The organism is Reyranella humidisoli (genome assembly GCF_019039055.1).
GTDB classification, from domain to species: domain Bacteria; phylum Pseudomonadota; class Alphaproteobacteria; order Reyranellales; family Reyranellaceae; genus Reyranella; species Reyranella humidisoli.
The window spans coordinates 109948-165380 of record NZ_JAHOPB010000001.1; the positions used below are offsets into that span (position 1 = coordinate 109948).

Here is a 55433-nt window from a genome sequence, read left to right on the forward strand (position 1 = left end):
CGCCTCAACGCCGAGATCGGCCGCATCGCGCAGATGCCGCAGGTGAAGGAGAAGCTCCTCGTCCAGGGCTTCGAGGTGCTGCCGCCGGACACGCCGGCCGCCGCCCGCAAGCTGATCGCCGACGATCAGGCGCTGTGGCTTCCCATCATCAAAGCGTCTGGCGCGACGGCGGAGTAGAAATAGTCCCACACCCCGTCATCTCGACCGGAGCGCCCCTCGAGTTCCTCGGGGTAAACTCCACGCGGAGTGGAGAGATCTTCTCTCCACCATTTTTCGGCTTTTCGTCGAGCTAAGGTCTCTCCACTCCGCACCTTTGGTGCTCCGGTCGAGATGACGGATTCTTCTTAATTCCCTCAGCCGGATCGGCCTCAATCTCCAGCCGCGAGCTGGGGGCCCGGCAAACCGGCGATCTCCTGGATCAGCTTCTTGGTCATGGCCCGGCCGAAGGCGCCGTGGTTTTCGGCGACGATGGTGAAGGCGCCCTGGCCGCCGATGACGTTTTCCTGAAAGTATTTCTCGAGGCCGCCGGGCGGATTGGTGTGCTCGGGGCGGAACGACTCCTCGAGCGGGGTCAGGATCACCAGCGCGTTGATCGTGATGTTGCGCGCGACGGCATCGTCGCGGGCGTCGGTGATCAGGCGCCCACCGATGTTGTTGCCATCGCCGGACACGTCGATGACCTTGCGGTCCGCCGCGAACGGCGCGCGCTCGAACAGGCCCACGGCGAAGTCGATCGCGGCGCTGATCGAGGTACTGCCGGCAAACGAGCGGGGCGTCTCGATCAGCTTGTCGCCGAAGAGGCGCGCCGACGCGCCGTCGCCGATCACCACCCAGTCGACGACGACGTTCTGCATGTTGGCCGACGCCCATTCGACGAAGCAGATCGCGATGCGGCGATGCGGGCCCGAGGTGATGGCCCGCACCACGTCAGGATGGGTGATAGCGGCCGCTGCGCCTTCGCGCTGGAGCTTGAACTTCGATTGGGTGACGCTGCGCGAGACGTCGGCCGCCATCACCAGCAGCATGTCGACGGGCTCGGCGGCGCGCGCCGACGGCGAGACGGACATCAGAATCAGGCCGAGCAGCGCTACCATCATCTTCATCGCACGGGCCCCCGGTCTCTGTTGGTCGAAAGCGGCGTTGGGCGCTTCCCACTATAGGCCGCCGGACTGCGTCGGCGATCGTCTTGCAGGAGCCGGACCACAAACTGCCGGTTCATTCTCCTGCTGCAGCAAATACTGCTGCCGAGAGGGGGCAATACGCGACAATCTTGTTATTGCGAATTAGTTGCATATGTGGTTCTCATGCTGCACTGCACTATATCCACTCGTCCCGGCGTCGGGCCGGCCGTTGCGTAGGAGTATCCGCGTGAGCGCGTTGAGGAACGAGACCGTCCTGTCGGTGCACCACTGGACCGACGAGCTGTTCAGCTTCCGGACGACCCGCGACAAGGGTTTCCGCTTCGCCAGCGGCCAGTTCACCATGATCGGCCTCAAGGTCGAGGGAAAGCCGCTGCTGCGCGCCTACTCCATCGCCAGCGCCCATTACGTCGACGAGCTGGAGTTCTTCTCCATCAAGGTGCCCGACGGCAAACTCACCTCGCGCCTCAAGGATCTGGCGCCGGGCGATCCGGTGCTGGTCGGCGGCAAGGCCACCGGCACGCTGCTGCTCGACAGCCTCACCCCCGGCCGCAACCTCTACCTGCTCGGCACCGGCACCGGCCTCGCCCCGTTCCTGTCGATCGTGCGCGATCCGGAAGTCTACGAACGCTACGAGAAGGTGATCCTGGTCCATGGCTGCCGCCATGTCCGCGACCTCGCCTACCGCTCGGCGCTGGCCGACGAACTGCCGGCCGACGAGATCCTGGGTGATCTGGTGCGCGACAGGCTCGTCTACTACCCGACCGTGACCCGCGAGCCGTTCAAGTATCGCGGCCGCATCTCGCACTTGATCGAGAACGGCACCCTCGCGAACGACGTCGGCCTGCCGCCGATGGCGCGCGAGGCCGATCGGTTCATGCTCTGCGGCTCGGTCCAGATGCTGGCCGACACGCGCGCCCTGCTCGAAGGTATGGGTCTCACCGAGGGCAGCACCACGACACCGGGCGAGTTCGTCGTCGAAAAGGCCTTCGTCGAGTAAGCGGTTCCGCTTCGCGAGCCATCTGCAAGTAGCGTGTGACGGTCGCCGGCAGCTAGGATGCCGGCGATCGGAAACGCACGCCGCCAGGCTCGGGAAGAGGACGTAAAGTGACACTACCGCTCGAAGGAGTTCGCGTCATCGAAGTGGGCCAGGCGCTGGCCGGTCCGCTGGCCGGCGTGCTGCTGGCCGACATGGGCGCCGACGTCATCAAGATCGAGAAGCCCGACGGCGGCGACGATGCGCGCATCTGGGGCCCTCCGTTCGGTCCCGACGGCAAGACCTCGCTCTACTTCTACTCGCAGAACCGCAACAAGCGCTCGGTCGTGCTCGACCTGAAACTCGCGGAAGACATCGACAAGCTCCACAGGCTTTGCGAGACCGCCGACATCCTGATCCAGAACCTGCGGCCGGGCGTAGTCGACGAGGTCGGCATCGGTCCCGAGACGATGCTCGCGCGCCATCCGCGCCTCATCTACTGCTCGATCTGGGCCTTCGGTTACCAGGGGCCGCTGCGCATGAAGCCCGCCTTCGATCCGCTGCTGCAGGCCTATGGCGGCATGATGAGCGTGACCGGCCGGCCGGAGGATCCGCCGACCTTCTGCGGTGCTTCGATCAACGACAAGGCCACCGGCATGTTCTGCACCATCGGCGCCCTGGCGGCGCTGCGGCTGCGAGACAAGACAGGCAAGGGCTGTCTGGTCGACACGTCGCTGTTCGACTCGGCCGTCCACTGGGTCGAGGGCCAGGTGAATGGCTACCTCGCCAACGGCACGGTCTCCCAGCGCCACGGCACCGGCAGCCCGGTGATCGTGCCCTATCAGACCTTCGACACGGCCGACCATCCGATCTGCCTTGCGCCCGGCAACGACCGGCTGTGGGCGCGCTGCGCCAAGGTGCTGGGCCGCGAGGAATGGGCCACCGATCCGGAATTCGCCAAGAGCGCCCAGCGCGTGGCCAACAAGGCCGAGCTGCTGCCGATGATCGCCGAGGCTCTAAAGGCCAGGCCGCGCGCCGAATGGCTGGAAGCGATGGAGAAAGCCGGCGTGCCCTGCGCTGCGGTGAACGACATCGGCGAACTGGCGCGCACCGAGCAGATGGAGGCCTCGCAGCTCATCCAGCAGCTGCCGGGAGGACCGAAAGTCGTCGGCCTGCCGATCGCGTTCGACCATGTGCGGCCGCATTCGCCGCGCTCCGCGCCAACCCTGGGCGAGCATACGGACGAAGTGCTGGGAAGCTTGCCGAAGTGACGGCCCCCACTCCCGCCCTCGTCGCCCCCTGGCGCATCGGCGTCGATGTGGGCGGCACCTTCACCGACATGGTGCTGCGCGACGCCGCCGGCGCCGTGCGCATCTTCAAGTCTCCGTCGGTTCCGGCCGATCCCAGCGAAGGCGTGCTGGGCGTTTTACGGCTGGCGGCGCAGCAGCTCGACATCACGCTGACGGCGCTGCTGCGTGACTGCGCGCTGTTCGTGCATGGCTCGACCGTAGCGACCAACACGATCCTCGAGAAGAAGGGCGCCAGGGTCGGGATGCTGACGACCGAGGGCTTCCGGGATTCGCTCGAGATCCGCCGCGGCATTCGCGAGAACCAGTGGGACCATCGCTCGCCGTTCCCGCAGGTCCTGGTGCCACGCTACCTGCGCCTGCCGGTGCGCGGCCGCATCGCCGCCGACGGCACTGAGCTTGCGCCGCTGAAGCCTGAGGACGTCGACGCCGCTGCGAAGGTCTTCGCCGAGGAAGGCGTCGAATCGGTCGCGGTCTGCCTGTTCAATTCGTTCCTCGACGGCGCGCACGAACGCGCGGTGGGCGGCCAACTCGCCAAGAGCTGGAACGGCAAATGGGTCTCGCTGTCGAGCGAGGTCATGCCGACCATGGGCGAATACGAGCGTGGCTCGACCGCCGTCGTGAACGCCTATGTCGCGCCCAAGGTGACGAGCTACCTGCGCGCGCTCGACGAGCAGCTTCGCCAGTTCGGCCTGCCGCGCTCGCTGCTGCTGCTGCAGAGCAATGGCGGCGCGGTATCGGTCGATCAGGTGGCGGCGCGACCGGTGATGCTGGTCCTGTCGGGTCCGGCGGCCGGCGTCGGCGCACTCAAGGGCTGCGCCGCGCCGGGAGAGAAGGCCAACCTGATCTCGATGGAGATCGGCGGCACGAGCTGCGACGTGATGGTGATGGCGCGGGGCGATGTGCCGGTCACCGACGAACTCACGATCGACGGCTATCACCTCACGACGCCGTCGGTGGAGATCCATACCGTCGGCGCGGGCGGCGGCACGATCGCCTGGGTCGACGATGCAGGGCTCCTCCATGCCGGCCCGCAGGGCGCCGGCGCTCGCCCAGGTCCCGCAGCCTATGGATTGGGCGGCGAGAATCCGACCGTCACCGACGCGCAACTCGTGCTGGGACGCCTGCGTCCCGGCCCGCTGGCCGGCGGTGCCGTCACGCTCGACGCGGACCTGGCGCGCAAGGCCATCGAGACCAAGCTCGCCAAACCGCTCGGCCTCTCGGTCGAGGAAGCCGCAGCCGGCGTCATCCGCCTGCTGGAGCAGAACCTTCTGCATGCCGTCGAGCGGCTGAGCATCGAGCGCGGCCACAATCCCGCGACCTTCACTCTCGTCGCCGCAGGTGGCGCCGGACCGATGCACGGCGCCGCGGTCGCGCGCGCGCTGGGCAGCCGCCGCGCCCTGTTGCCGCGCGCCGCCGGTGCCTTCTGCGCCATGGGCATGCTGCAGTCCGATGTTCGGCAGGACTACCTGCAGGTCTTCCTGGCCGACCTCGACAAGGTCGAGACTGCGACGCTCGAAACAGGCTTCGCCCAGCTCGAAGCCCGCGCCCGCGAGGCGCTGGCCCGCGACGGGTTCGACGCCGACGAGGTCGCAATCGAGCGCCAGCTCGACCTGCGCTACGACGGCCAGCAATGGCCGGTGCGAGCGCCGCTTTCCGCATCGGGCTTCGATGCCGCCGCGGCGCGCAAGGCTTTCGAGGTCGAGCATCAGCGCCTGTTCGGCCATATCCAGCCGGGCGGCCGCATCGACATCACCGCGCTGCGCGTCGTGGGCCGTGGCCGGCTCGACTGGACGCCGCCGGCGGCTCGCACGCCACAGACCGACACGCCCAAACCTCGCGAGACGCGAAAGGTCTGGATCGACCCGGCGACCGGCTGGCTCGACGTGCCGATCTACGAAGGCGCCGACCTGCGCCCCGGCTGCCGCCTCAACGGTCCGCTGCTGGTCGAGGAGCGCACGACGACCGCGTTCGTCGGCCCCAACGACCGGCTCGAAGTCGACGAGCGTGACGATTTCCTCGTGCATGTTGGCGCCAATGCCGCGTAGCTCTCACCCACACCACCTCATCCTGAGGAGCGCGCCGCAGACGCGCGTCTCGAAGGATGGGCAACAGGCAACGTGCTCGTGCCGACCCTTCGAGACGGCCGCTGCGCGGCCTCCTCAGGGTCAGGCGAATTGGAGGATCAGCCGATGAACCTCGATCCCGTCACGCTTGCCCTGGTGCAGAACCGGCTCGACCACATCTCGCACCAGATGGGCTGGGTGATGACGCGCACTGCGCGGTCGCCGATCTTCAGCCAGAGCCACGACTTCTCCTGCTTCATCGCCGACGCGCGCGGCACGCTGATCAGCCAGGCCGACGGCATCCCGATCCACACCGGCGGCGGCGGCTTCGCGGTGCGCGCCATCCTGCGCGACTTCAAGGGCGACATCGCGCCCGAGGACGTGTTCCTGCTGAACGATCCCTACACGGCGGGCGGCAACCACCTGCCCGATTGGGTGATCACGCGGCCGGTGTTCGTGGGCGGCAAGCTCGTGGCCTTCGCCTGCAACCGCGCCCACCAGGCCGACATCGGCGGCGGCGCGGCCGGCACCTATAATTCGGCAGCGACCGAGATCTTCCACGAAGGCATCCGCCTGCCGGTGCTGAAGCTGATCGAAGGCGGGCCCAAGGGCGGAAAGGTCCGCGAAGACCTGTGGCGCCTGCTGATGCTCAACACCCGCCTGCCGGAGGCGCTCGACGGCGACCTGCGCGCCATGATCGGCTCGACCCGCATCGGCGCCGAGCGGCTGGCGTTGCTGGTCGAGGAGCTGGGCGTCGATCGCGCCGACGAGTTCTTCGAGGGCGTGCTCGACCACGCAGACCGCCGCTTCCAGACCTGCATCGACCGCCTCGCGCAGGGCGTCTGGAAGGGCGAGGAGCCGGTCGACAACGACTGCTTCGAGCCGATCGATGCAAGGATCGCCGTCACCATCACGGTGAAGGGCCGCAAGCTGGTCGTCGATTTCGCCGGCACCTCGCCGCAGGTGCGCGGCTTCAAGAACAGCTCGATCGCCAACTCGACCTCGGCGGTGTTCATGTCGCTGGCCTCGTTCTTCGAGCCCGACCTGCCGAAGAACGAAGGCGCCTTCCGCAGCGTCGAGATCCGCCTGCCCGAGGGCACGCTGGTGAATGCGCGCATGCCCGCGCCGATGACCATGAACACGGTGTTCGTGGCACATGAGATCATCCACGCGATGTGGAAGGCGCTGGCACAGGCCCTTCCCGACCGTGCCTCGGCCGGCTGGTCGAAGGCGGTGCATGCCGTCACCGCCGGGCTGCGCGAAGACGGCGGGCGCTACGTCATGTACCAGTGGGCCGGTGCTCCAGCCGGCGGCGGAGTCGAGGGCCGCGACGGCTTCCACCTGATCGGCCACCTCATCACCCTGGGCGGCCTCACACTCCCCAATCTCGAGACCTACGAGCAGCTCTACCCGGCCCGCTTCCGCCGCCAGGAACTGCGCCGCGACACGGCCGGCGCGGGCCGATTCCGCGGCGGCGCCGGATGCGACTACGAGGTCGAGATGTTCACCCCCGCCGACTATGCCTTCCGGGGCGAGGGCGCCGGTGCCCCGTCGAGCTTCGGTGTCGCAGGCGGTCGGGCCGGCGCCGGTGGCGAGGTGATCCTGACCCTTGCCGACGGCACGCGCATCCAGGCGCCGAAGTACGGCGTGGAGCGTCATGGCGTCGGCACGTACCGCGCGCTGTCGCCCGGCGGCGGCGGCTACGGCGACCCGAAAACGCGCGACCCGGAGCGGGTGCTGCGCGATGTCCGTGACGGCATCGTGAGCGCGGAGAGCGCCGAAAACGACTATGCCGTCGCGATTGCAGCGGATGGACGCAGCATCGACCGCGCACGCACGGATAGATTGCGCAAAGCCCTGCCTTGAAACCGCCATCTGCCGTTCGGCTGGCGGTGTGACAGCCTCTCCGCGCCTTGCCGGGGCGCGAGGCGCCGCCTTAGTTTCCGGGCGACAACGAATGAATTTTGGGAAGGACTTCACATGATCCAGCGTCGCACTTTCGTCGCGGGCACCGCGGCCGCGCTCACGCTGCCCTCGATCGCCTTCGGCCAGGGCGGGCAGATCCGCCTCGTCGTGCCCTACGGCCCCGGCGGCTCGACCGACACGGCCGGCCGCGTGCTGGCGGAACGCATGGCGGCCGACACCGGCAAGAACATCGTGGTCGAGAACCGTCCGGGCGGCGGCACGATGGTCGGCATGGTGAACGTGGCCAAGAGCAAGCCTGACGGCACCAGCCTGATGGTGCTGACGACCACGGCGGCCCTGCAGCCGGCGTTCGACATCCCGATGCCGATCGATCCGCAGAAGGACCTCGCGCCGATCTCGCAGCTCGCCGACATTCCCTGCGTGCTCGCGGTCAATGCCAACAATCCGGCCAAGACCTTCGCGGAATTCATCGAGTGGGTGAAGGCGCAGCCCGGCCCCGTGCACTACTCGACCTCCAGCTCGGGCGGCTTGCCGCATCTGTGGGGCGAGGTGATCGCCACGCGCACCAACGGGAAGCTGCAGCACATCCCCTACAAGGCCGCCGCCGAGGCGCTGCGGGATGCGGTTGCCGGGCACGTGCCGGCCTTCGTCGACGTGACCACGCCTGTCGACGCGCAGATTCGCGCCGGCACGATGCGCGGCCTGATCTGCGGCGCCAAGAGCCGCGTCGCCAACATCCCGACCGTGCCGGTGGCCAGCGAACTCGGCGCGCCGGAACTCGAGGCCGCGGTCTATTTCGGCGTCGCGACGACGGCGGGCACGCCGCGCGAGACGATCCAGGAACTCAACGCCGCGGTGAATGCCGCGCTGAAGGCCGAGGCGGTGCGCGAGAGGCTGATGTCGCTCGGCTTCATCCCGACCGGCGGCACGCCGGAAGCCTACGCCAAGCGCCTCGCCGACGAGACCGTGCGCTGGCGCAAGGTGATCAAGGACGCGAAGATTCCCGCTCCGACCTGATTCTTCTCCCCACTCAGATGGGGAGGTGTCGCGTTTTGCGCGACGGAGGGGTCATGACCCCATCGCCCTCGTAAGACGAGGGCACTTCCCCTTTGGGGAACCCGCAAGGGGGAAGAAAGAATTCTAGAACGAGCCGGTGAACTCGAACTCGATCGAGTTCCTGACGTTGTCGATCTTCCAGGAGCTGAGGCGGCGCAGGAAGCTCTGCCCCAGCAGGGCCCGGCTGCGTGCCGGGCTGACGGACGCCATGACGTTCTCCATCGTGCGCTCGCCGATCCTGATCGAGCGCAGTCGCACGATGCGCTGCTGAAGGCCGCTGCCGTCGGCCAGGGTGAAGCGTCTCTGGCCGAGCGAATCGGCTTCCGTGAGCGTGCCGTTGCGCTTCATCTCCTCGGCAAGCTCTTCCGGGATCTGGACGTTCGATGCCCCCGAATCGACGATGAAATAGGCGGTCGACGTTCCGTTGATCGTGGCCGGCAGCACGAAGACGCCGCCCATCCTCTGAAACCGTTCTGTCGCGCGTGCCAGCGCCGCGTCCTCGAGCGCCTTGGCGCTGGGCTTGCCCATCGCCGGATCGCCGCCGCACGGGGTCCATCCGGCCGGCGCGCCGTCGATCGGCCCGTAGCAGTAGTGCGAGGCCGACAGCAGCTTCGAATAGGTATCGCGCTGCTCACAGGAAGCGATCGCTTCGAGCGCCGGCGTCGCGGCGTTTCGGCACAACGCATTGCTCGTCTTCCATTGAGCGATGAACTGTCCCGCCTCGCCTCCCGGCTGCGCCTGCAGCGGCGTCGCACCGAGGAGCAGCACCGCGGCCAGTATTGCCGGGAAGAGTGCCTGCTTCATCGCATTCATATCGATCACTCCAGCGCCCGGTTGGACACTCGCACGCGCAACCTGTACGAAGTCAACACCATCGCCCACCAAACGGTTGGCCTGCGATGGCTGAGAGATGTGTGTGCTCCCGCCCGCGTACCGAGGCGACCGCATCTGGACCGGCCGAGTTGCCGGTCTCGTTCACGAGCTTCCTCGTTCTGTCGATCGCCGGCTGCGCAATCCTGCGCGCGCCGAGCTGACGGGGGCCGCACGGCCCCGGAAGGACAACCCATGACAATGCCAAAGAACATCAGCACCCTGATCTGGAGCGCCGTCGGCGGCGCCGTCCTCTGCATGGTCATCGGTTTCACCTGGGGTGGCTGGGTCACCGGGGGAACGGCGCGGAAGGACTCGGCGTCCGCAGTCCGAGACGCCGTGGTCGTTGCCTTGGCGCCGATCTGTGTCGACCGCTTCAGCCGCCAGGACGACGCCGCGGGCAAGATCGCCGAACTCACCAAGGCCAGCACCTGGGACCGCGGCAACGTGGTCGCGAAGAGCGGCTTCGCCACGATGCCCGGCGCCAAGGATGCCGATTCCGACGTAGCCCGCGCCTGCGCCGAAATGCTGGCAAGCCCGCCGACACCCAAGACCTGACCGGCGTTTCCGGGCCGGCGGATTGACCCCGCCCCCGGACCGGCAGGGCGGGACACGGGACGGAAATCGTCCGTCCTGTGTGACCGCCTATCGATCCTTGGCCATCTCGGCCTTCTCGAGCGCGGCGGCTGGGTCCTGGGTCAGGTCGGCATGCAGGAATTCGCGCGTCTCGGGTATCGCCAGATGTAGATCGTCGAGGTCCTGCACCTGGACGTCGAGCGAGGTCGCCTTGCAGCCCAGCACATGCCCGCCCGCCTTGCGATCCTCTGTCAGGAAATGCAGGTGCCAGCCCGCCACGGCAATGGTGCGCGAATAGGCCGGCGACCAGAAGCCGACCATCGTTCCCTTGACGTTGCTCTGCCGAAATTCGGCCTGGGCATCGGTCGCCTTGTCGAGATGAACGCCCGCCTCGACCTTGCAGGCGACCCGCCAATAGACCTCGTCGAACCGGCCGTCGACGCGCACCGCGAAGAAGAGATTGTTCGACCGGCGCAGTCTGTCGAGTTCGCCGGTGAGCGACGACATGGACGTGACGTTCTCGATCGTGCCGCGATGCTGGGGCTGGAAGTTGGTCAGGGTCGCGAAGGGCACCGGCGCCGCGTCTGCGGGCGCAGTGATGCTGCCGTCGGCATGGGCCTGGTAGAACTTGCCATCGAGTACGACCATCTCGCCGTCGAGCCCCTCGAACGTGCCGAGCCCGAAGTCGCCGTGCGTCCTGAGGCCTCCCACCGTGACCGCCTCGTTGTAGACGCCCTGCACCAGCGCGCCCGTGGTCGAGACCTGGAAGAGCGTCGAGTGGTCCAGGCCCAGCGCGTCGGATAGCGCCCTCGACACGAAATGGCGCAGTGGCTCGCCGGTCTTCTCGCAATGCGCCACCAGCGCGTCCATGAGCGATTGATACACTTCGACCGTGAGCCTCGGCATCGGGACATCCTTCCGTCGCGGGCGACAAGAGATGCCCGGACGGGCATGATCGCCCGGACACGGCCCGGAATCGAGAGCGGAGCGACACGATGAGCAGCGACCCGAAGAACGGCGCGCACCTGCTGGTGCGCAACCTCGAAGCCCAGGGCGTCGAGCACATATTCGGCATTCCCGGCGCCAAGATCGATCCCGTCTTCGACGCGCTGGCCGATTCCAAGATCAAGCTGGTCGTCTGCCGCCATGAGCAGAACGCGACCTTCATCGCGGGCGGCCTCGGCCGCCTGACCGGCAAGGCCGGAGTCGTGCTCGTGACCTCCGGCCCCGGCGTCTCCAATCTCGCCACCGGCCTCGCGACCGCCAACACCGAGGGCGATCCCGTGGTGGCGCTGGGCGGCGCCGTGCCGATCGCGGACCGTCTGAAACAGGCGCACCAGAGCATGGACACGGTCGCGCTGCTGCGACCCATCACCAAGTACGCCGCCGAGATCGATTCGCCCTCGGCCATTTCCGAGGCGACCGCCGCGGCTTTCCGCGCCGCCGAATCGGGCCGGCCGGGTGCCGCCTTTCTCGGCCTGCCCAAGGACGTCATGAAGGCGCCCGCGCCCGGCCCGGTGCTGGCGCCGGCGAGAGTCCCGCGACTGGGGGCGGCCGACACCGAAGCGATCGCCGAAGCCGCGCGCCTGATCGACGCGGCAGAGCGTCCGGTCGTCCTGCTGGGCATGCTCGCCAGTCAGGGAGCGGTCGCCGAGGCCGTGCGGTTCCTGCTCGCCCGGACCCGACTGGCCGTCGCGGGCACCTATCAGGCGGCGGGCGTGGTCCCGCGCGACCGGCTGGACTGTTTCGGCGGCCGGGTCGGGCTGTTCCACAATCAGCCGGCCGACCGGCTGCTCGACGAAGCCGACCTCGTGATCACGATCGGCTTCGATCCGGTGGAATACGACCCCGCGCTCTGGAATGCGGGACGCACGCGCAAGCTCGTCCATATCGATTGCATCCCGGCCGACTACGACCAGTGCTACCGGCCCGACATTGAGCTGATGGGCGACAGCGCCGCGACCTTGCGTGCCCTGTCGGCGCTGCTGAAGCCCAGGGAACGACCCACGCAGTCGGCGCTGCTGGCCGAGATCCATCGCGAACGCACGACGGTCGCGGCCGAAGCGGCCAAGCGCAACGGCACGCCGGTTCATCCGCTGCGCCTCGTCCACGAGCTGCAGAAGCTGATCGACGAAGATGTGACGCTCTGCTCCGACATGGGCTCGTTCCACATCTGGATGGCCCGGCATCTCATCAGCCACCGGCCTCGGCAGATCCTGATCAGCAACGGCCAGCAGACTCTGGGCGTCGCCCTGCCGTGGGGCATCGCGGCCTGCTTGGCCGAGCCCGGCCGCAAGGTGATCTCCATCTCCGGCGACGGCGGTTTCCTGTTCTCCGCCGTCGAGCTCGAGACGGCGGTCCGCCTCAAGTGCAACTTCGTGCACGTCGTCTGGATCGACGGCAGCTACAACATGGTCGGCATCCAGCAGGTCGCCGCCTACGGTCGCGATTCAGGCGTGCATTTCGGTCCCGTGGACCTGGTGAAATTCGCCGAGTCGATGGGCGCCCAGGGCCTGATGATCAAGGACGCCGACGCGATCGAGCCGACGCTGCGCAAGGCCATGGCGATGGACGGTCCCGTACTGGTCGGCGTGCATGTCGACTATCGCGACAACCCCGCCCTGATGGCCGCGATGCACGAGGACGTCATCATCTGACGCTCCGCACGGGTTGCGGTCAGCGCAGCCCGTAGGAGCGGCGGTTGACCGAAGTGAGATCGACCGCCCAGGCGGCGAGCAGGCAGAGCAGCGCCAGGATCGCTCCCAGGGTGCGGACGTGGTTCCACAGCGCCCACGGTCCCGCGAACTCCTTCCAGTTCGCGGCATTGGCGTCGGTGCCGGCCACGGTGAAGGAGGCGAGCGTCTCGTTCAGGGGCACGTTGACCTGCAGGGTGACCCCGATGACGGCGGCGGCATAGATCAGCGCCGCCAGGCCCGCGAGCCGGGCCGCGCTGCGATGACCGGCCGATCGGGAACCGAGTGCCGCCAGCAGCGGGAGCACCAGGGCACCGAAGAAGACGATGGCGAAGAGTGGGCTGCGCACGACGGTGTTGATGCCGTGCATGGCATTCACGGCCGAGGCCGCGCCACCCTGATCGAGGCCGGGCATGACGATGGTCGAGAAGGAATAGAAGATGCCCGCGCTCAGCGCCGTGCACAGCAAGGCGAGGACGAAGAAGACGTGGCGCATTTTCCGGAGCTCCGCTGACCACCTTACCGCAGCAGAAGCCCTAGCCGAGCCCGTTGCCGCCGTAAAGCCACTGCAGTGTATCGAGCCACTGGTCCTGGGTCCGGGCGCCCATGATGCTGTTGCGCAGCGCCGCGTGCGGGCCGGCCGGATGATAGACGTGATCGCCCATGGCGCGGGACATCAGCTGCGTGCGCGCCGTGCGCAGCACCCGCCGGTCGCGATAGTTCACCAGCCCCGCCTCGACGGAATCGCTGCGGGACAGCGAATCGGCCAGGCAAACCGCATCTTCCATCGCCATGCATCCGCCCTGTGACATGTACTGCAGCATGGGGTGTGCAGCATCGCCCAGCAGCGCCACCCTTCCGTCGACCCACCGGTCGACCGGATCGCGGTCACAGAGAACCCACATGTGCCAGTTCTGGCCATGGCGGATGATGTTCTGCGCCCGTTCGCAGACATGGGTGAAGCCCTTCCGGACCTCCTCCGTGTCGACCGGCTTGCCGGCCACCGGCTCTGGCGCGTGGTTGTGGTAGGTCACGACGAGGTTGAACACCTTCCAGCCCGACAAAGGGTAGTGGACGATGTGGCACTTCGGCCCGGCCCAGAGTGTCGCCGCGTTCCAGCGAAGCTCTTCCGGCATCTGTTCGGTCGGGATGACCGACCGGTAGGTCGTGTGGCCCGACACGCGCGGCGGACCGTCGGCTGTCACCTGAGCGCGCACGTTCGACCACAGGCCGTCGGCGCCGATCAGCGCGCTTCCCGTCACGGTCTCGCCGTTCCGCAGCCGGGCCGAGACCGACGCGCCGTCCTGGTCGTAGCCCGTGACCTCGGCGCTGGTGCGCAGCTCGATCAACGGATGATCCTGGCAGCCCTTCAGCAGAACGCCATGCAGGTCGCCGCGATGGACGACGGCATAGGGATTGCCGAAGCGGGCGCGGAATTTCTCGCCGAGGTCGATGTGACAGATCTCGCCGTCAGCCAGCGCGTCCATGAGCCGGAGCTGGTCGATATAGACGGCCATGCCACGCGCGGCCTCTCCCACGCCGAGATGATCGAAGCAGTGGAAGGCGTTGGGCCCGAGCTGGATACCGGCGCCGATCTCGCCGAGGCGGCTGGCTTTCTCGAGGACCTGCGAGGCAATGCCCTTCTGGGCAAGCGCCAGCGCCGCCGCCAGTCCGCCGATGCCGCCACCGGCTATGAGAATCCTATCTGGGTCCACCGATGACCTTGTCGTCGTGCAGCCGGGCGATCTCGTGCCCGGGCAGGCCGAGAATACCCGAAAGGATCTCGTCCGTATGCTGGCCGAGGAGCGGCGCCGGCTGCGGCGGCTGGCGCGGAACCGCGCCGAACTGCATCGGCGAGGCGGCCACCGGATAGCGGCCGATGCCCGGCTGATCGAGCAGCGTGAACATCGGATTCTCGGCCACGTTGGTCTTGTCCGCCGCCAGTTCGCGAAAGGTCTGGTACGGCGCCCAGAGGGCACCGGCCTTCTTGAGCGCGGCCGCGACCTCGGCGGCATCGTGCGCGGCGACCCACGGCTCGATCACGGCGATGAGTTGGCGGCGCGCATTCCAGCGCCCGGCATCGCTCTTCAGGTCGACGCCCGTCTCGACTTCGATCTTCCGGAACGCCTCGCTGAAACCGCCGGCCGCCGCCAAGGCATCGACATGGCGGTCCGAGAAGATGCAGATCATCACGAAGCGGCCGTCCTTCGTGCGGAAGTCGCGTCCGAAGGTGCCGAAGATCTCGTTGCCGTAGCGCGGACGGTCGACATCGTTCACGACCGCTTCGCCGATGTAGCCCAGCGCCGACGTCGTCGCGAGCGCCACGTCCTGCAGCGGCAGCACGATCTTCTGGCCTCGGCCCGTCATGCGGCGATGACGCTCGGCCGCCAGGATCGACAGGGCGCCCGCATAGGCGGCCGCGAGATCCCAGGGCGGGCACACCGCGTTCACCGGTCCTTCATGATCGACCGGGCCGGTCACCATCGGGAAGCCGGTGATCGCGTTCACCGTGTAGTCGACGTGCGCCGAGCCGTCGCGCGCCCCGATGATGTTGAGCGCGATCAGATCGGCGCGCTTCTTCGCCAGCTCCTCGTAGGCGAGCCAGCCGCGCGCCGGCATGTTGGTCGTGAAGATGCCCGCGCCCTCGCCCGGCGCGGTGATCAGTGCCGTCAGCAATTCGCGGCCGCGGGGATTGCGCAGGTCGACCGCGATCGATCGTTTGCCCTTGTTGAGACCCGCCCAATAGATGGAGCGCCCGTCGTCGGTGATCGGCCAACGATCGTTGTCGAGACCGCCTTTGACGTCGTCGAAGCGGATCACGTCGGCGCCCATCTGAGCGAGAGTCATGCCGCCCAGGGGCGCGGCAATGAAAGCCGAGCCCTCGACGATGCGGAGGCCCGCAAGAATACCCGTCATGTACGTTTCCCGTGTCTTGTTGCTTGTTCGCTACTTGCGGCCGAGCGTGTGCTCGCGCTTCTCCAGCCACCAGCCATATTCCGGCGTCCACAACTCGAAGTCAGGATCACAGCCCAGCGCCTGTGCGGCGTGCAGAGCCCAGAACGGTTCGTAGAGCGCCTGCCGGCCGATCGCGATCAGGTCGGCATCGCCTTCCTGCAGGATCGCTTCGGCCTGCGGCCCGTCGAGGATCAGGCCGACCGCCATGGTCGGGATGCCGGCCCCCTTCTTCACTGCCGAAGCGAACGGCACCTGGAAGCCGAGACCGCGCTTCACGCCCGCCGCCGTCGCCGCACCGGCGATACCACCGGAGGAACAGTCGATCACGTCGACGCCGATCGCCTTCAGCTCCTGGGCGAAGGCCACCGTGTCGTCGACGTCCCAGCCGCCGCCACCATCGACCGCCGAGACGCGGACGAACAGCGGCTTGTTCTCGGGCCACGCCTGGCGCACGGCGCGCGCCACGTCGAGCGGGAAGCGCATGCGGCCGGCGCGATCGCCGCCATACTGGTCGTTGCGCGTGTTGCTGATCGGCGAAAGGAATTGCGCCAGCAGGTAGCCGTGCGCGCCATGCACCTCGAGCACGTCGTAGCCCGCCGCATCGGCACGCTTGGCGGCGGCGGCGAACTTCCGCACCAGCTCCTCGATCTCGTCGACCGACAGAGCGCGCGGCTTCAGCCAGCCTTCGGCGGCGGCGAGCTCAGTCGGCCCGACCACTTCCCATTTCTGCCAGCCCGCGCCTTCCGGTCCGAACTGCCCGCGCTTGTCGAACGTGCGCGGCGTCGAGCCCTTGCGGCCCGAATGGGTGATCTGGGTCGCCGACAGCACGCCCTCGCCCCGGATGAAGTCGGTCAATCGCTTGTGGCTGGCGATCTGGCCGTCGTCCCACAGGCCGAGATCGCCCTGCGTGACGCGGCCGCGCGGCTCCACCGCACAATTCTCGGTGAACACCACGCCGAACTTGCCCAGCGCGAACTTGCCAAGATGGACAAGGTGGAAGTCGTTCACCAGCCCGTCCGTCGCGCGGAACTGGACCATGGGCGAAACGACACAACGGTTGGGCGCGGTGACGCCGCGCATCTGGAGCGGCGTGAAGAGAAGCGGTTTCTGCAAAGGACGGTCCCCCGGACGGGATGGCTTTTCGAGATCACGAACATAGACCGGGGCCACGGCCCGGGCCTATCCTCCCGACCATGTTTGACCTCGTCATCCGAAACGGAACCGTGATCGACGGCTCGGGCGCCTCGCGCCGCGTCGCCGATGTTGCAGTGCAAGGTAACCGCATCGCGGCCGTGGAGCCCAAATTGGGTGCCGGCAAGCGCGAGATCGATGCCGAGGGGCTGATCGTCGCCCCGGGCTTCGTCGACATCCACACGCATTACGACGGCCAGGCGACGTGGGATCCGTTCGTCACCCCCTCCTCGTGGCACGGCGTCACGACGACGGTGTTCGGGAATTGCGGCGTCGGCTTCGCGCCGGTGCGGCCGGGCGCTTCGGGCTACCTCATCAACCTGATGGAAGGGGTCGAGGACATTCCCGGCACCGTCCTCAGCGAAGGCGTGAAGTTCAACTGGGAATCCTTCCCCGACTATCTCGATGCGCTGGCCTCGATGGACCGCGCGGTCGACGTGGCCGCCCAGCTGCCGCACGGCGCGCTGCGCTTCTACGTGATGGGCGATCGCGGCGCCGACCATGCCGAGGTGCCGACCGAACGCGAGATCGAGGAGATGGCCCGCCTCACCGAGGAAGCGCTGCATGCCGGCGCGATGGGCTTCACGACCTCGCGTACCACCAAGCACAAGGCGCGCGACGGTCGCTTCACGCCCTCGCTCAGCGCCCGCGAGGCTGAACTGCTGGGCATCGCCCAGGGCATGAAGCGGGCCGGCCGTGGCGTGCTGCAGGTCAATTCGGATTTCGGCCCGGGCGAGTTCGAGGCGCTCGACGCGGCGGCCAGGCTCGCGGGCCGTCCCCTCTCCTGCCTGCTGGTCCAGGTCGACGCCCAGCCCAGGTTGTGGCGCGAGACACTCGATCAGATCAACGCTGTGCGCCGAACGGGCCGCAAGGCCAACGCGCAGGTCGGCTCGCGCCCCATCGGCGTCATCATGGGACTCGAAACGACGGCCCATCCCTTCGCCGGCCATCGCGCCTGGCTCGACATGCGCAAGCTCTCGCCGGAGGAGCGCTACCAGCGCCTCGTCTCCGACTCCGAGCTGCGCAAGGTGCTGACCGAAGGCAAGCAGGAACCCAACCCGCGCGCCTTCATGGCCGAGGCCTTCGACCGGATGTTCCCGATCGCCGACCGGCCGGACTACGAGCCCGACAGCAAGGACTCGATCGCGTCCATCGCGCAGCGCACGGGACGTACGCCGCACGCCGTGGCACTCGAAGAGATGATGTCGCGCGACGGCAAGGGCCTGCTCATGCTGCCCTTCGAGAACTACGCCTATGGCAATCTCGATGTCGTGCACGAGATGATCACCGATCCTGCGTCGGTGCTCGGCATTGCCGACGGCGGCGCCCATGTCGGCGTGATCTGCGACGCTTCCTCGCCGACCTCGCTGCTCACTTTGTGGGGACGCGACCGCACGCGCGGACCGAAGCTCGACCTCGAATTCCTGATCGCCAAGCAGACGCGCGGCACGGCCGAGGCCTACGGGCTGATGGACCGCGGCCTGCTGGCGCCGGGCCATAAGGCCGACATCAACATCATCGACTTCGACAACCTCAGCCTGAAGCGCCCCGAGGTGGCCTACGACCTGCCGACCGGCGGCCGCCGCCTGATCCAGCGCGCCTCGGGCTACCGGCACACGTTCAATGCCGGCGTCGAGACGATGCAGAACGACGAGCTGACCGGCGAACGTCCCGGCCGATTGGTGCGCGGCGCGCAAACGGCGGGCTAAGGAACGGTCCTCCCCATTCAGATGGGGAGGTGTCGGCGTAATCGCCGACGGAGGGGTCATGACCCCATCGCCCTCGCAAGACGAGGGCACTCCCCCTTTGCGGAGCCCGCAAAGGGGAAGAGGCTGATTACACCGTCATGTGCTTTCGCACAGCCTCGACGTCGAAGGTTTCGCGCGTGCCCGAGAGGACGACCTCGCCGCGGTCCATGACCGCGAAGTCGTCGGCCAGTTCGTGCGCGAAGTCGAGATACTGCTCGACCAGCACGATCGCCATGTCGCCGCGCTGGCGCAGGAAGGTGATGGCACGGCCGATGTCCTTGATGACCGACGGCTGGATGCCTTCCGTCGGCTCGTCGAGGAGCAGCAGCTTGGGGCGCATGGTGAGCGCGCGGCCGATCGCGAGCTGCTGCTGCTGGCCGCCCGACAGGTCGCCACCGCGACGCTTCAGCATCGACTGCAGCACGGGAAACAACTCGAACACCTCGTCCGGGATCTTCTTGTGCTCGCGGCGCACCGGCGCGAAGCCGGTCTCGAGATTCTCCTTCACCGTCAGCAACGGGAAGATCTCGCGGCCCTGCGGCACCAGCGCGACGCCGCGGCGCGCGCGCTCGTAGGGCGGCAGCTTCGAGACTTCCTGGCCGTCGACCTGGATGGTACCCGAACCGATGGACTGCATGCCGGAGATGGCGCGCAGCAGGCTGGTCTTGCCGACCCCGTTGCGGCCGAGCAGGCAGGTCACGCGGCCGATCGTGGCCGACAGCGACACGCCACGCAGCGCCTGGGCCGCGCCGTAGTAGAGATTGACGTTCTGGACAGTCAGCACGATCAGCGCCCCAGATAGACTTCGACGACGCGCGGATCGGCGCTGACCTGGTCGAGCGAGCCCTCGGCCAGAGTGGAGCCCTCGTGCAGCACCGTCACCTTGACGCCGAGCGCGCGCACGAAGCTCATGTCGTGCTCGACCACGACGACCGAATGCGACTTGTTGACCTCGCGCAGCACCTGCGCGGTGGTCTCGGTCTCGACGTCGGTCATGCCCGCGACCGGCTCGTCGACCAGCATGAGCTTGGGATTCTGCGCCAGCAGCATGCCGATCTCCAGCCACTGCTTCTGCCCATGGCTCAATCGGGCGCCCAGCATGTGCTGCTGCGGGCCCATGCGGATGATCGAGAGAATCTCCTCCAGCCGGTCGTTCTCGGCCTTGCTCGGCGCGGCCATCAACAGCCGGTACCAGCTCCGCATGCCGGCCAGCGCCAGCAGGAGATTGTCGCGCACCGTATGGTTCTCGAACACGGTGGGCTTCTGGAACTTGCGACCGATGCCCAGCGTGGCGATGTTGGCCTCGTCGAGCTTGGTGAGGTCGGCCCGGCCGTCGAACACCACCTCGCCCGAATCGGGCCGGGTCTTGCCGGTGATCACGTCCATCATCGTGGTCTTGCCGGCGCCGTTTGGCCCGATGATCGCCCGCATCTCGCCCGGCTCGATCAGCAGGGAGAGGTTGTTCAGCGCCCTGAAGCCGTCGAACGAGACGCTGACGCCGCTGAGATAGAGCAGCGCCGACGTACTGCGTGCATGGGTGATGCCGGGGGCGTTCATGCCGCGGCCCTCGCCCGGCGCTCGCGCGACCGGCTCATGAGCTGGTTCCACAGGCCGACGACGCCCTTGGGCAGCAACAGCGTCACGACGATGAACAGGGCACCGAGCGCAAACAGCCAGACCTCCGGCAGCGCGCCGGTAAGCCAGGTCTTGCCGAAGTTCACGATGAAGGCGCCGATCACCGGACCGATCAGCGTGCCGCGCCCGCCGACCGCGACCCACAGCACGGCCTCGATCGAATTGCCGGGCGAGAACTCGCCGGGATTGATGATGCCGACCTGCGGCACGTAGAGCGCGCCGGCCACGCCGGCCATCGCCGCAGACAGCACGAAGACGAACAGCTTGTAGCGCTCGACCCGGTACCCCAGGAACCGCATGCGGCTCTCGGCGTCGCGCACGGCGGTCAGCGCCTTGCCGAAGCGCGAGCCGACGATGGCGGCGGAGATGACCAGGAAGATCGCCAGCACCAGTGCGGAGACAAAGCACAGCACGGCGCGCGTCGTGTCGGACTGGACGGAGTAGCCGAGGATATCCTTGAAATCGGTCATGCCGTTGTTGCCGCCCAGACCCATGTCGTTGCGGAAGAAGGCCAGCATGAGGGCGAAGGTCATCGCCTGGGTGATGATCGAGAGATAGACGCCGGTGACGCGGCTGCGGAAGGCAAACCAGCCGAGCGCCAGCGCCAGCACGCTCGGCACCAGCACGATCATCGGCGCGGCGAACCAGAAGCTGTCGAAGCCGTGCCAGAACCAGGGCAGCTCCTTGTAGTTCAGGAACACCATGAAATCGGGCAACAGGGGATTGCCGTACACCCCGCGCGTGCCGATCTGGCGCATCAGGTACATGCCCATGCAGTAGCCGCCGAGCGCGAAGAAGGCCGCATGGCCGAGCGTGAGGATGCCGCAGAAGCCCCAGACGAGATCGACGGCGAGCGCCAGCGAGGCGTAGCAGAGATACTTGCCGACGAGCTGGACCGCCCAGGATGGCGCGCGAAAGGCGCTGCCCGGCGGCAGGAGCAGGTTCGACAGCGGCACGAGGATGCCGACCGCCAGAACCAGCAGGACGAAGAGGCGCAGGTTGCGGGTCATGCCCTGCCAGAGAAAACGCGTGATCATTCGACTGACCGGCCCTTCAGCGCGAACAGCCCTCGCGGCCGGCGCTGGATGAACATGATGATGAACACCAGCACCAGGATCTTGCCCAGCACCGCGCCGGCATAGGGTTCGAGGAACTTGTTCACGACGCCCAGCGTCAACGCGCCGATCAGCGTGCCGAACAGGTTTCCGACGCCGCCGAATACCACGACCATGAAGGAGTCGATGATGTAGCCCTGGCCCAGGTTGGGACTGACATTGTCGATCTGGCTCAGCGCCACGCCGGCGAGGCCGGCGATGCCCGAGCCGAGACCGAAGGTCAGCGCATCGACCCGCGGCGTGCGAATGCCGACCGCCGCCGCCATCGGGCGGTTCTGCGTCACGGCGCGCATGTAGAGGCCGAGCGGCGTCTTGCGCAGCAGCAGGATCAGCGAGGCGAAGACGATCAGCGCGAACACCACGATCCACAGCCGACCGTAGGTGATGTTGAGTTGGCCCAGCTGGAAAGCGCCCGACATCCACGACGGCGCCCCGACCTCGCGGTTGGACGAACCGAAGATCGAGCGAATGGCCTGTTGCAGGACCAGCGACAGTCCCCAGGTCGCGAGCAGCGTGTCGAGCGGACGGCCGTAGAGGAAGCGAATGATGGTTCGTTCGATCAGGATGCCGATGGCGCCCGAAACGACGAAGGCGAGCGGCAGCGCGATCAGAAGCGAGACGTCGAACAGGTGCGGCGCCGACGTGCGGATGACTTCCTGGACGACGAAGGTCGTGTAGGCGCCCAGCATGACCATCTCGCCATGCGCCATGTTGATCACGCCCATCGTGCCGAAGGTGATGGCGAGGCCGATGGCGGCCAGCAGCAGCACGGAACCGAGCGAAATGCCGTACCAGACGTTCTGCGCCATCTGCCAGGCAGCCAGCGCCTGCTCGATCGAATCGGCGCCGGCCGTCGCGGCCGTCTTGACCTCGCCGGTGGAGGCGGCAGCGACGGTCTTGAGGACGCCCAGCGCATCACGGTCGCCGCGCTCGCGAACCACGGCGATCGCTTCGAGCTTCTGCGCGGGCGGAGAGTCGGCGGTCGCCAGCACGATGGCGGCACGCGCCTCGCTCATCGCGCGCTTGATGCGCGGGTCCTTTTCGGCGGCGAGCGCCTGGTCGAGGGCTGCCAGGGCTGTCGAATCGCGGCGCTTGAAGAGCGCGTCGGCGGCGCTGAGACGGGTCCTGGCGTTGGGACTCATCAAGGTGAGCGAACCGACGGCGGCTTCGATCGTGCCGCGCAGGCGGTTGTTGACCCTCACGCGGTCGAGATCGGCTTCGACGGCACTGCCGGCCGGCTTGCCGGAGACCGCCTCGCTGAGCGCCAGCTTGTTGCCGTCGACCTTGCCGATGACCGCGAGCTTGTCGGAATTGCGAATGTAGAGCTGGCCGGCTCCCAGGGCTTCAAGGATTGGTGCGGCACGCTCCTCGCCCGAGGCCGCCAGTGCGGTGATCGCTGCCTCGCGCTCGCTCAAACCGCCGGAGGTGAGATTCCCGACGAGGGTGGCGAGGTCGGCCGCGAGGGCCGCGCCCGCCAGGGCCAGCGACGCCACCACGGAAAGGAGGACCGAGAACGGCCGAAGAAAATGCATGTGCTGAGACTTAACCCGGGAGATGGAAACGGGGCGACCCGAAAGTCGCCCCGCCCTGTGTATCCTGCGTGTCGACCTTACTTGGCCGCCTTGCCGATGCACTTGTTGGCGACGGTGTCGAAGTTTCCGCAGTTCACGGGCTTCGTCCAGTCGGCCTTCAGGTTCTTGGAGTCGTCGAGGATCGGCGACCACGCGGCGCCCGGGACGAGGCCGGGGGTCTTCCACACCACGTCGAACTGGCCATTGGCCTCGATCTCACCGATCAGCACCGGCTTGGTGATGTGATGGTTCGGCAGCATCTCGGAGATCCCGCCCGTCAGGTTGGGGACCTTGATGCCGATGATCGCGTCGATCACCTTGTCGGGGTCGATCGTGCCGGCCTTCTTGACCGCCTCGACCCACATCTTGAAGCCAATCACGGAAGCTTCCATCGGATCGTTGGTCACGCGCTTGGCGTTCTTGGTGAAGGCCTGCCAGGTCTTGATGAACTCCGCGTTGGCCGGATCCTTGACCGACTGGAAGTAGTTCCAGGCCGCCAGATGGCCGACCAGCGGCTTGGTGTCGATGCCGGCCAGCTCTTCTTCGCCGACCGAGAACGCCACGACCGGGATGTCCTTGGCCTTGATGCCCTGGTTGCCGAGTTCCTTGTAGAACGGAACGTTGGCGTCGCCGTTGATGGTCGACACGACGGCGGTCTTCTTGCCGGCCGAGCCGAACTTCTTGATATCGGCCACGATCGACTGCCAGTCGGCATGACCGAACGGCGTGTAGTTGATCATGATGTCTTCCTTCGCGACGCCCTTCTGGAGCAGGTACGCCTCGAGGATCTTGTTGGTCGTGCGCGGATAGACGTAGTCGGTACCGGCCAGGACCCAGCGCTTCACGTCGCCGCCGTCCTTGCTCATCAGGTAGTCGACTGCCGGGATCGCCTGCTGGTTCGGCGCGGCGCCGGTGTAGAACACGTTACGCTGGCTCTCCTGGCCCTCGTACTGGACCGGGTAGAAGAGGATGCCGTTCAGCTCCTCGAACACCGGCAGCACCGACTTGCGGCTGACCGAGGTCCAGCAGCCGAACACCACGGCGACCTTTTCCTTCTGCAACAGCTCGCGCGCCTTCTCGGCGAACAGCGGCCAGTTCGACGCCGGGTCGACCACAACGGCCTCGAGCTTCTTGCCCAGGAGGCCGCCCTTCTTGTTCTGCTCCTCGACCATCATCAGCACGACGTCCTTCAGGGTCGTCTCGCTGATCGCCATCGTGCCCGACAATGAATGGAGGATGCCGACCTTGATCGTATCCCCCGCCTGCGCGAACGCGCTGGTCGCCGCGCTGGCCACCAGGCCGGCGGCAACGAGGCCCGTCCGCATGAGTGTTCCCAATTTCATCCCGCTCTCCTTGAACTTCGACGGTTCTCCCCGCCGGAAATCAAGGAAAGCGAAAATCGTGCCAAACCAGCCGATGCCCTTGGGGAAGGGATTAATTGGCGATCAGCACCAGCGCGCCGCCGGCCATGACCGCACCGCCCAGGGCGCGGATTGCGACGTCGCCGAGCGAGCGCCGCGCAACCCAGCCGAGCCCCAGTCCCGCCGCGTGCAACAGAGCCGTCGCTGCCACGAAGCCCAAGATGTAGAGGCCGGTCCCACTGGTCGGCGCTTCGATGGCGTGGGCATACCCATGGAACACTGCAAAAAGTCCGACGACGGCCATGGCCGCCACGGACGGAAGACGCACCGCAGCCACGATGAGGGCGCCGAGGACCAATACGGACCCGACGATGATCGCCTCAGCAAGAGGCAGTTTTATGCCTGCGAATCCGGCAGCTGCCCCGACAAGCATCATTGCGATGAAAGAAGCCGGCACGAGGTATGCGGCGGCCGGCCGCTTGACCGCCAGCATCGAGGCCCAGACGCCGACGCCGACCATCGCCAGCAAATGATCAAGTCCGGTGAAGGGATGAGCAAATCCGGACGTTTCGTGGCCCGAGTGAGCCAGCACCGGGGTCGCCACCATGACGAGCAGGGCCGCCAGGCGAATGGATCGAATGTTCATTGAATTCTCCTGTTTATGCGGGGACTCAGCCCAGCCGCGCCGGCAGGCCGCCTTGCCGGACGATGAAGGCCGCGATGTCTTCCAGGCCTTTGTTTTCCTTGAGATTGGAGAAGATGAAAGGCCGCTGGCCGCGCATCCTGCGCGCGTCGCGGTCCATGACGCCCAGGTCGGCGCCGACCAGCGGCGCGAGGTCGATCTTGTTGATGACCAGCAGGTCCGACCGCGTGATGCCGGGCCCGCCCTTGCGCGGGATCTTCTCGCCCGCCGAGACGTCGATCACGTAGATCGTCAGATCGGCCAATTCGGGAGAGAAGGTCGCCGCCAGGTTGTCGCCGCCCGACTCGACGAAGACGACCTCGAGGTCCGGCCACTTGCGCACGATGTCGGACACCGCCGCGAGGTTGATCGAGGCGTCCTCGCGGATCGCGGTGTGCGGGCAGCCGCCGGTCTCGACGCCCACGATGCGCTCGGGCTCCAAGGCACCGGCGCGAGTCAGGAACTCGGCATCTTCCTTGGTGTAGATGTCGTTGGTCACCACGGCGATGTCGTAGGAGTCGCGCATGCGCTTGCACAGGCGCTCGACCAGGGCGGTCTTGCCCGATCCGACGGGGCCGCCGACCCCCACTCTCAGCGGACCACGAGCGTTCATCTGTCCAGTTCTCCGGCCACCAGGGCGATGTATCCCACGCCGAGCAGGAGGCAGTAGGGCGAATAGTACTTCCGGTTGCGCGTGGCAAACGGCTCGATCGTGAAGTGCGCCTTCCAGCGCGCACTGAAACCGGCGATGCCGCGCGCCATGAAGATGCCGGCGATCGCATAGGTGCCGGCCAGCACCACGGGCTCGTGGATCCGGCCCATCACGTACCAGGGCCACAGCGCCATCGCAGCAAGCGCCAGCGCGACCAGAAAGCACTGCCAGGCCGGCGGCATGCGGCGGCGGCCGTCGCCGACGACGCTTCGCGCCAAAGCTTCCTCGCTGGCTTCCGGCCAATGGCTGCCCATGCCCCACATCGCATGGAGGACGGCGACGGCGCCGACGCCGATCGTCAGGAGAACAGCCATCAAAGCAGTCATGAGCGGAAGAGCCGTGTGTATTGGATTTCGTGACGGAGCGAGCACCAGTCGAGGAGCGGCGTCGCCGTGCCGACATCGTCGAGGGATTCGACGGCGACGGCCGCTTGGGCAGTGTCATGAACGGCAGATTCCAGGGCTGCAAGCGCGACCTGTCCGTCGGTCTGGCCGAGCGGCACGGCACGCAACGCGGCCGAGATGAGATTGGCGGTGAAGGCGTGGAGATAGCCCGTCAGCGCCTGTTCCAGCGCGATGCCATGGACCGCGGCAGCCAGCGCCACGGCGACCGGCAAGGCCAGTTCGCCCTCGAGGCGCCGGTGCGCCTCGTCCAGCGCCTGGTGCGGCCAGGCCGTCCGGGTGATCGAGAGGAACGAGCCGCCCTGCTGCCGCGATTCCAGCGCCATCTCGGCGGTGCCGCGCCAGGCGGCAGCGCGCTCGGCCACCGCGTCGAACGACGGCCAGTCGCCGGCGGACGCAGCCCGCCAGCCTGCTGCGAACAGGGCGCCGTCGACCGCGCCGGTCCCACGCCTCAGCACGCTGTCCAGCCAACCGACCAGCGAGGCACGATCCTTGATCAAGCCCTCTTCGACGGCAGTCTCGACGCCGTGGCTGTAGCTGAAGGCGCCGACCGGATAGGCCGGCGAGAGCCAGGCAAGCAGGCGATAGAGCGGGTCGCTAGCCATGACGCTCCGCATGCAGACCGCCATGGCGATGGCCGGTATCGTGATTGTGCTGGCCGTAGGCGCCGCCCTCCGGGTCGAACGGCACGCGCACCTTGCGCACCTCGGCGCCCAGCCCCTTCAGCATGTCGACGATGACGTGATCGTCGCGGATCAGGATGCGGTCGCTGTCGATCTGGGTCGGCAGGTGGCGGTTGCCGAGATGCCAGGCCAGCCGCGCGAACGACGCGGCGTCGCGGCCGCGCACCTCGACGAGATCCTCGTCCGCGGCCTTCACCTCGACATAGCCGCCTTCCTCCAGCTTCAAGCCGTCGCCCTCGTGCAGCACCACGGGCTCGACAAGGTCGAGCAGGAAGTCGAGACCGCCATCGCCCAGCATACGCAGGCGCCGGCGGTAGCGATCGTCGAACAGGAGAGTGACGGTGTCGGTGCGTTCCGCCACCGGCCAGCGGCCGGCGCGCACGACTTCGATGGCGCGCTTCATGGCTAAAACAGGAAGTAGCGTTGCGCCATCGGCAGCGAGGTGGCGGGCTCGCAGGTCAGCAGCTCGCCGTCGGCCCGAACCTCATAGGTCTCGGGATCGACGTCGATCTTCGGACAGGTCGAGTTATGGATCATGTTCTTCTTGCCGATCTTGCGCGTGCCCTTCACCGGCAGCAGCGGACGGCTCAACCCCCATTTCTTCGCGACGCCCTTGGTGATGGAGGCCTGGGAGACGAACAGCACCGGGCTCATCACCAGGCTGCGACCGAAGGCGCCGAACATCGGCCGGTAGTGGACCGGCTGCGGCGTCGGGATCGAGGCGTTGGGATCGCCCATCGGTGCCGCGATGATCGAGCCGCCGATCAGCACCATGTCGGGCTTGGCGCCGAAGAAGGCCGGCGACCACATCACCAGGTCGGCGCGCTTGCCGACCTCGACCGAGCCGACATGCTTGGCGATGCCGTGGGTGATGGCGGGATTGATCGTGTACTTGGCGACGTAGCGCTTCACGCGGAAATTGTCGTTGTCGCCCTTTTCTTCCTTCAGGCGGCCACGCTGCTTCTTCATCTTGTCGGCGGTCTGCCAGGTCCGGATCACGACCTCGCCGACCCGACCCATCGCCTGGCTGTCGGACGACATCATGGAGAAGGCGCCGATGTCGTGGAGGATGTCTTCCGCCGCGATGGTCTCCTTGCGGATGCGGCTTTCGGCGAAGGCCACGTCCTCGGGGATGGCGGCGTCGAGATGATGGCAGACCATCAGCATGTCGAGATGCTCGTCCACGGTGTTCACCGTGTAGGGCATCGTCGGATTGGTCGAGCTGGGCAGGACGTTCTTCTCGCCGGCGAGGCGGATGATGTCGGGCGCATGGCCGCCGCCCGCGCCCTCGGTGTGGAAGGTCGCGATGGTGCGGCCCTTGAAGGCGGCGCGCGTGGTCTCGACGAAACCCGATTCGTTCAGCGTGTCGGTATGGATCGCCACCTGCACGTCGTAGCGGTCGGCGACGCTGAGGCAGTTGTCGATGGCAGCCGGCGTCGTGCCCCAGTCCTCGTGCAGCTTGAGGCCGCAGGCACCGGCCTCGATCTGCTCCTTGAGGCCGGCGGGCTTGCTGGTGTTGCCCTTGCCGAAGAAGCCGAGATTCATCGGCAGGCCTTCGGCGGCCTGCAGCATGCGGCCCATGTGCCACGGACCCGGCGTCACCGTGGTCGCGAGCGTGCCGTGCGCCGGGCCGGTGCCGCCGCCCATCATCGTCGTGACGCCGCTGTAGAGTGCGTCGTCGATCTGCTGCGGGCAGATGAAATGGATATGGCAGTCGATGCCGCCCGCGGTGATGATCTTGCCCTCGGCCGCGATCGCCTCGGTGCCGGGGCCAATGATGATATCGACGCCGGGCTGGATGTCGGGATTGCCGGCCTTGCCGATGGCGACGATCAGCCCGCCCTTGAGGCCGATATCGGCCTTCACGATTCCCCAATGGTCGACGATCAGCGCATTGGTGATGACCGTGTCGACGGCGCCCTGCGCGCGCGTTCGCTGGCTCTGGCCCATGCCGTCACGGATCACCTTGCCGCCGCCGAACTTCACCTCCTCACCATAGATCGTGTGGTCCTTTTCGACTTCGACGAAGAGATCGGTGTCGGCCAGCCGCACCTTGTCGCCGACGGTCGGCCCGAACATGTGGACATAGGCCGAGCGCGAGATGCGCGTCGGGCCTTCGTTCGACGGCCCGACTTTCGCGATGGGCCCGAGCTTACCGCCCACCCGGCCCTGGAAGCCGTGGCTCTCGCGGCCGCCCATGTAGGGCGTGAGCCGCACGGTGCGCGACTGGCCGGGTTCGAAGCGCACGGCCGTGCCGGCCGCGATGTCGAGCCGCATGCCCTTGGCGCGCTTGCGGTCGAACTTCAGCGCGTCGTTGGTCTCGAAGAAATGGTAGTGGCTGCCGACCTGGATGGGCCGGTCTCCGGTGTTGGCGACCTCGATGGTGATCGGGTTGCGGCCCTTGTTGAGCTCGAGTTCGCCGGCGCTGGGGAGGATTTCACCCGGAATCATGGCGTGTCTCCTCAGCGGATCGGTGCGTGAACGGTGACGAGCTTGGTGCCGTCGGGAAAGGTCGCCTCGACCTGGATCTCGGCCAGCATGTCGGCGATGCCGTCCATCACCTGCGCCCGCGAGATCACGTGCGCGCCGTCGCGCATGAGGTCGGCGACCGAGCGTCCGTCGCGCGCGCCCTCGACGACGAAATCGGTAATCAGCGCCACGGCCTCGGGATAGTTGAGCTTCACGCCGCGCTCCAGGCGGCGGCGCGCCACGACCGCTGCCATGGCCACCAGGAGCTTGTCCTTCTCACGCGGCGTCAAATTCATCGACCGTTTCCCCCTGCCGGTTGCGCCCGACTATAGCGCGACCGGGTTTGCATCAAACATGCCAAACGCGAGGCAGCCGGCGACCACGAAACTCGGTGAGAAACCGGATGGTCGCGTGGCGCACCGCGGTCGCTTCGCCGAGCAGACGCGCGACCATGATGCCGTTCACGACGGTGACCCCCGCCCGCACCGCGTCTGCAGCCTCGAGCAGCGCGCGGGCTTTCTCAAAATGCGGTTGCGGCGCGTCCCACACGCCGATCACGGTCGCCAGCGCATTGGCCGTGCCGAAACCGGCACCGTCCGGCGTCTCGCCCTCGACCCGCAAAGTATCGGTCCAGGCGAGGCGGCCGGGCCGGCGCACCGACCAGGCATCGAGCAGCAGGCCCGAGGCGAATCGTTCGCCCGAGGCGCCACGGCCCAGCACCACCATTTCGCAGGCGAGCAGAGAGCCGCCCTCGACGACCTCGGCCACAGTCCGCCGCTTCAGCCGCGATCCCTCGAAGACGATGGTTTCCTGCGGCAGCCAGTCGAGCGTTGCGCCCTCGGCCACCCGGACGTCGACATCGATGGTGCAGGCAACGCTTCCACGGGACGCGCGATAGATCTTTTCCGCCGCCTGGGTGGTGGCGACCGCCTCCGCTCCCGGGCCGATCTCGACTGACATCCTCAGCGCATCGCCGCCCGTGACGCCCCCCGAGGTGGTGATCATCACGGCCTGCGGCGGTTCGCCCAGTTCGGGCTTGGGGAACAAGACCCGGCAGGGGTCGCGTTGATAGAGGTCGCCCAGGCGCGTTTTGCCGTCCCGCAGGTCGAAGGTGACGCGGCTTTCGCCGGACGCGCGCTGCATGCGGCCAGGCGAGGCAGGGGATGGGCTGGTGGTCATCGGCCCCGACTTGATAGATTAAGGATTGAAATGAGCAAGGCCTTCACCAAGGAAAGCGACGACGGCGACGAGGACGACCTGCCCGACGACGTGGGCGGACTGCCGGCCGGCGCGAAGAACTACATGACCCCGCAGGGCTTTGAGCGCATGCGGGAAGAACTGATGACGCTGATGCGCAAGGAGCGGCCCGAGGTCGTGCAGGTCGTGTCGTGGGCGGCCGCCAACGGCGACCGTTCGGAGAACGGCGACTATCTCTACGGCAAGAAGCGTCTGCGCGAGATCGACCGCCGCCTCCGTTTCCTCAGCAAGCGCCTCGAACGCTCCGAGGTCGTCGACCCGGCCAAGCGGCCCAAGACCGACCAGGTGTTCTTCGGCGCGACCGTGACCTACGTGAATTCGAAGGACGAGGAACGCACGGTCAAGATCGTGGGCGTGGATGAAGTGGATCCCGGTCGCGGCCATGTAAGCTGGATCTCCCCCATTGCCCGCGCCCTCATGCGGGCCCACGAGGGCGACGCCGTACGCATGCACACGCCCGGCGGCGAGGAAGAGATCGAGATATTGAAGGTCACCTACGTTTGAGGTCGGCGAGCAACCGGTCGACGAACTTGGGCGAGTAACCGAGGAGCGCCGCTTCGTCGGCCAGTTCCTTTTCGAGCCGGCCGAGCGCCTCGATGAACGAGCCGCCCTTGGCCAGCGCCTTCTCGACGAGCGCGTGCGCCTCGTGCTTGCCCATCTTGGCCGCCAGCAGGAAGGTCGCGCGCTCGGCGAGGACCGCGGCTTCGGCGGCGTCCATGTTGGCCTGCAGCGCGTCGGGCTCGATAACGAGGCCTCCGGCGACTTCGGCCATCGCCTCGACCGCGGAACCCAGGCACTCGACCAGCGCGGAGAGGGTTGGCCATTCGGCCTGCCAGCCGCCCAGCGCGCGCTCATGCTCCTGCGGCATCGCCGCCACGATGGTCGCGGCCAGCATCGGCGCACGCGCCGCCGCCGACAGGATGAGCGCCGCGCTGACGGGGTTGCGCTTGTGCGGCATGGTGGACGAACTGCCACGACCGGGGCCCGACGGTTCGGCCGCCTCGCCCACTTCGACCTGCATCATCAGCGATATGTCGCGCGACGCCTTGGCGAGCGCGCCGACGACCAGCGCACAATCCTGCGCCAGGGCGGCGACGCGAACGCGCTGCGTGAACCACGGTCCGGGCGGCAAAGTGAGCTTCAGCTGCCTGGCCAGCCCCTTCATCACGCGCTCGGCGGCCGGGCCCAGCGCCGTCAGGCTGCCCGAGGCGCCACCGAATTGCACGATCTGCGTTTCCGCAAAGCTCTCCGCCAGACGACGCTTCGCGCGATCGATGTCGGAGGCCCAGCCGGCGATCTTCTGGCCGAGCGCCAGCGGCGTCGCCGGCTGCAGCAGGGTGCGGCCCAGCATGGGAGTCGCGCGGTGCTTCCTTGCGAGACGGGCAAGCGCCGTAACGATGCCGTCGAGCGCCTTCAGCAACGGCGGCAGCGCCTCGCCGAACTGCAGCACCATCGCCGTGTCGATCACGTCCTGGCTGGTAGCGCCCCAATGGACGTAGTCGGCCGCCTTCACATCCCGCTGGCGCACCCGTTCGGTCAGCGCCTTCACCACCGGCACGGTGAGCGTCGCCGTGCGACGCGCCGCGGCCGCCAGCGGCGCGGGATCGTAGAGCGACGGATCGCAGGCTTTGACGATCACCGATGCGGCGCGCTTCGGGATCAGGCCCGCAGCCGCGGTGGCTTCGGCCAACGCCGCCTCGAAGCGCAGCATATGGCGCAAGGTCGCCAGGTCGGAGAAGCAATCGGCGGTCGCCGCCGACGAGCCCAGCGCGGAGACGAGACGGACGGTCATGGGCTCAGCAGTCGAAGAAGACGGTTTCGTTCGGGCCGCCGAGATAGAGCGGCAGCCGCCACACGCCCACCGCGTCGCGCTTGGCGATCAGCGTGGCGCGGCGCTCCGGTTCGACCAGATTGAGGACCGGATCCTCGGCCAGCGCCGGATCGCCATCGAAATAGAGGCGTGTCGCGAGACGATTGAGGACACCACGCGCGAACACCGAGATGTTGACGTGGGCCGCCTGCAGGCCGCCGGCCGGCCACGGTACGCGGCCAGGCTTCACGGTGCCGAACCGCGCGCAGCCTTGCGTGTCGGTGGACGCGCGGCCGTAACCCTCGAAGCCCGCATCGAGCGGCAGGTTGCGGCGATCCTCGGGATGGTTGTAGCGGCCGTGGCTGTTGGCCTGCCAGATTTCGAGCAGCCCGTCGGGCACGATGATGCCGTCGGCATCGTGCAGGGTCAGCGCGATCTCGATCCGCTCGCCCGTAACGCCCGCCGGCGCGAGATCGTGGCGATAGGCATTGACCACCGTGCCGAAATAGAACGGCCCGATCGTCTGCGACGGCGTCAGCGCGCGGCTCATGTGTTCTCCATCGGCGTGGCGTTGCGGCCGCGCAGCACGATGTCGAAGCGGTAGGCCAGCGCCCATTGAGGCTGCGTCGCCTCCATGTCGAAGGCCGCCTGCAGACGCGCCCGCGCAGCCTCGGGCACCGAATTGTAGATCGGGTCGAAGGCCAGCAACGGATCCTGCGGAAAGTACATCTGCGTGATCAGGCGCGTGGCGAAGGCGGGCCCGAACAGCGAGAAGTGGATGTGCGCCGGCCGCCAGGCATTGTGGTGGTTGCCCCAGGGATAGGCGCCGGGCTTGATGGTGACGAACCTGTAGTTGCCATCGGCATCGGCGCGCGCGCGACCGCCGCCGTAGAAATTGGGATCGAGCGGCGCGTCGTGCTGGTCGCCGGGATGATGGTAGCGGCCGGCGGCATTGCACTGCCAGATCTCGACCAGCGCCTCGGGGACCGGCTTGCCGTCCTCGTCGAGCACGCGGCCCTGGACGATGATGCGTTCGCCCAGGGGCTCGCCCATACGACGGCGCGTGAGGTCGTTCTCGACCGCATCAAGCCGCTCCTCGCGCAGCAGCGGCCCGGTGATCTCCGACAGCGAGTGCGGCAGCACGATCGCCGGCCTGGACGGCGAGCGGCTGACCGTGGATTTGTAGGCGGGCGACAGGTTGGCCGGGTGATCCTGCCCTGCCACGGGCCGACGGTAGGTTTCCTCTTTCATGCCGCCAAGCTTAGCGCCGGCTCAGGCCGCGCGCACCTCCAGCCCCTGCGGCGTGGCGCGATATCCCGTCAGCGTCCGTTCGGCAAAGCCCAGCCGCCAGTCCAGCATCTTGCGGGCATAGTCGGCGACGACCGCCGCATAGGCGGGATCGGCCGCGCAATTGACGAACTGGCCGGGATCTTTCGCGAGATCGAACAGCAGCGGCGGCAGGGCGGCGAAGTGCACGTACTTGAACTTCTCGTCCTGCACGACCGCCAGCGAGCATTTGTCCATCGGCACGCCCAGCGCCGATTCAGGCTTGCTGTAATGCAGGTCGCGGAAGTCGAACTCGTAATGGACTTCGGTGCGCCAATCGGCCGGAACCGAGCCCTCGCAGAACGGCAGCAGCGAGCGGCCGTCGCACTGGCGCGGCACCGGCAGGCCCATCCATTCGAGGATGGTCGGCATGGTGTCGATCGTCTCGGTGAAGCGCTCGACGATGCTGCCGCGCGTGGCGTCCGCCCCGGCGCGCGGATCGCGGATGACCATCGGGATTCGGTAGGATTCGTCGAAGTAGCCGATCTTGCCCAGCAGGTAATGATCCCCGCCCTGCTCTCCGTGATCGCAGGTGAAGACGATCAGCGTGTCGTCCCACTGGCCGGTCTCTTTCAGATAGTCGAAGACGCGGCCGAGGTGATCGTCGATCTCGGTCATCAGACCGCAATAAGTGGCGCGCATCTGCGCCACCTCGGCCTCGGTCATGTCCGAACCGAGATCCTTGCCGTCCTGGAAGAAGCTCGCCTGCTTCACGTTGTGCACATAGTAGTCGAGCAGCGCGTTCTGCCTGCCCTCTTCCGCCGGGGACGATGCGCGCACCGGCTTCGGCATGTCCTCGGGCCGGTACATCGAATTGTAGGGCTCGGGCGCGATGAACGGCGGATGCGGCCGGTAGTAGCCGAGATGCAGGAACCACGGCTTGCCGCCGCGGCCGCGCAGATAGTCGAGCCCGCGTTCTGTGAACCAGGCCGTGTCCGACAGCTCCTTCGGAATGACGGCCGGCCGTCCCGTCGCGCCGGCGCCCGGTGCGCCTTTCGGCAGCCAGATCTCCTCGCGGGTCTTCGGCATCTCGAAGCCCTGGCTGGCGACCCAGCCGAAATAGGCATCGCGGTTCTCGAACGCGCCAACCGAATGGAAGCCCTCCATGATATCGCCCAGCACGAAGAAGCGCGGATCGTTGGGCGCGGTATGGCGCGGATCGGGCGTCGTGGTCGTGTAACCCACCAGCGCGGGATCGTAGCCGCCGCGCCTGAGTTCATGCGCCAGATTGGTGAAGCGCGAGGACAGCGGAATCGTGTTCTGCACCGCGCGATGGTTCATCAGATACTGGCCCGTCAGCAGGCTGGCGCGCGCCGGCCCGCAGGGCACGGCCTGGGTGAAATGATTGCGGAAGGTCACGCCCTCGGCGCACAGCCGGTCGAGGTTGGGCAGCTTCAGATAGTCCGCGCCGAGCTTGGGCAGCATCAGCCCGCGCCACTGGTCGACGACGATCAACAGGACATTCTTGGGCGCAGGCATGTTCATTCACCGAGGTTGGACGGCCGCAGGATTGCGCTAGAGTGCCGCCAAATTGGAGGAGGAGACAACACGTGGCGCGTTTCAAGATCGTGACGACCGGGCCGGGAAAGACCGACCATTCGCTGGAAATGGAGACGCTCGGGCCGATCGGCGCAGAAATCGTCGAGGTTTCGGGCGACGAGAACGAGCTCATAAAGGCGGTCGCCGATGCCGACGCCATCTACGGCAAGGGTCGCCCGCGCATCAGCGCCAGGGTGATCGAGGCCGGCAAGAAGCTGAAGGTCGTTTCGCTGGGGAGCGTCGGCGTCGATTCGGTCGATGTCGATGTCGCCACCCGGCTCGGCATTCCCGTCACCAACGTGCCCGACACCTTCATCGAGGAAGTGGCCGACCATGCCATGACGCTGATCCTCGCGAGCTGGCGGCGCCTCGTGGTGCAGGACCAGATGGTGCGCAAGGGCGAATGGACCAAGGCGCGGCCGCACCTCTACCAGTTCCCGCGCCTCATGGGCATGACCCTGGGTTTCATCTCGTTCGGCCATGTCGCCCGCGCCGTCGCCAAGCGCGCCGCGCCCTTCGGCTTCCAGATGCTGGCTTACGATCCCTACATCGAGGAGCTGGTCATGTCCGACTACGGCGTGCAGCCGGTCGGCTACGACGAGCTGCTGCAGCGCTCCGACATCGTGAGCATGCATGCGCCCGGCACCAAGGACGCCCATCACCTGATGAAGGAACAGCACTTCCGCCAGATGAAGAAGACGGCGCTGTTCGTGAACACCGGCCGCGGCTCGACCGTCGACGAACCGGCGATGATCAAGGCGCTGCAGGAAGGCTGGATCGCCGGCGCCGGCCTCGACGTGCTGGAGACCGAGCCGGTGGGCCACAACAATCCGCTGCTCGGCATGGACAACGTGATCCTGACCGCGCACGTCGCCTCGGCGTCCAGCCGTTTCGATCCGGCGCGCAAGCGTCGCGTCGGCGCCGAGCTGGCGCTGGTCCTCGGCGGCAAGTGGCCGCGCGCCTGCGTCAATCCGATGGTGCTGGAGAAGTCCAAGCTGCAACGCTGGCAGCCCTTCTCGATGGAACGCGGCCCGGGCAACTGAGCCGGGCTGCGGTCAGACGCGCCGGCTCACAACTTCTGTTGCTGCAGCCGGTCGCGGATCGCCCGGTCGCACTGCGCGAGGCTCTCGAAGGGTCCGAGGATGACGTGATCGCCGTCGTCCATCGCATACCAGCCGATCTGGGTGAGGTTGTAGTCGCCCAGATCGTCCTTCGGGACGTGGACGGCGATCAGATCCTTCGGGGTGCGCATCGACTGCACATGCTCCCCGAGACCCGGCTTGGCAACCCTGGCTTCAGGCCCGCCGCGTCCAGCTCGCGACGTTGACCGCACCTGAGGGCACCTCCCCCTTCACCAGCGCCTCAACCTGGCGGACCGTGTCCATCGCCTGGCTCTCGCTGGCGGGCGGGGTCAGGCCGCCGATATGCGGCGTGGCGATCACGTTGGGCAGGCGCGCCAGTTCGGGCGACGGCATCTGGTCGGGCGCCCGGCCGACATCCATCGCCGCGCCGGCGATGCGACCCTCGGTCAGCACCTGCGCCAGTGCCGCTTCGTCGACCAGGTTGCCGCGCGACATGTTGATGAAGAACGCATCCGGCTTCATGCGTGCGAAGGCGGCCGCATCGAGCAGGTTCTCGGTCTCCTCGTTGGCGATGGCCAGGCAGATCACGTAATTGGCCGTGGACAGCAGCTCCTCCAACGGCAGCTTCACGAAGCGCCGGTCGTCGACCTGGGCATAGGGGTCCGATACCAGCACGGTCATGCCGAGTTGCGCGAGGACCGGCGCCAGTTCGCGCGCGATGCGGCCGTAGCCGACGATGCCGACCGTGGCGCCGCCGAGCTGACGGCCGACCTTGATCTCGGGCCTGGCGCCCTCGTGGTAAGCCGTCGCCGCCCGCGTAATGCCGCGCGAGAGATCGACAAGGAAGCCCAGCGTGAGTTCCACCACCGACGGAACGAAGCCCGCTTCCGCGTGGGTCACAAGGACGCCCGCCTTCGTGGCCGCCACAACGTCGATGTTGCGGATGTCGATGGCACTGCGCATCACCACCCGAAGCCCCGGCAGGGTTTCGAAGACGAGCGGCGGTATCGGAGTCGCGCGATCGGCGACGATGAAATCCACGCCGCGCGCCATGCCGATCAAGCCCTGCGCATCGAGCGGCGCGTCACCCTCATGCAACACGACCTCGACCAGCTCCTGAAGGCGCGCAAGCGCGCGGGCGCCGTAGTACTGGCGCCGGGCCAGCGGGGCGTGGGTCAGGAGGAGCTTCTTCATGCCGTCGAGCTTACGACGGCGGTGCGACGGGGGCGCGGGAAAACTAGCTCTTCATCGGCGTCGCCTCGCCCAGCAGCGAGACGTGCGCGGCGACGATGCGCCAGCCTTCGGGCGTGCGCATCCAGGTATGGCTCTGCCGGCCGGGCTTGGCTGCACCGTGGCGCTGGAACTCGCAGTTCGCCGTGCCGAAATCGCGGCCGTAGGTCACGATCCAGAGCTTCAGCAGGTCTCGGTTGGGCACGAACTGCGGATTGCGGCCCGAGCGGAAGGCGGCGATCTGGTCGTGGCCGTAGAGCTGCTCGCCGACGCCATAGCGCAGCGTGTGGGGGCTCTTCCAGAAGAGCTCGTCCAGGACCGCGACGTCATTGCTGTTCAGCGCCGCCTCGTAGCGATTGAACGCGGCCGTCACTTCCGCGACGACTTCGGGAATGTTGATTTCCATTTCGTCTCCTCAGGCGGGCGGCGCAGCGGCCACGCCGAGCTTCTGCAGGTGGGCGGCGACGCGCAGCGCCGCCTGTTCGTTGTAGGGCTTGGCGATGAGCTGCACGCCGATCGGCGGGCCGCCCGGCCGCTGCAGCGGCGCCACGGCGACCGGCAGACCGATGAAGGAGATCGGCTGGGTGAAGACGCCGAGATTGGCGCGCACCGGCAGCTCGACGCCGCCGATCGTCATCATCTTCTGGCCGAGCTTCGGCGCGGTACAGGGCGTGGCCGGTGCCAGGATCACGTCGACCTCTTCGAACAGCCTCAACACACGCGCGCGATACTGGCGGCGAAAACGCTGCGCCTTCACGTACCAGGCGCCGGGTAGCAGCGCGCCCGCCATGAAGCGCTCGCGCGTGTCGGGATCGAAATCCTGCGGCCGCGTGCGCAGGCGCGGAAGGTGAAGCTGTGCGCCCTCGATGGCGGTGATGACATAGGCCGCCGCGCGGGCGGCGGCCGCCTGCGGCAGCACAACGGTCTTCGTAGCACCCAGGGCGCCGGCCACGGTGGCCACGGCTTCGAACGCTTCGGGCTCGCCGCCCTTGGCGAAATAGTCGCCGGCGATCGCGATACGCAGCCCGTCGATGCCCTCCACCAGACGCGGCAGGGTCGGATCGGCCGGGCGGTCCGTGCACACCGGATCGTCCGAGTCCCAGCCCTGCATTGCGTCGAAGGACAGAGCGAGATCCTCGGCCGAGCGGGCGATGGGGCCGAGATGGTCGAAGGAATCGACGAACGGGAACGATCCCGCGCGACTCAGGCGTCCATAGGTCGGCTTCAGGCCGAACAGGCCGCAGAGCGAGGACGGCACACGGATCGACCCGTTGGTGTCTGAGCCCAACGCCAGCGGCACTTCGCCCGCCGCCACCGCCGCGCCCGAGCCGCCGGACGAGCCGCCCGACATGCGCGTCGGGTCGTGCGGGTTGCGGGACGGACCGTAATGGGCGTTCTCGCCGGTAAAGTCGTAGGCGTACTCGCCCATGTTGAGCCCGCCGACCAGGATCGCGCCGGCGGCTTCGAGCTTGCGCACCAGCGCGCCGTCACGCTCTGCCTTCGGCCCGTCGACGTTGATCTTCGACCCTGCGCGCGTCGGCAGGCCGGCGATGTCGAACAGGTTCTTCACCGCGAACGGCACGCCCAGCAGCGGTCCGCGATGGAGGCCGGCGTCGATCTCCGCCGCGCGCTTGCGGGCGCGGGCAGCGACCACATCGGTGAAGGCGTTGATCGTGGGTTCGGCCGCCTCTATGCGCTTCAGGGTGGCGTCGATCACGGCGGCGGCCTTGACCTTGCCGCTCATCACCGCCCCCGCGATCTCAGTCGCGGTCGCCGCCTTCGACAGGGGATCGGTCATGGGCGGAACACCGGGGCCGACATCAGATCGTCTTCGAGTTCCAGATCGAGCAACGGCCGCGCAATCGCCAGCGAACGCTCGACGTTCAGGATCACGTTCGGCAGGTACTCCGGCGCGATCGCGAGGCCCAAGGTCTTCGCGCCCTCCTCGACCAGGCGCGCCACGTCACGTTTCTCTTCGGCCATCGGAGCTTTTCTTTCCTTCGGAATCGCGGGCAACGTGTCGCCCTTCAGACGATATGGAGATCGCGGTGCATGAGCCGGTAGCTTACGCCGAGATCATGCTTGAGTTGCAGAAGAAGCTGCAAGATGGCCGCCCCGGCTTTCATCTCTCCGGATGTGCGATGCTTCATGTCCTGGCCCTCGCTTCGCCTTCCCGTCGACCGGAAGGCAAGGACCGTGCCAATCACTGCGCGCATCTGGCGGCTGCAATCGGCGCGGCGCTTGTCTAAAACCCTTGCATGACAGCCCTCCTCGACCTCGGTGTTCATGCATTGCTCGGCGCCTATCGCGCCGACACGCTCGACGTGCGGCGGACCATCGAAGAGGTGCTGAAGCGCATCGCGCAAGCCGGCGACGACAAGGTCTGGATTTCGCGAGCCGCCGATGCGGATCTTCTGGCGCAGGCCGATGCGCTCGACGCGCGCCGCGACCAGATCGACAGGCTGCCGCTCTACGGCGTGCCCTTCGCGGCCAAGGACAATCTCGACGTCGCCGGCATGGTGACGACCGCCGCCTGTCCCGGCTTCGCCTACGAAGCCAAGACTTCCGCCGAGGTCGTGCAACGGCTCGTCGACGCCGGCGCGATCGTCATCGGCAAGACCAATCTCGACCAGTTCGCCACCGGCCTCGTCGGCGTGCGCTCGCCCTACGGCGTGCCGCGCAATCCATTCGATGCGTCGTATGTTCCCGGCGGTTCGAGTTCGGGCTCGGCGGTCGCGGTCTCCTCCGGCCTCGTGAGCTTTTCGCTCGGCACCGACACGGCCGGATCGGGTCGCGTCCCCGCGGGCTTCAATAACATCGTCGGCCTCAAGCCGACACCAGGCCTGCTCAGCAACGAAGGCATGGTCCCGGCCTGCCGCTCGCTCGACTGCACATCGGTGTTCGCGCTGTCCTGCGCCGACGCCGACGCGATCCTCGCCGTCGCTGCCGAGCCGCACGCGACGCCAACCATCGGCACGAGCTTCCGATTCGGTATCCTCGGCACGAAGGACGCCGAGTTCTTCGGCGATGCCGCCTATGCGACGCTGTATGCGCAGTCGATCGAGCGGCTGAGGGCGCTGGGCGGCACGCCGGTCGAGATCGACTACGCGCCGTTCCGCGACGCCGCACAGCTTCTCTACAGCGGTCCCTGGGTCGCCGAGCGCACCGCGGCGGTGGGTGCCTTCATGGAGAGCGCCGACGAGAAGTCCGGCGTCTGGCCGACGACGCAGCAGATCGTGCTGGGTGGCAGGAAATACAGCGCCGTCGATGCCTTCGAGGGTCAGTACAGGTTGGCCGATCTCAAGGCCCGCGCCTCCGCTGAAATGAAGGGGCTCGACTTCCTGGCCGTGCCGACGGCCGGCACCATCTACAAGCTCAGCGATCTGGAGCGCGAACCGGTGCTCTACAACTCGCATCTCGGCCACTACACCAACTTCGTGAACTTCTTCGGCCTGTCGGCGCTCGCCGTGCCGGCCGGGTTCCGGCCCGACGGCATGCCCTTCGGCATCACCTTGATCTCGAATGCCAATGCCGAGCGCGCCCTGCTCGCCTTCGGTGCGCGCTGGCAACGCGCGGTGCCGCTCCCGCTCGGCAAGACGACGAGCCGGTTGCCACCGCCGGAGACCGATCCGGTGATCGTCGAGGATCGCGTGCCGGTCGCGGTGGTCGGGGCGCATATGAGCGGCCTCCCCTTGAACGGCCAGCTTCTCGAACTGGGCGGCCGGCTGGAGAAGGCTGCCAGGACCGCGCCCGTTTATCGTTTCCATGCCTTGCCGGGCGGTCCGCCGCACCGGCCGGGGCTGGTGCGCGTGGCCGAGGGCGGCGGCGCGATCGAACTCGAAGTGTGGAGCCTGCCCGCCGAAAAGATCGGCGCACTGCTGCGCCAGATTCCCGCCCCGCTCGGCCTGGGCAGCGTCAGCCTGGCCGACGGCACGTCGGTGCCGGGCTTCCTGTGCGAGGCGCACGCCACGGCGGGCGCCAAGGACATCACTTCGCTGGGCGGCTGGCGGGCCTACGTCAGAACCCTCGCCTGAGCCACGGCCCTTCAACTGCGGCATATCGGTCTGCTAGGGTCCGCTCCTTCGAGGAGAGGAAACGAAAATCATGAGTGGAAAGATCGCCGTCGTCACCGGCGCGGGCAGCGGCATCGGCCGCGCCTCGGCGCTCGCCCTGCTGAACAACGGCTACAAGGTCGCGTTGGCCGGCCGCCGCAAGGACGCGCTGGACGAGACGGCGTCGATGGCGGGCAACAACGCGCCCAACGCACTCGCCGTGCCGACCGACGTCACGAAGCGCGACGACATCGTGGCGCTTTTCGCCAGGGTGAAGGCCACCTGGGGTCGCCTCGACCTGGTGTTCAACAATGCCGGCGGCGGCGCTCCGCCTGTACCGCTCGAAGACCTGCCCTACGAGACCTGGCTGAGCGTTCTGGCAGCCAACCTGACCGGTCCGTTCCTGTGCACGCAGGAAGCCATCAAGATCATGAAGGACCAGACGCCGCGCGGCGGCCGCATCATCAACAACGGCTCGATCTCGGCGCACGCGCCGCGGCCCTTCTCGGTCGCCTACACCTCGACCAAGCACGCCATCACCGGCCTCACCAAGTCGACGTCGCTCGACGGCCGCGCCTACGACATCGCCTGCGGCCAGATCGACATCGGCAACGCCGTCTCGCCGATGACCGACCGCATGACCAAGGGTGTGCTGCAGCCCAACGGCACGACCATCGCCGAGCCGCGCATGGACGTGTCGGCGGTGGCCAACGCCATCCTCTACATGGACAGCCTGCCGCTCGACGCGAACGTGCAGTTCATGACCGTGATGGCAACCAAGATGCCGTTTGTAGGCCGCGGTTGAGATAAGCCTCTTCCCCTTTGCGGACGCCGCAAAGGGGAAGTGCCCTCGTCTTACGAGGGCGATGGGGTCATGACCCCTCCGGCGCTGCGCGCCACCTCCCCATTTGAATGGGGAGGCAATTGAAACCTCAGTACCCCTCGTCCTGCAGGTTGAGCAGCGGGAAGGCGCTGTGCACGCCCGTCAGGTTGGTGGGCCAGCTCCTGGCGATGTAGCTCTTGTCGAGCTGCGCCAGCGAGGTGACGCCGAGCAGGCCCATCGCCTCTTTCATCTCTTCCTCGAGCAGCTCGATCACCCGCTCGATGCCCGCCGCGCCGGCCGCGGCCAGGCCGTAGCAATAGAGACGGCCGAGGCCGACCCAGTCGGCGCCCATGCAGATCGCCTTCACGATGTCGCTGCCGCGGCTGAAGCTGCCGTCGACCGCCACCTTGGCACGACCCGCCACCGCCTCGACGATCTCCGGGAGCGCCTCGGCAGAGCCGCGTCCGTGGTCGAGCTGCCGGCCACCATGGTTGGAACAGTAGACTCCCCAGACGCCGTGCTGGCAGGCAAGGTCGGCATCCTCGCCGGTGCCGATGCCCTTCAGCATGAACTTCACGTCGGGGAACTTCTCGCGGACGGCGATGAAGTTCTTCCACGAGAACGCCGCCTGGTGGTCCTGCCCGACTGCCGACGTGCGCCACGATTTCACGAAGCGCTTGGCGATGTCGCGTTCGCGGCGGCTGTACACCTGAGTGTCGACGGTGATGCAGAAGGCGTCGTAGCCCGCGTCCATTGCCTGCTTCACGCGATCCGCGACCCATGCATCGTCGCCGCGCACGTAGAGTTGATAGATCTTGGGGCCGCCACCGCCCTTCACGATGTCTTCAAGCTTCAGCGTCGTGACCGAGCTGATCAGCATCGCGACATTCCCCGCGCCGGCGCCCTGCGCGACCGTGATTCCCCCCCCCGCCTCGAAAGATTCGAGCGATCCGACCGGCGCCAGCATCACCGGCAGGCGGATCTTGCGGCCAAGGATTTCGGAGGACGGATCGATCGACGATACGTCGCGCAGCACACGGGGCTTGAAGGCGATCGTGTCGAGCGCCAGCCTGTTGCGGCGCAGCGTCGTTTCGGTTTCGGTCCCGCCGATCAAATAGTCCCAGATGTTGGGATTGAGCCGGATTTTCGCCGCTTTTACGATCTCGTGTAGCGTCACGAAGTCGTTCTCCAGACCGCTCGCCATGCTTCCCTCGACTCTCGCAGTGGTGGCGGTTTTTTGCGCGTCCTTCGACGCCACGTCAACGTAGCGTCTCGGGGCACTGGCATTGACGATGGCGGCTTCGGACTATTTTATCGCCGCCCGGGCATCCGCTCGGCGGAACCAGCACGGATGGCCCGTGAGACGATGGGCAAGCGGCAAGGACACAAGATGAAGAGACGTGCACTTACGGCGACCCTGCTCCTTGCATTGCTGGGAGGGCCAGCGCTGGCTGCCGATCCGTTGCCTGCAATGAAGGAAACGCCGATGTTCGCCGACCAGGTGAAATCGGGCGCCCTTCCGCCGGTCGACAAGCGCATTCCGCAGCAGCCCTGGGTGGTGAAGGAGTTCGCAGGCGGCGACGGTCCGGGGCGGCAGGGCGGCCAGATCAATACGCTCATCGCCAGTGCGCGCGATACCCGGCTGATGACGGTGTACAGCTACACCCGCCTCATCGTTTACGACGACAAGTTCAAGCTGAAGCCCGACATCCTCGAGAGCTACGAGGAGAAGGACGGCCGCGAATTCACCTTCAAGCTGCGCGCCGGGCACAGATGGTCGGACGGTCAGCCGTTCACCACCGAGGACTTCCGTTTCTTCTGGGAAGACGTCGCCAGCAACAAGGACCTCTCGAGCGGTGGTCCGAACGTCGAACTCCTGGTCGACGGCCAGCCGCCCAAGGTCGAGATCATCGATCCGCTCACGATCAGATACACCTGGGACAAGCCGAACCCGTACTTCATCGAGAGCCAGGCGCGCGCCGCCCCGCTCTTCCTGTTCCGGCCCGCGCACTACCTGAAGAAGTTCCACGCCAAGTACACACCCGAGGCCGAGATACTGAAGTCCGCCAGGGGCGCGCAGCAGAGCTGGGTCTCCATCTACCGGCGACTCGACGTGATGTACCCAAACGACAATATCGACATGCCGACCCTCAATCCGTGGGTTGGCATCACGCCGTCGCCGGCGCAGCGCTTCGTGTATTTGCGCAACCCCTACTATCACCGCATCGACGAGAAGGGGCAGCAGCTCCCCTATGTCGACCGCATGATCTTCACCGTGGCGGCGACCAACCTGGTGCCGGCCAAGGCGGGCCTGGGGGAGGCGGATCTGCAGCCGCGCTATCTCAACATGCGCGACTACACCTTCCTGCAGAAGAGCGCCCAGACCTCGGGCATGAACGTGCGCCTCTGGGAAGCGGGATCGGGCTCGCAGCTCGCGCTCTATCCCAACCTGACGGCCAATGACCCGGAATGGCGCAAGCTGATGCGTGACGTGCGCTTCCGCCGGGCGCTTTCGCTGGCCATCGACCGCGAGGAGTTGAACCAGGTCGTGTATATCGGCCTGGCCAAGCCCTCGAACAACACAATCATGCCGCGCTCGGAGCTGTTCAAGCCCGAGTATGCGACCAAGTGGGCGGACTACGATCCGAAGCTCGCCAACAAACTGCTGGACGAGATCGGCCTGACCAAGAAGGACAGCCAGGGCTTCCGGCTACTGCCCAACGGGCGCCCGGCGACCATCGTGGTCGAGCATGCCAGCGAGGAGACCGAAGACAACGACACGCTCGCCCTGATCGCCGACAACTGGAAGAAGATCGGCATCAAGATGCTGAGCAAGCCACAGACTCGCGACAACCTCCGGCTGCGAACCTCCTCGGGAGAAGCCCTCATGACCGCCTTCGCTGGAGTGGTCACGGCGGCGCCCACGCCCAACACCAGCCCGAAGGAGTTCGCGCCGACCATGCTGGGCAGCCTGCAATGGTCGCGCTGGGGCATGTTCGTCGAGTCGAAGGGCAAGCAGGGCGAGAAGTGCGATCTCGCTTCGGCTTGCAAGCTGCTCGACTACGTCAAGGAATGGGAGACGGGCGCCACCGTCGAGGACCGGCGCAAGGCATGGGACAAGATTCTCACGTCCAATGCCGACGAGGTCTTTTCGATCGGCACCGTGAACGGCGTCCGCCAGCCGATCGTGGTCGGGCCAAAGATCCGCAACGTGCCGAAGGAAGCCTATTATGCCTGGGATCCGGGCGGATATATCGGCCTCTACCAGCCCGACACATTCTGGGTCGCGCAGTAAAAAGAAAGGCCCCTCATCGAGGGGCTTTTTTCTTGGCGACGGTACCGAAGCGAAGGATCCCTCACTGCGTTCGGGATGACACTGTTTTGTGGGATTGGCGCACTGCGAAAATCCCAACAAGTGTGTCATCCCGAACGCAGTGAGGGATCCTTGAACCGACCGTCACCAGGTATCGATGTTCGGCCGCTTCTTGTGACTGTGTGCCGGCCGCGGCTTGGCCTCGAGCAGGGCCGTCGCGATCCAGCGTCGCGAATCGGCGGGATCGATCACCTCGTCGACCTCGAAATAGGTCGCGGTGCTGAGCGCCTTGCCGCGCGCATAAGCGGCCGCGACCATCTTGTCGAACAGCGCACGCCGCTCGTTGGGATCGCTCACCGCTTCGAGCTCTTTGCGGAAGCCGAGCTTCACCGCGCCTTCCAGGCCCATGCCGCCGAACTCGCCGGTCGGCCAGGAGACGGTGAAGGCCGGCGCATGGAAGGAGCCGCCTGCCATCGCCTGCGCCCCCAGCCCGTAGGCCTTGCGCAGAACGATGGTGCCGAAGGGCACGGTGAGGTTGGCGCCGGTCACGAACAGGCGCGAACAGTGACGCACCAGGGCGGTCTTCTCGATCTCCGGCCCGACCATCATGCCCGGCGTGTCGCACAGGAAGAGGATCGGCATGTCGAAGGCGTCGCAGAGCTGCAGGAAGCGCGCGGCCTTGTCGGAGCCATCGCTGTCGATGGCGCCCGCGAGGTGCACCGGATTGTTGGCCACGATGCCGAAGGGCTTGCCCTCGACGCGCCCGAAGGCCGTCACCATGCCGGGCCCGAAGGCTCGGCGCACTTCCAGCACCGAGTCTTCGTCGCAGAGCGTGGCAATGACGTCGCGCACGTCGTAGACCCGTAGCCGGTTCTCCGGGATCGCGCGCCGCAGCAGCCGCTGGTCGGCCGCCCGCCATTCCGGCAGGGCGCCCTGGAAGTAGGACAGGTACTTCTTGGCGACGGCCACCGCCTCGGCCTCGTCCTCGACGGCGATGTCGACCACGCCGTTGGGGACCTGCACCTCCATCGGCCCGACTTCCTCGGGCGAGAAGACGCCGAGATTGCCGCCCTCGATCATCGCCGGTCCGCCCATGCCGATCGTCGAGTTCCTCGTGGCGATGACGACGTCGCAGCAGCCCAGGATCGCGGCATTGCCTGCGAAGCAGCGACCGGAATTGATGCCGACCAGCGGCGCCGTGCCGCTGAGGCGCCCGAAGATGTGAAAGGCCATGGTGTTGAGGCCCGCCACCGACTGAACGTCGATGTCGCCCGGCCGGCCGCCGCCGCCCTCGGTGAAGAAGACCAGCGGGATGCGTTGCTGCTCGACGATCTCGAACAGCCGGTCCTTCTTGTGATGATTGTTCTTGCCCTGCGTGCCGGCCAGCACCGTGTAGTCGTAATGCGCGACCGCGACCCGGCTGCGCTCGGGCCCGAACAGCGAGCCGTTCACCCGCCCGATGCCGGTGATCAAGCCGTCGGCCGGCGTCTTCTCGATCAGGTCCTCGACGGTGCGGCGCGTGCGCTGGCTGGCGATGGCGAAGGCACCGTATTCCACGAAGCTGTTGGGATCGACCAGATCGTCCAGGTTCTCGCGGGCGGTGCGCTGGTTGGTCTTGCGCCGCCGGGCCACCGAGTCAGGCCGCTTCCCGTCGAGCGTCATCGCCCGGCGCTCGAAATACTCCGCGAGATCGGGCCGGATATGATCGAGATCGATCTTCTCCTCGACCGCCGCGCCCTTCACCTCGACATCGGCCTCCTCGACGAAGAGCAGCGCATGACCTTCGTAGACCGTCTCGCCGGCTTCGACGGCAATGCGCCGGACGTAGCCGCGTGCCGGGCTACGGATCTCGTGCTGCATCTTCATCGCATCCATGACCAGCAGCGCCTGGCCCGCCGCCACCGCGTCGCCCTCGGCGACGGAAAGGCTGACGATGGTGCCCTGCATCGGCGCCGGCACCGCGACGGTCCCTTCAGGCGCATCGTTCGCGACGCCGGCCGGCGCCGTCTCGGCTTTCACCTTGCCGAAGGCCAGCACGGCCAGCGGGTCGACGCTGTCGACACGCGCACCGGCTTGCCGCATGCCCCCGGCGACGGGCGCCGCACCCTCGAAGTACAGGCCGGCTTTCAGCTTACTCGCCGTCTCGATCAGGGACGCCGCCTGCTCATCGACAAAGCGCGTATGGACCTTGTCGCTGCGGAAATCGGGATGAGCGATCAGCGCCCGCAGGAAAGCGATGTTCGACGGCGCGCCTTCCAGACGGAAAGCAGCAAGCGCGCGCTCGGCGCGTTGCAGCGCGTCGCCGAAATCGGGCGACGGCGCATGCACGATCACCTTCGCCAGCAGCGAATCGAAATTGGGATTGGTGCGATAACCCGCATAGCCATAGGTATCGACGCGGATGCCCGGCCCCGAGGGCGGCTCGAACGAGGTCAGCGTGCCGCCGCCGGGCTTTGCCGATCCGTCGGCCGTCATGGTCTCCATGTTCACCCGGAGCTGGATCGCGTGGCCGCGCGGTGCGGCCTGCCGGACGCCGGTGTCGTCGAGCGATGCGCCACCCGCGAGCCGCAATTGCGTCTTCACCAGGTCGACGCCCCACACTTCCTCGGTGACCGTATGCTCGACCTGGAGGCGCGGATTGGCCTCGATGAAGCAGAAGAAGTCCGGGGCCGCATCGTCGACGAGGAACTCGAAGGTACCGAGGCTGCGATAGTTCACGGCCGTGGCCATCGTCACCGCCGAATCGACGATCTGCCGGCGCATCGGCTCGGCCAGATGGGGACTGGGCGCCAACTCGACGATCTTCTGGCTGCGGCGCTGGATCGTGCATTCGCGTTCGCCGAGGGCAACGATGCCGCCCTGCCCATCGCCCACGATCTGCACCTCGATATGACGCGCGCGCGCGATCAGACGCTCGGCATAGAGTGCGCCGTTGCCGAAGGCCGCCTGCGCTTCGGCCGAGGCTCGCGCGAAGGCGTCCTCGATGTCCCCCTCCTCCGTGACGATCCGCATGCCGCGGCCGCCGCCGCCCGCGATCGCCTTGATGACGATGCCGGCCTTGCGATGCTTGGCGAAGAAGGCCTTCACGCCTGCCACGTCGACCGCGCCATCGGTGCCGGACAGAACCGGCGCCTTGTTCTTCCCGGCGTGCGTGCGGGCGCGGGCCTTGTCGCCGAACAGATCGAGTTGCTCGGGCGTGGGGCCGACGAAGACGATCCCCGCTTCGGCGCAGGCTTTCGCGAAGGCGGCGTTCTCCGAGAGGAAGCCGTAGCCCGGATGCACGGCGTCGCAGCCGGCCTCCCTCGCGGCCGCGATCACACCGGCGATATCGAGATAGGCAGCGGCCCCGCGTCCCTTGAGCGGCCGCACCTCGTCGACACGGCGGACATGCAGCGAGGTCGCGTCGTCTTCCGAATGGACGCCCACCGTGGCGATGCCGAGTTCGGCGGCGGCCTGGGCGATGCGGATGGCGATCTCGCCGCGATTGGCGATCAGGAGTTTCTTGAGCATATCGGCGTGGGGTAGAACCCCCTCCATGTCTAAGAGGCTGCTCATTGTGGCGCACGCCCCGTCGGAGAACACCCTCTCCCTGCGGGACGCCGTGGAACGCGGCGCGCGCAGCGAAACAGGGATCGACGTCCGCGTCGTGGCCCCGCTGCTGGCCGGCCCCGACGACGTGCTGGCCGCGCAGGCCGTGATCCTCGGCACCACAGAAAACCTGGGCTACATGAGCGGCGCCCTGAAGGACTTCTTCGACCGCAGCTACAATGCCTGCCTGGAGAAGACGCAAGGCCTGCCCTGTGCCCTCTACATCCGGGCCGGCAGCGACGGCACCGGCACGCGCCGCGGCGTCGAGACGATCCTGACCGGCCTGCGCTGGCGCGCCGTCCAGGAGCCCCTTCTGTGCAAGGGCCCCTGGCAACCCGCCTTCGTCGAGCAATGCGAGGAACTGGGCGCGGCCATGGCGGCCGGCCTTGCAGCCGGCATCTTCTGACCTACTGGCCCCGAATCACTGCGCCGTGTACCCCCCGTCGACGACGAGGCCCGAGCCGGTCATGAAGCCGGCATCATCCGACGCCAGGAACACGATGCCCTTGGCGATGTCCTCGGCGACGCCCAACCGGCCGATCGGGTGCATGGTCAGCGAGGTCTTGCGCGTCGCCTCGGTGTCGTTGGTACCGAGCGCGCGGGCCCGCATCGCGAAGGTCTGCTGGCCCATGTCGGTGTCGATGACGCCGGGATGCACCGAGTTCACGCGGATGCGGTAGCCCTTGCGGCCGAACTCCAGCGCCGTCGACTTGGTGAACAGCGTGACGCCGCCCTTGGTCAGCGAATAGAGGGGATCGAGCTGGGAGCCGACGAGGCCCGCCACCGACGCGAGATTGACGATCGCCGAACCGTGCGCGCTCTTCGCGCCACTGGTCTTGAGATGCGGCAGCGCGATGCGCGTGCCCAGCACGACGCCCGTCAGGTTCACGGCGACGAGCTTGTGCCACTCGTCCATCGAGGCGTCCTCGACGCCCTTGCCGACGAAGATGCCGGCATTGTTCACCAGGATGTCGAGGCCGCCGAACTTCTTCACCGTGGCGTCGATCGCGGCCGTCCAGCTCGCCTCCTGCGTCACGTCGAGGGGCACGAACATCGCCTGACCGCCCGCCGCCTCGATCTCCTTCACCGTCTGGCGGCCGCGCTCCTCGAGCACATCGCCGATCGCCACTTTGGCGCCGACGCTCGCCATCAGCTTCGCGGCCTCACCGCCGATGCCGCGTGCGGCGCCTGAGAGAAATGCCACTTTGCCGTCAAGCCTGTTCATTCGTTTCCTCCTCGAGGGCCGCGTGTTGCGCCCGTGCTGTTTGCGGCTATGCTGCCTCCCAGTACAAGGAAAGAAAATAGGGAGGGCCGCCAGGCATGCGCCAGGGACGGCTTGTCGCGACGGGTGCGATGCTGGCCTTTTGCCTGTTCGCACTCTGGCAATCATTGTTGCTGTCGCTGACCGACCGCCTGGGCCCCGGCCCGGGCTTCTTTCCGTTCTGGCTGGCGCTGATCGGCATCGTCCTGTCCCTCGCCCTGTTCGTGTCGATCTGGCGCGAGCCGCAACCCGCCGCCCAGGATGCGCCGGGCGAAGAGGTTCGGATCCTGCCGCATGGCTGGGGCGCCATGCGCTGCTTCGCCATCATCGGCCTGCTGGCAGCAGTCACCATGGCCATGGAATTCGTGGGCTTCCGCATCGCCATGCTGGTCTTCAACGCCGCGCTGGTGATCGCGCTGGGCGAGCGCCGCTGGTGGCTGATCGCCGTCTTCGCCGTGCTCGGCAGCTTCGGCGTCCATTACCTCTTCACGACGTGGCTGGACGTTCTCCTGCCGACCGGCCAGTTCGGGATATAGACACATGGAAGCCCTCGGCCATCTGCTCCAGGGCTTCGCGGCGGCGCTGACGCCCGGCTATCTCCTCTACGCCTTCGTCGGCTGCATGCTGGGCACCCTGATAGGCGTGCTGCCCGGCCTCGGGCCGGCGGCGGGAACGGCAATCCTGATCCCGCTCACCTTCAGCCTCGACGCGACCGGCGCCATCATCATGCTGTGCGCCATCTATTACGGCGCGATGTACGGCGGCACCATCACCTCGGTGCTGATCAACGTGCCGGGAGAAGCCGCCTCGGTCGTGACCTGTATCGACGGCCATCAGATGGCCAAACAGGGTCGTGCCGGATCGGCACTCGGCATCGCGGCCATTGGCTCCTTCGTCGGCGGCACGCTGGCCACCGTGGCGCTGGTCGCGGTCGCCATGCCGCTCGCCTCGCTGGCCCTGAAGTTCGGCCCGGCGGAGTTCTTCGCCCTCATGGTGGCCGGCCTCTGCCTGGTCGTGGGCCTCGCCGGCAACAACATGCTGGCCGCCCTGCTCATGACGGTGATCGGGCTCCTGTTCGCCATGATCGGCGTCGATCCGGTGCGCGGGGCCCCCCGCTTCACCTTCGGCGTCGAGGAACTCTATGACGGCATCGGCTTCGTGCCCGTGGTCATGGGTCTGTTCGGCGTCGCCGAGCTGCTGCTGGCCGCCGAGAAGCGGCAGACCCACATGGTCGAGGCCGAACTCAAGAGCTGGATGCCGACAAAGGCCGAGTGCCGGCAGTCCGTGGGCGCCATCGGCCGCGGCACGGTCGTGGGCTTCGTGCTGGGGCTCATTCCCGGTGTCGGCGCGATCGTGCCGACCTTCATGGCCTACGTGCTGGAAAAGCGCGTCTCCAAGACACCCGAGCGCTTCGGCAAGGGTGCGATCGAGGGCGTGGCCTCGGCCGAAACGGCCAACAACGCCTACGCCAATGCCTCGATGGTGCCGCTTCTGGCACTCGGCATCCCCAGCTCGCCGACTATCGCGGTGCTGATGGGCGCCTTCATCGTGAACGGCATCACACCGGGCCCCTTCCTGTTCAAGGAGCAGCCGCAGCTGGTGTGGACGGTAATCGCCAGCTTCTTCGTCGGCAACGCCCTGCTGCTGATCCTCAACCTGCCGCTGGTCGGCCTCTGGGCCAAGCTGCTGAAGATCCCGTTCAGCTACATGTGCGCGGGCGTGCTGATCTTCTGCGTGATCGGCGCCTACGGCCTGAAGCAGAGCCTGTTCGACGTCTGGGTCATGCTGGGCTTCGGCATCCTGGGCTATCTGCTGCGCAAGCTCGACTTCCCGATCGCGCCGGCGATTTTGGCGCTGATCCTGGGCCCGATGATGGAAAAATCGCTGCGAACGACGCTCGAGATCTCCGGCGGCAGCTTCGGCATTTTCTTCGACCGCCCGGTCGCCCTCGCCCTGCTCGCCATTCCGGTGATCGTGATCGCCTTCCTGCTGTTCAAGCCGCGCTCGCTGGCGCCGCTCAGGGAGAGCGACATCGAATAACGCGCGTTCCAGTCGTCAAACAAAGGGAGGAATAACAATGCTCATTCGTCGCCGCACCCTGCTCGCCGCCACGGCCGCCACGGCCGTGGCCGGCCCCGCCCTCGCGCAGAACTACCCGCGCCGTGCCGTCCAGTTGATCGTCGCCTTTCCGGCGGGCGGCAGCACCGACGTCGGTGCCCGCATCCTCGCCGCGGCGGCCGAGAAGGACCTCGGCCAGACCATCACCGTCGTCAACAAGGCTGGTGCCGGCGGCCAGATCGGCTTCACCGAGGTCGCCCGCGCCCGGCCCGACGGCTATACGCTGGGCTTCCTCAACCTCCCGGCTGTCAACACCATCATCCTCGATCCGGAGCGCAAGGCGGCGTTCAACGTCGACAGCTTCATTCCCATCGTCAATCAGGTGCTCGATCCCGGCCTGATCTGGGTCAAGGGAGACAGTCCCTACAAGACGCTGGCCGACCTGACGGAAGCGGCCCGCAAAGCGCCCGGCAAGATCAGCGCCTGCACCACCGGCATCCTGAGCGACGACCATCTCGCCATCCTGATGGTCCAGGAGGTCGCCAAGTGCGAGTTCCGCATCGTCCATTTCGACGGCGGGGCGCAGCAGATCACCGGCGTGCTCGGCGGGCATGTCGACTGTGCCTTCGACAATGTCGGCGGGGTCTTCAAGCGCGTGCAGTCCGGCGAGGTGCGCGGCCTCGCGGTCACCGACGTCGAGCGCTCCAAGTTCCTGCCCCAGGTGCCCTGCACCAAGGAGCTGGGCCTGCCGACGGTGATCTCTTCCTCGACTCGCGGCGTGGGCGCACCCAAGGGCACGCCGGCCGACGTCGTGAAGGTGATCGAGACCGCCTTCCTGAAGGCGATCAAGTCACCGGAGATGCTGCAGAAGATGGACGCGGTCGGGCTTGCGCTGAAGCCGATGGTCGGTGCGGAGTATGCGAAGTACTACGCCGACACGCAGGCGCAGGCGAAGAAGTACACGGAGTGGGCTCTGAAACAACGTTAGTTGTTTGAGAGCGGTGGGCGGCAGCGCTTGTAACCAAGCGCGAGAGCCCACACCGCACAGAATGGATAAGGATCAAGATTCTTATCTATTCTGCACCGCGCGAGCTCTCGCGCTTGACTACAAGCGCTGACGCTCGCCCAAGCTGACGCGCTATGAGCGCGTCAGCTTGTTGAACGGCACGTCCTTGTCGACACGGATGTCGGCAGGCAATCCCAGCACGCGCTCGGCCACGATGTTGCGCAGGATCTCGTCGGTACCGCCGGCGATGCGGAAGCCCGCGCCGCCGATCCACTGGGCCTGGAAGCCTGCCGCGAACGGCACGTCCTCCTTCATGATGCCGGCATGGCCCATCAGCTCCATGGCGAAGGCGCCCATGTCCTGCATCTTGGGCGCCGCCACGATCTTGATGATCGAGGATTCCGGCCCCGGCGTCTGGCCCTTCGAGAGCGCCGTCAGCGTGCGATAACGCGTAAGCTTCAGGCCCTGCTGCTGGACGTACCAGTCAGCAATCTTTGAGCGGACCTGCTGGTTGCGGATCGCCGCCCCGTCCTCCAGCTCCGTCTCGCGCGCCAGTTCCATCAGCTCGTCAATGTCGAGACCGCCCGAGGGCAGGCCGACGGCCAGACGCTCGTTCATCAGCGTGGTGAGCGCGGCCTTCCAGCCCTCGCCCACCTTGCCGAGCCGCTGGCTGTCGGGGATGCGCACGTTGGTGAAGAACACCTCGTTGAAGTTGGCGCCGCCCGACATCTGCTTGATCGGACGGACCTCGACGCCGGGGCTCTTCATGTCGAGGAAGAACATGGTGAGACCGGCGTGCTTGGGGACATTCGGATCGGTGCGGGTGATGACGATGCCGAAGTCGCAATAGTGCGCGCCCGACGTCCACACCTTCTGGCCGTTGATGATCCAGTCGTCGCCATCACGCTCGGCCTTGGTGCGGATGCCGGCCACGTCGGAGCCGGCGGCCGGCTCGGAGAAGAGCTGGCACCAGACTTCCTTTCCGTGCAGCGCCGGCTTCACGTAGCGCTGTAACTGCTCAGGCTTGGCATAGGCCATCATGGTCGGGATGCACATGCCCAGCCCGATGTCGAAGAAGCCGAGCGGCACCAGATAGTTCGCCTCTTCCTGCTGGTAGATCACCTGCAGGATCGGCGAGCCGCCGCGGCCGCCGAATTCCTTCGGCCAGGTGATGCGGGCGTAGCCGGCCTTGGCCTTCTTGTCCTGCCATTCCTTGGCCTTCTGGAGCAACTCGGGATCGTCGTTGCGCGCGCGGAAGCTCTGCTTGTCGTCGCTCTTGCGCGTCGCGTTGGCGTCGAGCCAGGTGCGCACTTCCTTGCGGAAGGCGGCTTCTTCTGAGGTGTCGTTGAAATCCATCGTTCCCTCCTAGGCCGCGTTCTTTTGTTCGAGACGCGTCACCAGCTTGTCCTTCCACGCCATCGGGCCGCCGATCGACAGCGCCAGCAGGCGCGAGCGGCGGTAGTGGAATTGCGTGTCGGCCTCCCAGGTGAAGCCGATGCCGCCATGGGTCTGGATGTTCTCCTTGGCCGCGAAGTCATAGGCCTCGGTCGCCGCGATGCGCGCCGCCGCCGCCGCCAGCGGCAGGTCGGCGCCGCCCTCGGTGAGCATCATGGCGCCGTAATAGGCGTTGGAGCGCGCCAGCTCGAGCTTAACGTAGCAGTCCGCCAGCTTGTGCTTGATCGCCTGGTAGGAGCCGATGGCACGACCGAAGGCGTTGCGCTGCAACGCGTAGTCGCGCGCCATCCACATCGCCGCCTCGGCGCCACCCACCTGCGCGAAGGCGAAGTAGACCGCCGCCGCATCGTAGAGCCGTTCCAGCAGGCTCCAGCCCTCGCCCTCGGCGCCGAGCAACTCGGCCGAGGCATCGGTGAAGGTGAGCTCGGCATGCTTGCGCGCCGGATCGATCGTCTCGATGCGCTTCTTCGCGACGGCCTTCTGCGTGAGATCCACGATCAC

Annotated in this window: 53 protein-coding genes and 1 pseudogene (2 of these 54 only partly in view); 18 read left to right on the plus strand and 36 right to left on the minus strand. The window is 67.1% G+C overall.

From position 1 onward, the window contains the following. A protein-coding gene (locus KQ910_RS00580) for a Bug family tripartite tricarboxylate transporter substrate binding protein (protein ID WP_216955933.1) crosses the window boundary here: on the plus strand, positions 1-177 show its 3' end. It extends 810 nt beyond the left edge of the window; 177 of the gene's 987 nt are visible here — the last part of the coding sequence; its start codon lies off the left edge, out of view; the stop codon is at positions 175-177. 191 nt (positions 178-368) lie between these two features. Here the strand turns inward: KQ910_RS00580 and KQ910_RS00585 are convergent, their stop codons facing one another. Further along, positions 369-1103 carry a DUF1194 domain-containing protein gene (locus KQ910_RS00585; RefSeq protein ID WP_216955936.1) on the minus strand — a complete coding sequence of 245 codons (735 nt, stop codon included), beginning with the start codon at positions 1101-1103 and terminating at the stop codon, positions 369-371. A 265-nt stretch (positions 1104-1368) separates the two neighbouring features. Between KQ910_RS00585 and KQ910_RS00590 the strand changes: the two genes are divergently transcribed. The 5 genes from KQ910_RS00590 (at position 1369) to KQ910_RS00610 (ending at position 8431) form a co-directional block, all read left to right on the plus strand. Continuing rightward, positions 1369-2139, plus strand: a complete 771-nt coding sequence (locus KQ910_RS00590; RefSeq protein ID WP_216955939.1) for a ferredoxin--NADP reductase — start codon at positions 1369-1371, stop codon at positions 2137-2139. A 107-nt stretch (positions 2140-2246) separates the two neighbouring features. Continuing rightward, positions 2247-3386, plus strand: coding sequence for a CaiB/BaiF CoA transferase family protein (locus KQ910_RS00595; protein ID WP_216955942.1), 1140 nt, complete (start codon positions 2247-2249; stop codon positions 3384-3386). Further along, complete coding sequence (locus KQ910_RS00600) at positions 3383-5470, plus strand: hydantoinase/oxoprolinase family protein (protein ID WP_369408263.1); 2088 nt, start codon at positions 3383-3385, stop codon at positions 5468-5470. The genes KQ910_RS00595 and KQ910_RS00600 overlap by 4 nt, the downstream gene beginning before the upstream one ends. Positions 5471-5614: 144 nt before the next feature. Continuing rightward, positions 5615-7354 carry a hydantoinase B/oxoprolinase family protein gene (locus tag KQ910_RS00605; protein ID WP_216955944.1) on the plus strand — a complete coding sequence of 580 codons (1740 nt, stop codon included), beginning with the start codon at positions 5615-5617 and terminating at the stop codon, positions 7352-7354. A gap of 114 nt (positions 7355-7468) precedes the next feature. Then, positions 7469-8431: a Bug family tripartite tricarboxylate transporter substrate binding protein gene (locus KQ910_RS00610; protein ID WP_216955947.1), complete on the plus strand. Its 963-nt coding sequence runs from the start codon at positions 7469-7471 to the stop codon at positions 8429-8431. Between the two features lie 123 nt (positions 8432-8554). On the opposite strand, the gene KQ910_RS00615 is transcribed toward KQ910_RS00610, so the two are convergent. Continuing rightward, positions 8555-9283, minus strand: coding sequence for a retropepsin-like aspartic protease family protein (locus KQ910_RS00615; RefSeq protein ID WP_216955950.1), 729 nt, complete (start codon positions 9281-9283; stop codon positions 8555-8557). A 252-nt stretch (positions 9284-9535) separates the two neighbouring features. Between KQ910_RS00615 and KQ910_RS00620 the strand changes: the two genes are divergently transcribed. Then, positions 9536-9898: a hypothetical protein gene (locus tag KQ910_RS00620; protein ID WP_216955953.1), complete on the plus strand. Its 363-nt coding sequence runs from the start codon at positions 9536-9538 to the stop codon at positions 9896-9898. An 87-nt stretch (positions 9899-9985) separates the two neighbouring features. Here the strand turns inward: KQ910_RS00620 and budA are convergent, their stop codons facing one another. Next, on the minus strand, positions 9986-10822 hold the full coding sequence (gene budA / locus KQ910_RS00625; protein ID WP_216955956.1) for an acetolactate decarboxylase: 837 nt from the start codon (positions 10820-10822) through the stop codon (positions 9986-9988). An 89-nt stretch (positions 10823-10911) separates the two neighbouring features. On the opposite strand from budA, the gene alsS reads away from it, so the two are divergent. After that, positions 10912-12573, plus strand: a complete 1662-nt coding sequence (alsS, locus tag KQ910_RS00630) for an acetolactate synthase AlsS (RefSeq protein ID WP_216955959.1) — start codon at positions 10912-10914, stop codon at positions 12571-12573. A 19-nt stretch (positions 12574-12592) separates the two neighbouring features. On the opposite strand, the gene KQ910_RS00635 is transcribed toward alsS, so the two are convergent. From KQ910_RS00635 to KQ910_RS00650, 4 genes are read right to left on the minus strand one after another with little or no spacing between them, the layout of a single operon-like run. After that, complete coding sequence (locus tag KQ910_RS00635; protein WP_216955962.1) at positions 12593-13105, minus strand: anthrone oxygenase family protein; 513 nt, start codon at positions 13103-13105, stop codon at positions 12593-12595. Between the two features lie 40 nt (positions 13106-13145). Beyond that, positions 13146-14324, minus strand: coding sequence for a 3-hydroxybenzoate 6-monooxygenase (locus KQ910_RS00640; RefSeq protein ID WP_216955965.1), 1179 nt, complete (start codon positions 14322-14324; stop codon positions 13146-13148). Further along, a complete protein-coding gene (locus tag KQ910_RS00645) occupies positions 14311-15525 on the minus strand; it encodes a CoA transferase (protein ID WP_216955968.1) in 1215 nt (404 codons plus the stop codon). Before KQ910_RS00645 ends, KQ910_RS00640 begins: the two co-directional genes overlap by 14 nt. A gap of 30 nt (positions 15526-15555) precedes the next feature. Continuing rightward, the gene (locus KQ910_RS00650; protein WP_216955971.1) at positions 15556-16677 is read right to left on the minus strand and encodes an NADH:flavin oxidoreductase/NADH oxidase; all 1122 of its coding nucleotides are present in this window, start codon (positions 16675-16677) and stop codon (positions 15556-15558) included. Between the two features lie 110 nt (positions 16678-16787). Here KQ910_RS00650 and KQ910_RS00655 point away from each other — a divergent pair, with 110 nt between their 5' ends. Then, a complete protein-coding gene (locus KQ910_RS00655; protein ID WP_369408264.1) occupies positions 16788-18464 on the plus strand; it encodes an N-acyl-D-amino-acid deacylase family protein in 1677 nt (558 codons plus the stop codon). Between the two features lie 127 nt (positions 18465-18591). On the opposite strand, the gene urtE is transcribed toward KQ910_RS00655, so the two are convergent. The 14 genes and pseudogenes from urtE to KQ910_RS00720 form a co-directional block, all read right to left on the minus strand. After that, a complete protein-coding gene (urtE, locus tag KQ910_RS00660) occupies positions 18592-19287 on the minus strand; it encodes an urea ABC transporter ATP-binding subunit UrtE (RefSeq protein ID WP_216955976.1) in 696 nt (231 codons plus the stop codon). 2 nt (positions 19288-19289) lie between these two features. Next, positions 19290-20060, minus strand: coding sequence for an urea ABC transporter ATP-binding protein UrtD (gene urtD, locus KQ910_RS00665; RefSeq protein WP_216955979.1), 771 nt, complete (start codon positions 20058-20060; stop codon positions 19290-19292). After that, a complete protein-coding gene (gene urtC, locus KQ910_RS00670) occupies positions 20057-21175 on the minus strand; it encodes an urea ABC transporter permease subunit UrtC (RefSeq protein ID WP_216955982.1) in 1119 nt (372 codons plus the stop codon). Before urtC ends, urtD begins: the two co-directional genes overlap by 4 nt. Continuing rightward, complete coding sequence (gene urtB, locus KQ910_RS00675; RefSeq protein WP_216955986.1) at positions 21172-22785, minus strand: urea ABC transporter permease subunit UrtB; 1614 nt, start codon at positions 22783-22785, stop codon at positions 21172-21174. Before urtB ends, urtC begins: the two co-directional genes overlap by 4 nt. A 77-nt stretch (positions 22786-22862) precedes the next feature. Next, complete coding sequence (urtA, locus tag KQ910_RS00680) at positions 22863-24167, minus strand: urea ABC transporter substrate-binding protein (protein ID WP_216955989.1); 1305 nt, start codon at positions 24165-24167, stop codon at positions 22863-22865. A gap of 91 nt (positions 24168-24258) precedes the next feature. After that, the gene (locus KQ910_RS00685; RefSeq protein ID WP_216955990.1) at positions 24259-24831 is read right to left on the minus strand and encodes a HupE/UreJ family protein; all 573 of its coding nucleotides are present in this window, start codon (positions 24829-24831) and stop codon (positions 24259-24261) included. 25 nt (positions 24832-24856) lie between these two features. Continuing rightward, positions 24857-25480, minus strand: a complete 624-nt coding sequence (gene ureG / locus KQ910_RS00690; RefSeq protein WP_216955993.1) for an urease accessory protein UreG — start codon at positions 25478-25480, stop codon at positions 24857-24859. Beyond that, positions 25477-25893, minus strand: a complete 417-nt coding sequence (locus KQ910_RS00695) for a DUF3995 domain-containing protein (RefSeq protein ID WP_216955996.1) — start codon at positions 25891-25893, stop codon at positions 25477-25479. Before KQ910_RS00695 ends, ureG begins: the two co-directional genes overlap by 4 nt. An 8-nt stretch (positions 25894-25901) precedes the next feature. Further along, positions 25902-26585, minus strand: coding sequence for an urease accessory protein UreF (locus tag KQ910_RS00700; protein ID WP_229600284.1), 684 nt, complete (start codon positions 26583-26585; stop codon positions 25902-25904). Beyond that, positions 26578-27066: an urease accessory protein UreE gene (locus KQ910_RS00705; protein WP_216956012.1), complete on the minus strand. Its 489-nt coding sequence runs from the start codon at positions 27064-27066 to the stop codon at positions 26578-26580. Before KQ910_RS00705 ends, KQ910_RS00700 begins: the two co-directional genes overlap by 8 nt. Before the next feature lie 2 nt (positions 27067-27068). Further along, positions 27069-28805: an urease subunit alpha gene (gene ureC, locus KQ910_RS00710; protein ID WP_439653325.1), complete on the minus strand. Its 1737-nt coding sequence runs from the start codon at positions 28803-28805 to the stop codon at positions 27069-27071. A gap of 66 nt (positions 28806-28871) precedes the next feature. Further along, positions 28872-29114 (minus strand): annotated as a pseudogene (locus KQ910_RS27340) (urease subunit beta); the annotation flags it as partial. A gap of 11 nt (positions 29115-29125) precedes the next feature. Continuing rightward, a complete protein-coding gene (locus tag KQ910_RS00715; protein ID WP_216956016.1) occupies positions 29126-29428 on the minus strand; it encodes an urease subunit gamma in 303 nt (100 codons plus the stop codon). A gap of 52 nt (positions 29429-29480) precedes the next feature. After that, positions 29481-30275 carry an urease accessory protein UreD gene (locus tag KQ910_RS00720; protein WP_216956018.1) on the minus strand — a complete coding sequence of 265 codons (795 nt, stop codon included), beginning with the start codon at positions 30273-30275 and terminating at the stop codon, positions 29481-29483. Between the two features lie 66 nt (positions 30276-30341). Between KQ910_RS00720 and greB the strand changes: the two genes are divergently transcribed. Further along, on the plus strand, positions 30342-30893 hold the full coding sequence (gene greB / locus KQ910_RS00725) for a transcription elongation factor GreB (RefSeq protein ID WP_216956021.1): 552 nt from the start codon (positions 30342-30344) through the stop codon (positions 30891-30893). Here the strand turns inward: greB and pcaB are convergent. The 4 genes from pcaB to KQ910_RS00745 are packed head-to-tail and all read right to left on the minus strand — an operon-like array spanning position 30880 to position 35004. Continuing rightward, complete coding sequence (pcaB, locus tag KQ910_RS00730; protein WP_216956023.1) at positions 30880-32181, minus strand: 3-carboxy-cis,cis-muconate cycloisomerase; 1302 nt, start codon at positions 32179-32181, stop codon at positions 30880-30882. The genes greB and pcaB overlap by 14 nt on opposite strands. A 4-nt stretch (positions 32182-32185) precedes the next feature. Next, a complete protein-coding gene (pcaG, locus tag KQ910_RS00735) occupies positions 32186-32749 on the minus strand; it encodes a protocatechuate 3,4-dioxygenase subunit alpha (RefSeq protein ID WP_216956027.1) in 564 nt (187 codons plus the stop codon). Continuing rightward, entirely contained in the window at positions 32746-33450 is a 705-nt protein-coding gene (gene pcaH, locus KQ910_RS00740) for a protocatechuate 3,4-dioxygenase subunit beta (protein WP_216956030.1), read from the minus strand. The genes pcaG and pcaH overlap by 4 nt, the downstream gene beginning before the upstream one ends. Positions 33451-33471: 21 nt before the next feature. After that, a complete protein-coding gene (locus KQ910_RS00745) occupies positions 33472-35004 on the minus strand; it encodes an alkaline phosphatase family protein (RefSeq protein WP_216956032.1) in 1533 nt (510 codons plus the stop codon). A 71-nt stretch (positions 35005-35075) separates the two neighbouring features. Between KQ910_RS00745 and KQ910_RS00750 the strand changes: the two genes are divergently transcribed. After that, positions 35076-36107 carry a C-terminal binding protein gene (locus KQ910_RS00750; RefSeq protein ID WP_369408265.1) on the plus strand — a complete coding sequence of 344 codons (1032 nt, stop codon included), beginning with the start codon at positions 35076-35078 and terminating at the stop codon, positions 36105-36107. A gap of 26 nt (positions 36108-36133) precedes the next feature. Here KQ910_RS00750 and KQ910_RS00755 read toward each other — a convergent pair whose 3' ends face one another. Genes KQ910_RS00755 through KQ910_RS00780 form a run of 6 tightly spaced genes read right to left on the minus strand, consistent with a single transcriptional unit; the run spans position 36134 to position 39664 of the window. Then, positions 36134-36316, minus strand: coding sequence for a hypothetical protein (locus KQ910_RS00755; RefSeq protein WP_216956036.1), 183 nt, complete (start codon positions 36314-36316; stop codon positions 36134-36136). Positions 36317-36359: 43 nt separating this feature from the next. Then, the gene (locus KQ910_RS00760; protein WP_216956039.1) at positions 36360-37340 is read right to left on the minus strand and encodes an NAD(P)-dependent oxidoreductase; all 981 of its coding nucleotides are present in this window, start codon (positions 37338-37340) and stop codon (positions 36360-36362) included. 43 nt (positions 37341-37383) lie between these two features. Next, a complete protein-coding gene (gene hpxZ, locus KQ910_RS00765; RefSeq protein WP_216956042.1) occupies positions 37384-37782 on the minus strand; it encodes an oxalurate catabolism protein HpxZ in 399 nt (132 codons plus the stop codon). A 9-nt stretch (positions 37783-37791) separates the two neighbouring features. After that, positions 37792-39174, minus strand: a complete 1383-nt coding sequence (locus KQ910_RS00770; protein ID WP_216956045.1) for an AtzE family amidohydrolase — start codon at positions 39172-39174, stop codon at positions 37792-37794. Further along, a complete protein-coding gene (locus KQ910_RS00775) occupies positions 39171-39359 on the minus strand; it encodes a DUF4089 domain-containing protein (RefSeq protein WP_216956046.1) in 189 nt (62 codons plus the stop codon). Before KQ910_RS00775 ends, KQ910_RS00770 begins: the two co-directional genes overlap by 4 nt. Before the next feature lie 44 nt (positions 39360-39403). Beyond that, a complete protein-coding gene (locus tag KQ910_RS00780) occupies positions 39404-39664 on the minus strand; it encodes a hypothetical protein (protein ID WP_216956048.1) in 261 nt (86 codons plus the stop codon). On the opposite strand from KQ910_RS00780, the gene atzF reads away from it, so the two are divergent. Further along, positions 39635-41410 (plus strand): allophanate hydrolase, encoded by a 1776-nt coding sequence (gene atzF / locus KQ910_RS00785; RefSeq protein WP_216956050.1) that lies wholly within the window; start codon positions 39635-39637, stop codon positions 41408-41410. The two genes, KQ910_RS00780 and atzF, sit on opposite strands and share 30 nt — an antisense overlap. A gap of 70 nt (positions 41411-41480) precedes the next feature. Next, entirely contained in the window at positions 41481-42233 is a 753-nt protein-coding gene (locus KQ910_RS00790; protein ID WP_216956051.1) for an SDR family oxidoreductase, read from the plus strand. 127 nt (positions 42234-42360) lie between these two features. On the opposite strand, the gene KQ910_RS00795 is transcribed toward KQ910_RS00790, so the two are convergent. Next, the gene (locus KQ910_RS00795) at positions 42361-43455 is read right to left on the minus strand and encodes an alpha-hydroxy acid oxidase (protein ID WP_216956053.1); all 1095 of its coding nucleotides are present in this window, start codon (positions 43453-43455) and stop codon (positions 42361-42363) included. Between the two features lie 186 nt (positions 43456-43641). On the opposite strand from KQ910_RS00795, the gene KQ910_RS00800 reads away from it, so the two are divergent. Then, positions 43642-45546 (plus strand): ABC transporter substrate-binding protein, encoded by a 1905-nt coding sequence (locus KQ910_RS00800; RefSeq protein ID WP_216956055.1) that lies wholly within the window; start codon positions 43642-43644, stop codon positions 45544-45546. Between the two features lie 162 nt (positions 45547-45708). Here the strand turns inward: KQ910_RS00800 and KQ910_RS00805 are convergent, their stop codons facing one another. After that, complete coding sequence (locus KQ910_RS00805) at positions 45709-49074, minus strand: carboxyl transferase domain-containing protein (RefSeq protein WP_216956057.1); 3366 nt, start codon at positions 49072-49074, stop codon at positions 45709-45711. A 25-nt stretch (positions 49075-49099) separates the two neighbouring features. Here KQ910_RS00805 and KQ910_RS00810 point away from each other — a divergent pair, with 25 nt between their 5' ends. Further along, positions 49100-49558 (plus strand): flavodoxin family protein, encoded by a 459-nt coding sequence (locus tag KQ910_RS00810; protein ID WP_216956060.1) that lies wholly within the window; start codon positions 49100-49102, stop codon positions 49556-49558. A gap of 15 nt (positions 49559-49573) precedes the next feature. Here KQ910_RS00810 and KQ910_RS00815 read toward each other — a convergent pair whose 3' ends face one another. After that, positions 49574-50377 (minus strand): SDR family NAD(P)-dependent oxidoreductase, encoded by an 804-nt coding sequence (locus KQ910_RS00815; protein WP_216956063.1) that lies wholly within the window; start codon positions 50375-50377, stop codon positions 49574-49576. Positions 50378-50472: 95 nt separating this feature from the next. Between KQ910_RS00815 and KQ910_RS00820 the strand changes: the two genes are divergently transcribed. The 3 genes from KQ910_RS00820 to KQ910_RS00830 are packed head-to-tail and all read left to right on the plus strand — an operon-like array spanning position 50473 to position 53459. Continuing rightward, positions 50473-50949 (plus strand): tripartite tricarboxylate transporter TctB family protein, encoded by a 477-nt coding sequence (locus KQ910_RS00820; RefSeq protein ID WP_216956066.1) that lies wholly within the window; start codon positions 50473-50475, stop codon positions 50947-50949. A 4-nt stretch (positions 50950-50953) separates the two neighbouring features. Next, complete coding sequence (locus tag KQ910_RS00825; RefSeq protein ID WP_216956069.1) at positions 50954-52453, plus strand: tripartite tricarboxylate transporter permease; 1500 nt, start codon at positions 50954-50956, stop codon at positions 52451-52453. Positions 52454-52490: 37 nt separating this feature from the next. Next, positions 52491-53459: a tripartite tricarboxylate transporter substrate binding protein gene (locus KQ910_RS00830; protein ID WP_216956072.1), complete on the plus strand. Its 969-nt coding sequence runs from the start codon at positions 52491-52493 to the stop codon at positions 53457-53459. Between the two features lie 150 nt (positions 53460-53609). Here KQ910_RS00830 and KQ910_RS00835 read toward each other — a convergent pair whose 3' ends face one another. Together KQ910_RS00835 and KQ910_RS00840 are read right to left on the minus strand one after the other, a co-directional pair. After that, complete coding sequence (locus tag KQ910_RS00835; RefSeq protein WP_216956074.1) at positions 53610-54833, minus strand: acyl-CoA dehydrogenase family protein; 1224 nt, start codon at positions 54831-54833, stop codon at positions 53610-53612. A gap of 9 nt (positions 54834-54842) precedes the next feature. Continuing rightward, on the minus strand, positions 54843-55433 hold the 3' portion of the coding sequence (locus tag KQ910_RS00840; protein ID WP_216956077.1) for an acyl-CoA dehydrogenase family protein. It continues 534 nt past the right edge of the window; only the last 591 of its 1125 coding nucleotides appear in the window; the start codon falls outside the window, past its right edge; the stop codon is at positions 54843-54845.

Bases quoted from the DNA above. Each gene is read 5' to 3' on its own strand.
- KQ910_RS00585 (WP_216955936.1), bottom strand. From the start codon at position 1,103: ATGAAGATGATGGTAGCGCTGCTCGGCCTGATTCTGATGTCCGTCTCG.
- KQ910_RS00605 (WP_216955944.1), top strand. From the start codon at position 5,615: ATGAACCTCGATCCCGTCACGCTTGCCCTGGTGCAGAACCGGCTCGAC.
- KQ910_RS00610 (WP_216955947.1), top strand. From the start codon at position 7,469: ATGATCCAGCGTCGCACTTTCGTCGCGGGCACCGCGGCCGCGCTCACG.
- KQ910_RS00615 (WP_216955950.1), bottom strand. From the start codon at position 9,283: ATGAATGCGATGAAGCAGGCACTCTTCCCGGCAATACTGGCCGCGGTG.
- KQ910_RS00620 (WP_216955953.1), top strand. From the start codon at position 9,536: ATGACAATGCCAAAGAACATCAGCACCCTGATCTGGAGCGCCGTCGGC.
- budA (WP_216955956.1), bottom strand. From the start codon at position 10,822: ATGCCGAGGCTCACGGTCGAAGTGTATCAATCGCTCATGGACGCGCTG.
- alsS (WP_216955959.1), top strand. From the start codon at position 10,912: ATGAGCAGCGACCCGAAGAACGGCGCGCACCTGCTGGTGCGCAACCTC.
- KQ910_RS00635 (WP_216955962.1), bottom strand. From the start codon at position 13,105: ATGCGCCACGTCTTCTTCGTCCTCGCCTTGCTGTGCACGGCGCTGAGC.
- KQ910_RS00645 (WP_216955968.1), bottom strand. From the start codon at position 15,525: ATGACGGGTATTCTTGCGGGCCTCCGCATCGTCGAGGGCTCGGCTTTC.
- urtD (WP_216955979.1), bottom strand. From the start codon at position 20,060: ATGAACGCCCCCGGCATCACCCATGCACGCAGTACGTCGGCGCTGCTC.
- urtC (WP_216955982.1), bottom strand. From the start codon at position 21,175: ATGATCACGCGTTTTCTCTGGCAGGGCATGACCCGCAACCTGCGCCTC.
- urtB (WP_216955986.1), bottom strand. From the start codon at position 22,785: ATGCATTTTCTTCGGCCGTTCTCGGTCCTCCTTTCCGTGGTGGCGTCG.
- urtA (WP_216955989.1), bottom strand. From the start codon at position 24,167: ATGAAATTGGGAACACTCATGCGGACGGGCCTCGTTGCCGCCGGCCTG.
- KQ910_RS00685 (WP_216955990.1), bottom strand. From the start codon at position 24,831: ATGAACATTCGATCCATTCGCCTGGCGGCCCTGCTCGTCATGGTGGCG.
- ureG (WP_216955993.1), bottom strand. From the start codon at position 25,480: ATGAACGCTCGTGGTCCGCTGAGAGTGGGGGTCGGCGGCCCCGTCGGA.
- KQ910_RS00695 (WP_216955996.1), bottom strand. From the start codon at position 25,893: ATGGCTGTTCTCCTGACGATCGGCGTCGGCGCCGTCGCCGTCCTCCAT.
- KQ910_RS00700 (WP_229600284.1), bottom strand. From the start codon at position 26,585: ATGGCTAGCGACCCGCTCTATCGCCTGCTTGCCTGGCTCTCGCCGGCC.
- KQ910_RS00705 (WP_216956012.1), bottom strand. From the start codon at position 27,066: ATGAAGCGCGCCATCGAAGTCGTGCGCGCCGGCCGCTGGCCGGTGGCG.
- KQ910_RS00715 (WP_216956016.1), bottom strand. From the start codon at position 29,428: ATGAATTTGACGCCGCGTGAGAAGGACAAGCTCCTGGTGGCCATGGCA.
- KQ910_RS00720 (WP_216956018.1), bottom strand. From the start codon at position 30,275: ATGCAGCGCGCGTCCGGCGAAAGCCGCGTCACCTTCGACCTGCGGGAC.
- greB (WP_216956021.1), top strand. From the start codon at position 30,342: ATGAGCAAGGCCTTCACCAAGGAAAGCGACGACGGCGACGAGGACGAC.
- pcaB (WP_216956023.1), bottom strand. From the start codon at position 32,181: ATGACCGTCCGTCTCGTCTCCGCGCTGGGCTCGTCGGCGGCGACCGCC.
- pcaG (WP_216956027.1), bottom strand. From the start codon at position 32,749: ATGAGCCGCGCGCTGACGCCGTCGCAGACGATCGGGCCGTTCTATTTC.
- pcaH (WP_216956030.1), bottom strand. From the start codon at position 33,450: ATGAAAGAGGAAACCTACCGTCGGCCCGTGGCAGGGCAGGATCACCCG.
- KQ910_RS00745 (WP_216956032.1), bottom strand. From the start codon at position 35,004: ATGCCTGCGCCCAAGAATGTCCTGTTGATCGTCGTCGACCAGTGGCGC.
- KQ910_RS00755 (WP_216956036.1), bottom strand. From the start codon at position 36,316: ATGCGCACCCCGAAGGATCTGATCGCCGTCCACGTCCCGAAGGACGAT.
- KQ910_RS00760 (WP_216956039.1), bottom strand. From the start codon at position 37,340: ATGAAGAAGCTCCTCCTGACCCACGCCCCGCTGGCCCGGCGCCAGTAC.
- hpxZ (WP_216956042.1), bottom strand. From the start codon at position 37,782: ATGGAAATCAACATTCCCGAAGTCGTCGCGGAAGTGACGGCCGCGTTC.
- KQ910_RS00770 (WP_216956045.1), bottom strand. From the start codon at position 39,174: ATGACCGATCCCCTGTCGAAGGCGGCGACCGCGACTGAGATCGCGGGG.
- KQ910_RS00775 (WP_216956046.1), bottom strand. From the start codon at position 39,359: ATGGCCGAAGAGAAACGTGACGTGGCGCGCCTGGTCGAGGAGGGCGCG.
- atzF (WP_216956050.1), top strand. From the start codon at position 39,635: ATGACAGCCCTCCTCGACCTCGGTGTTCATGCATTGCTCGGCGCCTAT.
- KQ910_RS00780 (WP_216956048.1), bottom strand. From the start codon at position 39,664: ATGAACACCGAGGTCGAGGAGGGCTGTCATGCAAGGGTTTTAGACAAG.
- KQ910_RS00790 (WP_216956051.1), top strand. From the start codon at position 41,481: ATGAGTGGAAAGATCGCCGTCGTCACCGGCGCGGGCAGCGGCATCGGC.
- KQ910_RS00795 (WP_216956053.1), bottom strand. From the start codon at position 43,455: ATGGCGAGCGGTCTGGAGAACGACTTCGTGACGCTACACGAGATCGTA.
- KQ910_RS00800 (WP_216956055.1), top strand. From the start codon at position 43,642: ATGAAGAGACGTGCACTTACGGCGACCCTGCTCCTTGCATTGCTGGGA.
- KQ910_RS00805 (WP_216956057.1), bottom strand. From the start codon at position 49,074: ATGCTCAAGAAACTCCTGATCGCCAATCGCGGCGAGATCGCCATCCGC.
- KQ910_RS00810 (WP_216956060.1), top strand. From the start codon at position 49,100: ATGTCTAAGAGGCTGCTCATTGTGGCGCACGCCCCGTCGGAGAACACC.
- KQ910_RS00815 (WP_216956063.1), bottom strand. From the start codon at position 50,377: ATGAACAGGCTTGACGGCAAAGTGGCATTTCTCTCAGGCGCCGCACGC.
- KQ910_RS00820 (WP_216956066.1), top strand. From the start codon at position 50,473: ATGCGCCAGGGACGGCTTGTCGCGACGGGTGCGATGCTGGCCTTTTGC.
- KQ910_RS00825 (WP_216956069.1), top strand. From the start codon at position 50,954: ATGGAAGCCCTCGGCCATCTGCTCCAGGGCTTCGCGGCGGCGCTGACG.
- KQ910_RS00830 (WP_216956072.1), top strand. From the start codon at position 52,491: ATGCTCATTCGTCGCCGCACCCTGCTCGCCGCCACGGCCGCCACGGCC.
- KQ910_RS00835 (WP_216956074.1), bottom strand. From the start codon at position 54,833: ATGGATTTCAACGACACCTCAGAAGAAGCCGCCTTCCGCAAGGAAGTG.